This window comes from Hymenobacter sp. BT491 (assembly GCF_014349165.1).
Taxonomy (GTDB): Bacteria; Bacteroidota; Bacteroidia; order Cytophagales; family Hymenobacteraceae; genus Hymenobacter; species Hymenobacter jejuensis.
This window is the reverse complement of sequence record NZ_JACSJJ010000005.1, coordinates 1-57,671: the sequence shown is the minus strand read 5'-3', so window position 1 is coordinate 57,671 and position 57,671 is coordinate 1. Positions and strand designations below refer to the sequence as shown.

Sequence of the window (57,671 nt, the reverse complement as noted above, 5' to 3'; positions counted from 1 at the left end):
GCATTCTTTACGCCATCAACGATAACAACGACCTCCTCTGGTTCCGCCACGACGGACGCGGGGACGGTAGCTTCCGCTGGACGGACAATAACCCGCGGAAAGTGGGCACCGGCTGGAACATGAAGCAGGTCTTTGCGAGCAGTGAAGGCGTCATCTATGCCATCAACGATGCCGACGATCTGCTGTGGTTTCGGCACGACGGGCGCAGCGATGGCAGTTTCCGGTGGGCGGATGATAAGGCCCGCAAAGTCGGGACCGGCTGGAACCTCGAACATGTTTTCTCGGGCGGCGACGGCGTGATTTATGGGTTTAACCAAGATGCTGATTTACTGTGGTTTAAGCACGAAGGCCGCACCGACGGTAGTTTCAGGTGGGCAGCTGATAAGGCCCGCAAAGTAGGAGCGGGCTGGGGCTTTTCGCATGTAATGTATGCCCTGACCACCACGGGCGACTTGCTTTGGTATCGGCACGAAGGGCGATCTGACGGCAGTTTCCGCTGGGCATTCGAAGACGGTAAAAAGGTCAGCACGGGCTGGAACTACAAGCGGATCTTTTCCGGCGGCAACGGCGTCCTATACGGCGTAACCGACACCGGCGACCTGATGTGGCATCGTCATGAAGGCCGTGGGGTAGCCAGCCTGAAGTGGACCGACAACAAACCTCGAAAAGTAGGCGTGGGCTGGAACATGAAACACGTGTTTTCGGGAGGCGACGGGGTGATTTACGCCATCAACGACGCCAACGACCTCCTCTGGTTCCGCCACGACGGACGCGACGACGGGAGCTTTCAGTGGGCCGATACCAAAGCCCGCAAAGTGGGCACCGGTTGGGACATGAAGCACGTCTTCTCCGGTGGCGATGGCATCATTTACGCTGTCAACCAAACCGACGACTTGCTGTGGTTTCGGCACGACGGACGCCATGACGGCAGTTTTCAGTGGGCCGATACCAAAGCGCGCAAAGTGGGTACGGGCTGGAATATGAAGCAGGTATTTGCGGGTGGCGGGGGCGTGATTTACGCCATCAACGCCGCCAACGACCTGTTGTGGTTTCGGCACGAAGGCCGTAGCGACGGTAGCTTCCGCTGGGCCGATACCAAGGCCCGCAAAGTAGGCACCGGCTGGAATATGAAGCAGACACTCTCCGATTAGAAGGCCTTGGCAGTGCCCCACGCAAGACAAAAATAAATCCCGCGAGGGATTTATTTTTGTTTAATGCCTATACTGTAAAATATTGATAATCAATATTTTATGATTGAATATACATGTAATGCCCTAGATGCTTGGGGCCTCATTCTGCATGAACTTCATCCTCAATTGTTTATTTCCTGTTCTATAAATCTCAGCAGAATTCGGGCAGGCCAAATAACGCAGCGCCAACCGCGTACCTTGTAGCCACGATTCTTCAAAAAACAGCTTTACATTCCGACTTCCACCTGCGGTATCCGTAGGGAGAATGCTCGCTGATGCCGACCTTCACCGGCTGTTTTGCCTTGTTCCGTGTCTATGCCCGCCCTTCCTGACTTGCTGCCTGTTTTTCACGTTCTGCCCGGTGCGTATCTGTTGCTCTCGCGGGATTTGGTGATTGAGGCCGCAAGCGACGCCTACCTAGCCGCTACGCTTTCCACCCGAGATGGCTTGTTGGGCAAAAATCTATTCGAGGCTTTTCCCGACAACCCCGACGCGCCCGATGCCCATGCTACGCATAACCTGCGGGCGTCGTTGGCGCAGGTGCTGGCCACGGGCGAGCCGCACGAAATGGCCCGTCAGCACTACGATGTGCCCGATCCGGCGCAGCCAGGCCGGTTTGTAGAACGTCACTGGCTACCGCGCAACACCCCGGTTCTGGACGCGCAGGGCCGCGTTAGCCATATTCTGCACGGCGTAGTCGACGTAACGGAGCAGGTGCGTGATGAGACCACGCTGCGGGCCAGTCAGGCCGCTGAGCGTACTTCCTTGGCCGAAGCCGAGGCTCAGCGCAACCGCCTGCTCACCTTAATTGCGCAGGCGCCCGCCCTGATTGCCAGCCTCTCTGGGCCTTCGCATGTGGTCGAGCTGGCCAACGACGGCTTTCAGGCGATGTTTGGGCACCGCGAGATTATTGGCAAAACCTATCGCGAAGCAGCGCCGGAACTCGCTGGCCAGCCTTTTTTTCCGCTGCTCGACGAAGTGTACCGCACCGGCGACACGTACTACGGCATTGAGGAGCAGGCCTACATCGACCGCACCAACTCCGGGCAGCTCGAGTTGCTCTATTTCAATTTTATCTATCAAGCTACCCGCGACGCGGCCGGGGCCGTCACCGGCATCCTGATTTTTGCCTACGACGTGACGGAGCAGGTGCTGGCCCGCCAGCAGGTGCAAACGCTCAACGAGGAGCTGGCTGCCATCAACGAAGAGCTGCTGGCCTCCAACGAAGAAGGCTTGGCTCATAACACCGAGCTGCTGCAGGCCCAGCAGCAACTCTACCGGCTCAACGAAGACCTGGAAGCCCGCGTTGCCGAGCGCACGCGCGCCTTGCAGCTGGCCCAGGCCGAAGCCGAGCGGCAACGGGCGCGCCTGCACAGCCTGTTTATGCACGCTCCGGCCGCGATTTGCATCCTAAGCGGTCCCGACTTGGTGTATGAATTGGTGAACCCCGGGTACCAGGAGATCTTTCCCGGCCGGCAGCTACTCGGCCTGCCTGTTCTGGAAGCCCTGCCCGAAATCAAGGACCATGAAGTGTATCGCACTTTCCGGCAGGTATACGAAACCGGCGTTACCCACGAGAAGCTGGGCAACCTGATTCCGTTGGCCCGCCCGGAAGATGGCGTGCTCGAAGACCGCTATTTCAACTATATCCAGCAGGCCCGCTACTCCGAGCAGGGCGACATCGACGGGGTGCTCGTGTTTGCCTTCGAAGTAACGGAGCAAGTCGTAGCCCGGCAGGAGGCTGAGAAAGCCCGGCGGATCAGCGAGGCTACTGCCCGGCAGCTGGAGATCCTGACTGATGCCTTGCCCGTGCTCATCAGCTACATAGACCAGGAGCGTACCTATCAGTTTGCCAATCAGGCCTACGAAGCCTGGTTCAATACGCCGCCGGCCGAACTGATCGGGCGGCCCATCCGGGAGGTGCTCCGGGAACCGGCTTACGAAAGAGTAGAAGCCTACATCGACCGCGCGCTGGCCGGCGAGCGCCTGGACTTCGACGCCACCATGCCCTACCGCGATGACTTTACCCGGCACATTCGCACTAGCTACGTGCCCGACATCCGGGAAGGCACCGTGCTTGGCTTCTACAGCCTTGTTGCCGATGTGACGGAGCAGGTGCTGGCCCGCCAGCAGGTGCAGACGCTCAACGAGGAGCTGGCTGCCATCAACGAAGAGCTGTTGGCTTCCAACGAGGAGCTACGCGCCAACCACTCCGAGCTGGTCCGTACGCAGCAGGCCTTGCTCGAAGCCGCCCAGCGCCGCGCCTACGAGCGCGAAACCTTCTATCAGGTATTTGAGCAAACTCCCGCCAGTATTGCGCTTTTGCACGGCCCCGAACACCGGTTTGAGTACGTAAACGCGGCGTACCAGCAGTTGTTCCCTACGCGGCAGCTGCTGGGCCTACCGGTATCCGAAGCCCTGCCCGAAACCGTTGAGCAAGGGTTTTTGGCCCTGATCGACACCGTGTACCAGGCCGGCAACACGTTTTTCGGAACGGAGCTGCGGCTGACGGTAGAACAACCGGATGGCTCCCCTCCGAAAGACGTGTACTTTACCTTCACGTATCAAGCCTACCGTGAAAGCGGCACCATTGCCGGCATTTCCATCTTCGCCTACGACGTAACGGAGCAAGTGCTGGCCCGCCAAGCACGCGAAACCGAGCGGCAGCGCCTGCACAGCCTGTTTATGCAGGCCCCGGCCGCGATTTGCATTCTGGATGGTCCCGACCTGGTGTTTGAGTTGGTAAACCCCGGCTATCAGGAGCTCTTCCCCGGCCGGCAGCTACTCGGCCTGCCTGTTTTGGAAGCCCTGCCCGAAGTTGCCGGCACTCCCGTAGAGACCATTCTGTGGGATGTGTACAACACCGGCCAGACCCACGAAGAACAGGCGTTGCTGGTGCCAATTGCCCGCACCACCGACGGCGAGTTGGAGGAGCGCTATTTTACCTTTGTTTACCAAGCCCGCCACAACGAGGAAGGTGCCATAAATGGCATTTTGGCGTTTGTATTCGAGGTAAGCGTGCAGGTAGAAGCCCGGCGTGCGGCCGAAGTCAGCGCTCAGCAAGCCCGGGCGCTGGCCCAGGAGTTGGGCGCTACCAACGAGCAGCTCACGCGCACCAACGTCGACCTCGACAACTTCATCTACACCGCCTCCCACGATTTGCGCGCGCCCATCACCAACATCGAGGGCCTGCTTCACACGTTGCAGAGCGAGTTGCCGCCGCAAAGCCAGGCCGGGGAGGTGTCGTATGTGCTCGAGCTAATGCAGGACTCCGTCGAACGCTTCAAGCGCACCATCGAACACCTGACCGACGTAAGCAAGCTGCAAAAAGAGCACGATCAGCCCGTCAGCGAAGTCAGGCTGGCGGCCGTCATCGAGGACGTGCGTCTCGACCTGGCCCCGTTGCTGCACCAAGTAGGCGGGCGCCTGGACGTGGACGTGCGGCTGGTTCCGACGGTCATGTTTCCCGAGAAAAACCTGCGCTCAGTAGTCTACAACCTGCTTAGCAATGCCCTCAAATACCACCACCCCGATCGCGCGCCCGAAGTGCATGTACGCGGCCGCGTGGAGGAGGAATATCTCGTGCTGGAAGTGCAGGACAACGGCCTGGGCGTGGATCTGACGCGCAAGCGGCAGCTTTTTGCCATGTTTCAGCGCCTGCATTCCCACGTCGAGGGCTCCGGTGTGGGGCTGTACATGGTGAAGCGAATGGTAGAAAACGCCGGTGGCCGTATCGAAGTCCAGAGCCAGGTAGGGGAGGGTACCACGTTTTCCGTGTACTTCAAACGCTAGCTTTCGCGCAGCAACCTTTTCATGCAGATAAACATCTGTTTATCAAGCGTTTGTGAATAAGGGATGCCCATGCCTATGCGCATCCGACCAAGTGTGCGGACCGCCTTGCCGCAGGGCGCGGGTGCTTCTTACGCCGGCCTTTCGATCTTCTTCTCCAATGTTCCGTAGAAGGACCGCCACCGGTCCACAGCCAGTAGGAATATACCGAGATATACGGGTTAGCTGACTGACGAGTCACGATAAAAGTCAAGAATATATGGTAAAGTATCAAAAAAAGTTCTTTATATTAGATCTTCTAAATATAATCTGCTGTTCTGAGCGTTGGCTTTTTTCTTCCATCACCAGTGCTTTCCACACCTTTTGCTAATGAAGAACTTTTCACTTCCCTCAAATAGTCTGGCGTTGTTTTGCGCGCTCATCCTTGTGGCCTGCGGCGACAAGAAAACCAAAGAAGAGCCCAAGCCCCTCGATGTCAAGACCGAAACGCTCGTCGCCCGCTCGTGGCGCGTGAGCGCCGACGTCACAGTAACGACCCAAAACGGCACGACCACGACCGTCGATAATTACGCGGTGTACCCGGCCTGCGCCAAAGACGACTTCATCCAGTTCAAGGACGACAAGACCATGATCGTCGACGAAGGCCCGACCAAGTGCGCCGCCAGCGACCCCCAACGGCAAACCGGCGTGTGGTCGTGGAATTCCGACCAGACCATCATGACCATGACCGATCCTACCTTTTCGGGCCGTGGTACTTACTCAGGCCCTATCGATCTGAACGCCGCCGCCTTTAAGCTAACGCTGGTGGACGCCATCGCGGGCGGCACCAAAACCCAAACCATCACCTACACCGGCTTTTAAGCGCAACGCGTGCAACAGCTCGCGGCCTCTTGGTCCTTTGCCAAGAGGCGTGGGCTAACGAAGCATCGAAAAGGCTCTTCCGTAATGGAAGAGCCTTTTTTTGGCTGCCTATGCAGCTATGGTGCAGGAAAGGAGGCTTTCTGTTAGCATTAAATACTGTAAACTATTGATAATCAATATATTATAGTATATTATACTGAGTGCGGGAGGCGTATAGCCGAGGATAAGTACAAGTAAATCTCCGATGCTTTAACTTGCCAAAGCGTCACACCCAGTGCGCTTCGCTTTTGCTTCGTCGCTGATGCTCAAACTCTACGCTTTCGTCTCGTTGTTGGTGTTCGTATCACAATTTTCAGCCCAGGGTCAGACGCCGACCCCGCCCATTGTTATCGAAACCGCGCATGTCGGCCTGGTGCTGGCGGTAGGCGATCAGCAGAAGCTCTACCAGACTTACCTCGGCCCCCGGCTGACGACCGCCGCCGACTACCAGTTGCTGCCCGCCCGCCACGAAGCGTACCCGCCGGCCGGTACCAACAACCTGTTTGAGCCGGCCATTCGCGTGTTGCATACCGATGGAAACCCTTCGCTGTCGCTGGCCTTCGTGGATGTGAAAACCAGCAAGACCGGCGACAACGTGACCACCACCATCGTTCATCTGCGCGACCCGCAGTACCCGGTGGATGTGCGGCTGCACTTTGTAGCCTACACCCGCGAGGACGTCATTAAAACCTGGACGGAAATCGTGCACCGCGAAAAGAAACCGGTGGTGCTGACCAACTACGCTTCGGCCATGCTGCACTTCGATGCCAAGCAGTACTGGCTCACCCAGTACCACGGCGACTGGGCCGAGGAAGCCAAGCAGGAGGAGAGCCAACTCACGAGCGGCACCAAAGTCATTGAAACAAAGCTCGGTACGCGCGCGGGCTGGTACCAGACGCCGTCCTTTTTCCTGGCGCCCAACCAGCCCGCCACCGAAACGACCGGCGAAGTGCTGGCCGGCACGTTGGCCTGGACGGGCAACTTCCGGCTGGCTTTTGAAGTGGACAACCGCAATTCGCTGCGCGTGTCGGCCGGCATCAATCCGTATGCTTCGGAGTACCGCTTGCCGGCAAATCAGCCCTTTGTTACGCCCGAATTCATCTTTACCTACAGCACCCAGGGCAAGGGCCAGGCTTCGCGCAACCTGCACCGCTGGGCGCGGCAGCAGGGCGGCGTGCTCGACGGCACCCAGCCGCGTCTGACGCTGCTCAACAACTGGGAAGCCACCTTTTTCGACTTCAACGAAGCCAAGCTCGACGCGTTGATGGGCGACGCCGCCAAGTTGGGCGTCGATCTGTTCTTGCTCGACGACGGCTGGTTTGGCAATAAATACCCGCGCAAAGACGACACCCAGGGCCTCGGCGACTGGCAGCCTACCCAATCCAAGCTGCCCAACGGCGTAGGGCACTTGGTGCAAACGGCAACGAAAGAAGGCATCAAATTCGGCATCTGGATCGAGCCCGAAATGGTGAACCCCAAGAGTGAGCTGGCCGAAAAGCATCCCGATTGGATACTCAAGCTACCCAACCGCCCCGAAGACATCTCGCGCAACCAACTCGTGCTCGACCTGACCAACCCCAAGGTGCAGGACTTCGTGTACAACATCGTGGATGGGCTCATGGCCAAGGGCGTAGCCTACTTCAAGTGGGACTGTAACCGCATGATTACCAGCGCCTACTCGCAGCACTTGGGCAAGGAGCAGTCGCAGCTCTACATCGATTATGTGCGCGGCCTTTACCGCGTACTCGATCGGGTGCGCCAGAAGTACCCGCACGTCCCGATGATGCTGTGCTCAGGCGGCGGGGCCCGCGCCGACTACGGCGGCTTGAAATACTTCACCGAATTCTGGCCCAGCGACGACACCGATGCCTTGGAGCGGGTATTTATTCAGTGGGGATTTCTGCAATTTTTCCCTTCCAACACGCTAGCCAGCCACATTACCAACTGGAACCGGCAGCAAACCCTGAAGTTTCGCACCGACGTAGCCATGATGGGCAAGCTGGGCTACGACATCGAAGTGAGCAAGATGACGCCCGAAGAGCTGCAATTCAGCCAGCAGGCCGTGCAGAACTACAAGCGCCTGAGCCCCGTGATCTGGCAGGGCGACCTGTACCGCTTGCGCTCGCCCTACGAAGGCAACCAAGTGGCCCTGCTCTACGCCGACGAAGCTCAGCGCCACGCCGTGCTCTACGGCTACAACCTGCACACCCGCTTTCACGAAAACGCGCTGCCCGTCCGCCTGCAAGGCCTCGACCCCGCCAAGCGCTACAAGCTCACCGAAATCAACCTGATGCCCGGCCAGAAATCGGACCTTGCGGCCCATGGCCAAACCTACTCAGGCGACTACCTGATGAAGGTTGGTATCCTGCTGTCCGGCAGCGAAGTAACCCCTTTGACCAGCCACGTGGTGGAGTTAACGGCGGAATAGCCGGGCAAAAGTCTGTGCCTAAACGCGTGTCCCCAGGAGCCAGCTCCTGGGGACACGCGTTTTTTATAAAATATTGATAATTAATTACTTAAGCCTTAAGGCCGTATTTGTCGATCAGAGGCTGGCGCTGGTCGAAGAACGTGGTAATGCCGAACCGGCGATCCAAGTCGGCCCAACGCTTGGCGATTCCGGGATCGGCGGGCGTCAGCTTGTATTTCTCCATATCCGCCAGAATCTTGCCGTTTAACTCTTCCAGAAAGTCTTCGAAATTCTGGTTGAAGTACATGTCCACGTAGTGGGCTGGGGCATCGGTGGCATTCCAGAAAGTATGGACCAAACCGTGCGGACGCAGGTGCCAGCCTCCGGCCGGCACCGTGTATACCGTTTCCTCCACCAAAACCGAGACGGTTCCGGACAAGACGAACATGATTTCATCCAGGTCGCGGTGTACGTGCGGTGGCGGACCCATTTGCTTGGGGCCAATGAGAAATTCGACACTCGAATACTGCCGATTCGTCTGGGAACTGCGAACCCACGTGCGCATCACAATCCCCCGGGTGTTCAGCTGCAATGGAGCCGCGGGTGGTAGTAAGAAAGGAGGTAACGGGCTGGAAGAGAAAGTTTTATGCGGAGCAGCCTGGCTCGCTGCTGCCGATTCGTTTGGCAACCAGCCTAAAAAGCCGGTGCCGAGGGCTGCTGTAGTTAAGTGATGTAACGCGTCACGGCGCGTCTTCGAAGGCAAGGAAGTACTCATGCGCGTTGGGAAAAATATAGTGTAGCAGGCATGCGCTACGTATGGCTAAGTTGCTCCAAGGCTTGTAGCAAAAAGCCTCGGAAAGGAAGCAGTGCCAAAATGTTGACTAGCAACGCACTAGCTGGGAGGGGTGAGTGGAGAATTACATAGTAATATACAGATATTCAAGGCGTAGTAAGTCAAATACTTTTATTTGCTGCGCGGCATGACAGCAGAGGTTCCCGAGGTTGCCGGCCATGAGTTAAAGGCCGACGCTAGAGAGCACCGCAGAACCGCTTTGCGTATAAGCCCCAAACGATTTGGCCTAGCTTCCCCAGCAACCCACCCGCACCATGAAATACGCGACCCTTTTCATCGGCCTACTGCTGGCGCAATCCGTGCTGAACGCCTGCCAAACGCCAAAAACCGCAACGCCTGACGCCGCCGCGCCAACCACTTCGGGTGCCATGTCTACTACTACTCCACTTATCTGGAAATCAGAGCAATACGCGCTCTACCGCGACAGCGTGGTGCAGGGGCCGTATGTGGCGCGGGCGATTTCGCGCACGCAACTGACCTCCAACTACCACAGCCCGGCCAACGCGTTTCAGAACCCGCAGATCAGCTTTAAGTTTAGCCTCAACGGCAAAGACAATGAGCTGGCGCCCGGCCAAGATCATATGTTCGTAGCCTTGCCGAAAGCCGGGGGCGGCGACGTACTGGAAACGCCGCTGCTCACCTTTGGCAAGCGCTACGTCGATGCCACGCCCGTGCCGGCCAACACGTATTTGGCCCCGAATACGAAGCTCAAGATCCGGGTTGACATGCGCCCGGTTCTGGCTGCGTTCAAAAAGCAAGGCTACTTCACGACCTACAAAGGCGACAAAATCTACCAGCAGGATTTCAAGAAAGTGTTGGTGGCCGGCTCGGCGGCCCCGCTGAGTTGGGATTTCGACAACCTCGTGAACAAGCCCGAGCTGGAACTGAAAGACCCCGACGGCGATGGCATTTACGAAGTGCTGCTCACGCTCAACGTGCCGGCCGAAGCGAAAACCACCGCCGGCCAATGGCAGCAGTCGATCAATACCGCTGATTTTCCGCAGTATACTTCCGACTATCCGATTTCCGACGCGCTTTATAACCTAGCCTTGGAAGAAGTCCGCCGTGCCGTGGAGCCCGACAGCACGTTTCGCACGGGCAAGGAGTGGGCCGGCGTTTGGACGCGCGACATCAGCTACTCCATCATCCTAGCGCAGGCCACGTTGCAACCTCGCGTGGCCATGAACAGCCTGTTGCGCAAGGTGTCGGCGGACGGGCGCATCATTCAGGATACGGGCACGGGCGGCGCCTACCCGTGCTCCACCGACCGCATGATCTGGGCTACAGCGGCCTGGGAAATCTACAAAGTCACGGGCGACAACGCGTGGCTGAAGAAGGTGTACCCAATTATCAAAAAGTCGATTGAGGACGACATGCTGAACGCCTACGACCCCGCCACGGGGTTGGTGCGGGGCGAATCGTCGTTTCTGGACTGGCGCGAGCAAACCTACCCGCGCTGGATGCAGCCGGTCGATATTTATCAGTCGGAAAACCTGGGCACCAACGCCGTGCATTACCAAGCCAATGTGGTGCTGGCCCAAATGGCGCAACAACTTGGTCAGCAAGCAGTTGCTAGTAAGCACCAACAAGCCGCTGCGCAGATCAAAAAAGGCATCAACGACCACCTGTGGCAGGCCGATAAAGGCTATTACGGGCAGTTTCTCTACGGCCGTAAATTCCTGGTGCTCTCGCCGCGGGCCGAAGCTTTGGGCGAAGCGCTGAGCGTGCTGTTCGGTGTGGCCGGGGGCGAGCAGGCCCAAACGGTGGTGCAGCGCACGCCCACCACGGCGTACGGCATCTCCTGCATTTACCCCCAGATTCCGGGCATTCCGCCTTACCACAACAACGCCGTGTGGCCCTTTGTGCAGAGCTTTTGGGCCATGGCCGCCGCCAAAGCCGGCAACGAAGAAGCGGTGCTGGAAAGCATCGCGGCCGTTTATCGGCCGGCGGCGCTGTTCCTGACCAACAAGGAAAACTTTGTGGCCGAAAACGGCGACTTTGCCGGCACCCAGATCAACTCCAGCAACATGCTCTGGAGCCTGTCGGGCAGCCTGGGACTGGTGTATAAAGTGCTGTTTGGCATGGAGTGGGAGGACAATCGCTTGGTATTCAAGCCATTCGTACCCAAGGCTTTGCAGGGCGCGCGCAAACTGACGGGCTTCCACTACCGCCACGCGGTGTTAGATATTGATATGCAGGGCTTTGGCCACGGTATCAGCTCGATCACCCTCGACGGGCAGCCCTTGCCCGATGCCGCCATACCGGCCACCCTGACCGGTCGCCACGCCGTGCGCATTGTGTTGCGCAGTGAAGCTGCTTCCGGTGCTGCCGCCGTAAACCGCGTGGCGAACCTGTTTTCGCCCGAAACGCCTACCGTTACCTACGCCAACAGCCAGTTGAGCTGGGCGCAACAGGCTGACGTGAAGACGTATAAAGTGCTAAAAAACGGCCAGCCGCTGACTTCCGTTGCCGCCACCAGCCTGCCGGTGCAGCCTGCCAAAGAATACGCTGAATACCAAGTGATTGCGGTGGCTGGCAACGGACTTGAATCCTTTGCCAGCGAGCCGTTGGCCGTGGGCAGCGAAGCGCTCAGCCGCCAGTATCAGCTCGAAACGGTCGCGCCCAAGGCAGCTATGCCTTACAAAGGTTTCACGGGCAAGGGCTTCGTAGAAATCAGCAAGGCCAAAAACACGGCCGTGACGGTGCCCGTCACAGTGCCCGAAACCGGCCTGTACGCAGTGGATTTTCGCTATGCCAACGGCAACGGCCCCACCAACACAAACAACCAATGCGCCATCCGAACCCTGAAAATGGGCTATAACGTGTTGGGTACCATTGTGTTGCCGCAGCGCGGCGTGGCCGAGTGGTCGAACTGGGGATATAGCAATCCGGTGCTGGTGCGCCTGACCAAAGGCACGCACCCGTTAACACTAGCCTTCGAGCCCGCCAACGAAAACATGAACGGCACCGTCAATCAAGCCATGCTCGACTACCTGCGCCTGACCAAGGTGCAGTAGAAACAAAATCGCCTTATTTATAAGTTTTGATAATCAACAACTTATAAATAAGGCGATTAGCAAAATCCAAAAATCGCTCAGACTTGGTTAGCTGGTTTCACCGGTCGCTCATACCAGCGGCGCCGCAGCCAGAAGGCAACGTTCACCAAGGCAATGAGCGCGGGCACTTCGATGAGCGGACCAACTACCCCGGCAAACGCTTGCCCGGAGTTGAGGCCAAATACCCCGATGGCCACGGCAATGGCCAGCTCGAAATTGTTGCCGGTAGCGGTAAACGCAATCGAAGTGTTCTCGGCGTAGCCAGCTCCCAGCCACTTGCCCGCCGCAAAGCTGAGCAGGAACATGATGCCGAAATACAAACACAGCGGCAGGGCAATGCGCAGCACATCAAGCGGAATTTGCACGATGAGCCGGCCCTTGAGGCTGAACATAACCACGATGGTAAAGAGCAACGCCAGCAGGGTGATGGGGCTGATCGCGGGCAGGAAAACGCGCTCATACCAGTCGTTGCCCTTCAGCCGCCGCAGGAAGTAGCGCGACAGAAAGCCCGCCGCGAACGGAATGCCCAGATACGTCAGCACACTCTGCGCGATGGCGCCAATGCCGACCGTAACCGTGTACCCGCGTAGCCCAAAATAGGGCGGCAGCACCGTGATAAATAGCCACGCCAACACGCTATAAAACAGCACCTGAAACACCGAATTCAGTGCCACCAGTCCCGCTGCGTATTCGCGGTCGCCATCGGCTAAGTCATTCCAAACCAAGACCATAGCAATGCAGCGCGCAATGCCAATCAGGATCAGGCCCATCATGTAGTCGGGCCGGTCGGGGAGCAGCCAGATGGCCAGCACAAACATCAGCACCGGACCCACTACCCAGTTGAGCACCAACGAAAGGCCAATGATGCGCGCGTTGCGAAAAATGCGGCCCAGCTGCTCGTATTTTACTTTCGCCAGGGGCGGGTACATCATCAAAATGAGGCCCGCGGCAATGGGAACGTTCACCGTGCCCACGGAGAAGAAATCAACGGCTTTTTCGATGCCCGGCACGAAATACCCCAGCGCCACGCCCGCCACCATGGCCAAGAAAATCCAGAGCGTGAGGCCCCGATCGAGGCCGGAGAGCTTTTTTTGCGCTACTGCCGCCACGGGCGGCGCGCTCGCGGCAGCGGCTTGAGAATATGTCGTCATGAAAGAGTAGAAAGAAATTAGGCCGTCCCGACAGTGGGGCTGCGCCGCTCCATTTGCACGGTGTTGCGCCACACGCCGTGGTGCTGGCCAATCCGCTCGCGGTAGCCAATAATCCGGAAGCCGGCCTGGGTGTGCAGGCCGATGCTGGCCGTATTTTCCTCGAAAGTGCCGGCCTGCAACGTCCAGATGCCGTTGGCTTCCGATTCGGCAATCAGCGCCTGCAACAGCTGCCGCCCGACGCCCTGGCCCCGCGCTTCGGGCGCAATGTATATGCTGATTTCGGCCACGCCGCCGTACACGCAACGGCCCGAAACGGGGCTCAGCGCGGCCCAGCCCAGCACCGTGCCATCGTCGGAAAGCGCCACGAGCCGACTGTGGGCCAGGTGAGCTTTGTCCCAGGCTTCCCAAGCGGGGGCCTGCGTTTCAAACGTGGCGTTGCCGGTAGCCATGCCGGCTTCGTAGATGGCGCGCACCGCGGGCCAGTGAGCTTCGAGCAGAGGTTCGATGGTCATAAGTATCAGGTATATAAATACTTAGTAAGCATGCCGCAACATGTCGGCGTAGGCATTGGGCAGGGGCGAGGCCTCGACGGCTCGCGCTGCTTTCTCCACGTCGTAAGCAACGCGGATCAGTTCCGAACGGAGGCGCTCCGGCTCGGTGAGCGAGGTGGTCGAGTCGAAGTGAAGCAGCTGGTAGGCCGCGCGCGGGTCGCCGTCTTTGGGCTTCCCCACCGAGCCGATGTTGAGCGCGTGGCGGTGGCGGAGCTGGCCTTCGTATTCGTAGGCGAAGGTGCGGTGATACGGCTTGTGGGTGTGGCCAAACAGCAGAATGTCCGCGTTAGCTTCATCCAGAATCCGCCGAAAACTCTGCTCCGGACGGTCTTCAAACAGATACTCGTTGATTCTGCGCGGCGAACCGTGTACCATGAGCAAGCTGATCGTCGTGGGTTCTTCCTGAAACTCCACGCGCAAGTGTTTCGGCAGGAAGCGAAGGTAGCGGCGCTCGTCGGTGCCTACTGCGTAGTTGGTGAAGGCAATGCTCTGGGCGCCAAGGGCTTTCTCCGCATCCGTTTTGTAGGCACAGCCGCACTCCGAGCTGTTGAGGCCGATGCCTTGGTCGTAGTTGCCGGCCAAGGTCGGGATGCCGCGCCGCCGGATTTCGTTGATTACCTCGTTGGGCCACGGTGCGTACCCCACCAAGTCGCCCAGACAAAAGACCATATCGGGCCGCCGCTGGTCGATATCGGCCAACACGGCTTCCAAAGCCGGCAAGTTGCCGTGTACATCAGAAAAGAAAGCTATCGTCATGATAACCAAGATGTTGGGTGCAAGGTAAGCGTCGCGCCCAGAGTGCGCCTAACAAGCTTATCCTTAGCAGCATACGCCACCGGGCGAGCAGCTCGGGCCGCACTCCGCGCCGGTATCGACCAGGGTAAACGCCATGGGCGCGGTGGTCAGGGCCTCAGCAGGTACGGCTTGTGCGGCCGGCGCAATGCAGCATTGGTTGCTGGCTTGGGCGTATTCGGCCTCGTAGCGCGGGTCGTTGAACTCGGCATCTTCATGAAAGTAGTACACTTCCCATTCCACGCCATCGGGGTCGTTTACCCAAAACTTGTCCTGCTTGGCGTAGCAGCAGCTAGTGCCCACTTCCTCGCGCTGCACTAGGCCGGCTGCACGGGCCACGTCCAGGCGCTGGTTTAGCTCTTCTACCGTTTCTACCTGAAAACCCAAGTGCCCGAAGTTGCTGGCCACGCGCCCCGGATTTTCCACGAAGGAGATAATCAGCGAGGGCTTGTCGAGCACGTACTTGGCGTAGCCGCGGCGGATTTTGGCGGCGGGTTGCCCAAAGAAAGCCGTGTAAAAGTTAACTGTCGCAGTTAGGTCGGACACGTACAACGAGACGTGCATCCGGGGAAATACAGCATTGTCCATGATGAGCAGAAAAGAGGAGGTGGGAAAGGAAACTAACAAGCGCAGGCGTCGTCCGGCCCGCAGGCGGAGGAGGCAGTAGCCTCCACAAAAAAGGCAGTAAACTGCTGATACACTTGTTGTAGCAGCGCCGTGTTGAGGCAGTAGCAAACCGTCAGGCCGTCGATATCCCCCCGGATGAGGTCCAGGGATTTCAACTCCTGCAAATGCTGCGAAACCGTGGTGCGGCTCAAGGGCAGTTCCGCCGCAATGTCGCCGGAGATGCAGCTTCTTTTGGAGGCCAAGAGTTGAATAATGGCCACTCGCGCCGGGTGTGCCAGCGCCTTGGCCACACGTGCCAGCTGTTGTTGCTCCTCAGTGAAGGCAGTGGTTTTGGCGTACGTCATAAAGCAACTGTGAAGTATGTCGTAAATATACGACATAATATGATGTATGTATACGACAAAGAGATATATATTTTTTTCTGCTTACTGAAATTTATAATTTTCTGAAATCGAAAAGTATTGTTATAATAACTTGATAATCAATGAATTAAATCTATAGTCATAAAGTGACAGGTTAATAAATTCTAGGATTTAAGAAGGGTAAGGGAGGCCTACTTTTTCACCGAAAATCCTTGTAGTTCCGCTTCGATTCGTTGGTTCCAGCTCTCTTGCACGGCTTGGTTCAGGCCGTGGCTGGTTTCGTTGTCGTACTGTTCCTGCACGCGGTTCATCTCTTGAAACGCCCGAATGTATTGGTAGGGAATGATGCTGTTGTAGTCTTCAATGGTCAGACTGTCGGTCTGGACGTGCTGCTTGAAGTGTTCGGCCACCAGCTTTACCAAGTCGAAATGGCGCTGCTCGTGGTTGAGGCTGTACGCGTCTTTGGCGCTGGCTTTTACCCACGAAGAACTGCGCACCACAAAGGCCTTCAGCGTCAGATTGACCTGAATAACGCCGTTGTTGATTTTGGTGCGTCCGGTGTAGGCAAAACTCGGAAACACCGACGCCGCGTACGGCCCAACGCGCGGGGTCGCCCGAAAATCGTCCCAAGTGAGCGGGCGTTGGGGCGTGTAAAAGAGCGTGTCGTCCTCGGTGTTTTGGGTGTAGTCGGTAAACGAAATCCGGATGCCGCGCGCCAGCTTTTCGTTGAATTGCGCCTGGTTGTTCATCCAGGTATTCAGGTACTTAAGTGATTCTACTAACGTCTGCCGAAGCGTAGGTCCCACCACTGCAAGCTCACCAACCGGCCGAATGTAGCGCGCCGCCCCCCGATAATCGGTGAGGTGAATGGTTTTGCCATCGCGTCTCCAGTCGAAGGCCAATGTCAGGGCTACGCGGCCTTCCACATAGCCTTTCGTGGCGGGCGTTTCCGTTACCTGACATTCTTTGATGCGCATGGTCACGGGTCGCAGCGCCGCATTTCGCTTCAGGCTTTGCTGCACAAATTGACGAATGGCAGCCGGTCCACCACCCTGTAAGTCAACGGGTTGGGGTGTGGTAGGCAGGGCCGCCCCGGTTGGCGCCACCAATAGGAAGGCCACTGCGGCCCGGTTGGCGCGCTCGTCCACCACATCGCTGATGAAAAACTCTTGCGGCGTAAAAGGCTGCGGATCAGGCTTTAAAACGATGGGGCTAACCTTGACAGCCGTTTGACTACCGGTCAACAAAAGTGCACCCGGCACCAGCGAAGCCAGCCACCACAGGCGCAGTTTCACGAGGAAGCCCGCCGTAGCCCGTAGCCGCAATAAATAGTGGGTAGTAGATAAAATATTGCTAATCATTTAGTTAGGTATTCAGCCATCCTGTCCGAAACCAGGTTTGTGGCCTATGAACACCCAACCGAAAAGTAAAGCTCCCAGCGCAGCCGAAACCACTGCTCTTCAATCGAGCGGGCAGTTGTCAGGCTTGTAACACCGCCCGCCGGTTGAGCTCAAGTTGTTGAGTAGCAATTCTTTCACTTAGTAGCAGCTGGCTGGCCAAGTCGTTGATGTCGGCCAGCTGGCCTGAGAGCGCCGCCAGCCATTTGCGGGCTGCTGCATCGTTGCCCGTAGCTCCGGCCACCGTTGCTTGTGCCAAAAGCCCTTCTTCTGCTTCGAAGGGTTTGATCTGCTGTGCTTTGGCCAGCCAGAGTTCGGCTTGTGCTACGTCGTGGGTGTGGGTGGCTGCGAAGTAAGTGGCCTCGCAGCAAAGCTGTTGCTGCACCTCTGCCGTAGTAAGAGGCAGCAGGCCGAGGGCTTTTCCCAAATGAAATTCCGCCTGGGTAAAATCTTGATTGTCAAGATGATATAAGTAAGTATAAAAATGCGATGTGCAGTCGAAGCTGGAGCCGTCCGGGGCGGTCAACAGTTGCTTTACTACCTCGGCATCCCAGTTTCGGGGGCGTGTACCGGCGTGCGAAACGCTGGAGAGCGTATACAGGGCCAACTGCCGCTGCAACGAGGCGCCACCCCGCAAAAGCCGCAACACATAGCCGCCGTCGGAAGTGTGTTTGGTAGGCGTAGTGAACGGAATCAGGTTGGCAAGTCCGATAAAGATGGACAAGCCGCCAAACAGGTATAGCGCCTGCACAAGTACAAAAGCCAGTGCGGGAGAGGCTGCAAAGATCTGGCTATCGGCAAGGGCCTTTCCTGCCAGCAGCGCCGCGCTGCCCGTAACAATATTGGCCAAGATGCCTCCCAAAAAGTAGATGGCCAGGCCGCGCTGCAGATGCGGGCCCGCAGCCGGAACGGCGCGCACATAGCCCATGATTTTGCCGGGCTTGCGCTTCAAGCGCACCTGCCACCGCGCCCCTTTGCGCTCGACGTACAGCCACGCCACCACGTAAGTCAGGCACCGAAACTTCAGCAGGTACGCGGCCAGGAAATGCCCGCCTTCGTGTACGGCCGTAATCAGCAGGCGCATGGTTAAAAACCCAACTGCCAGATACAGAAAGTATTGCCACCCGGCCAAGGGCGATGCCCGCACGTACCGGATGTAGCTTTCAATCCAATCGATTGTAAGTAAGGTAAAGCTCGCACCCAGCACCGCACCAAGCAGTGCGCGTTTAGTTTCCGACGACCTGTTGCGTTTGGAAGGAGTAGAAGTTGATGCCATCTGGTAGAATCAGGCCAAAGCAGTAGCAGAGAATAAGACAATTTTGAGCCAAGAAAGATAAAGGAAAAGCCCCTCGTTCGGAGGGGCTTTAGTGCCTGATCGTAAACTATTTGCTTCCCGAAGCGGGCAGGACTTTAGCGCAGAACATTGACGGTGCCGTTCTGCACAAATGGTTTGCCGGTCGGGTCGAGCGCTTCGAAATGCCACACGTAGGTGCCGGGTACCGGGGGTTGCCCGTTTACGCGGCCGTCCCAGGTTTGGGTAGGGTTGGTGCCGCGAAAGACCTCTTGTCCGTTGCGGTCGATAACGATAAACTGGAAGCTGGTCAGAAAGCGGCCTTTCACTTCCAGCACATCATTGAGGCCATCGCCGTTGGGCGTAAAAGCCGTAGGCATCGCCAGCGCAATGCGGCGGGGCACGGTGGCAATGTTGGAGTAGCTGATTATCCCGTTGCTGCTGGCTTCCAAGCGATAACGTACAATAGGTTGATTAGCAGGTAGTTGCTGATCAAGAGTAGTGGTCCCCTGTACCGAGCGCGTGCTTAGCACCGAGTTGTCGGCGGCCAAGGTGAGCAGGCGGTAGGAAACGGGCTGCGCCGCATCGGGGCCGCGGAAACCAGACCACGTCAAATTCACGGCCGACACGTCTGGGTTAGCCGCTTGGGCTTGCAGAATGACCGGGCACACCGCTGGGCTTTCCGTCGACGTACTGCCGCACGCATCCTGATACCGCGCTGTGTAACAAAGCGGCGCGGCCAGAGTGGGTTCCGTGTCGAGCAACGTCCGGTCGGAAGTGGTTTTGAGCTCGGTCGTGCTGGCAGCATTCCGTAAGTAGGTCACCTGGCCGCCGGCCGCATTACCGGCGGGCGTTGCGGTGAGCTCAACTTGGTTGGTGAGGTTGAAAGAAGCCAAAAGACGCGGCGCGGGCGGCGCGGGGCCGGCGCTGGCCTGTACCGAAGCTTCGTTGGAAGTGGAAGTGGCAAAACCTGCCGCCGTCACGCGGTAGGTGTAAGTGGTGCCGCAAGTGACGGCGGCATCTTCATACTGCGTATCGGAGCCGCTCACCAAGGCAAGGCTTTGGCCGTTGCGCGTAATTTCGTAGCTGTTGTTGAAGCCGTCGGAGGTCCAGCGCAGCTGGTTACGGCCATTCACCGAAGTCGCAGTCAGGCTGATGGTGCACAGCAGCTGCGTGGTGATGCTGGTGTTGCCGGACGGGCACACATCCGTGAGCAGCAGCCGGTAACAGCCCGGAATCGGGGCGTTGGCCAGCGTGAAAGTATTGCTCGTGCTCGGCACTTGTGCTACCGTTCGGTAGCCCGACGCCTGAGCCACTTGCAACTCGTATTTGTATTCGGGCTGGAGGGCTCCAAACTGAAAATTGATGCTCGTGCCCTGTATCGTAAGCTGCTGAATAGTAGGTCGTCGCGGGGCAGGCAGGGGCGTAAAGGCTTTGGTGCTGGAGTTGGAGCACAGCGTAGCCGCGTTGTATTGCCCCGTCACGGTCACCTCCCGATCGCCCGACGGAATAGGGTAGGAAACGGTTTGGTTGCGCACGGCCGCAATAGCCGGACCGCCGCCTATTTGCACAAAGTACTGATCATAAGTCTGATCCGTAACGGTGACCTGCACGAGGCCCACGGTGCAAGTGTTGACGTCAAACGCCGGCTCAGGCGAAGTCAGAACCTGAAACGTGCGCGAAAACACGATGCCCGTGCCCGGCAACAAGGGGTTCTGGGTGTTTTGGGTCACGACTACGACGCCAGCAGTGGTGGGCGTGTAAAACGTAGCCGTATCGGTAAAGGCGCAAACTATGGCAGGCCCTTTGGCATAATATACCTGCTTCGGATCCAGGGCGCGGCCGCTGCAATCGACAAAGCGAACCTGGCGCCCAACGCATAGGTTGGTGCCTACATCTTGTTTGGTAGCTACATCAATGGCCCGAAAACAGGCTCCCGAATTGGGCGTCGGAGCGCACTGCGCCCACGCTTGCGTGGCAGTTCCCCACCACAAAAAAACCACTAAAAGCAGGCCGAACTGACGGTACATCTTCACAAATCTCATAACGTGCCGTAGCTGCACTTCCGTTTTTGTCGGCTTAAAAATAGAAACTTATGCCAATGCCCGCCGCGATTTGTGTTACGGCCACGGATAACTCCGCACAAAGGCCGCCGCCGCCTGCAAATCGGGGTACAAAATCCGATCCTGATCGACAAAGCTCACTTTTGTGCGAAACGCAGCCAGCACTTCTTCCAACTGCGGAGAGGTGCGGGCAGGGCGCCGGAACTCCAGCGCTTGGGCAGCGGTAAGTAGCTCAATACCAAGTAATTGCTCAGCGTTCTCCACTACGTGTCGGGCTTTCGTGGCCGCGTTGGCGCCCATGCTTACGTGGTCTTCCTGGCCGTTGCTGCTCACAATGCTATCGACGGAAGCCGGCGTGCACAGCTGTTTGTTCTGGCTCACGATGCTGGCGGCCGTATACTGCGGAATCATGAAACCCGAATTTAGCCCCGGCTTGGCCACCAGAAAAGGCGGCAACCCCCGTTGCCCACTGATGAGCTGATACGTGCGCCGCTCCGAGATGCTGCCCAGTTCGGCTACCGCTATGGCCAGAAAATCGAGGGCCAAAGCCAAGGGCTGCCCATGAAAATTGCCGCCCGAAAGGATTGTGTCATCCTCTGGGAACAAGGTCGGGTTGTCGGTGACGGCGTTGCATTCCGTCTCGACTACTTGCGCTACATACGCTAAGGCATCGCGGGTCGCCCCGTGTACTTGCGGCAAGCAGCGGAAAGAATAGGGGTCTTGAACAGTAGCTTTAGGTGAGTCTTGTAAATCACTGGTTTGTAATAAATTATAAACCCGTTTAGCTACTGTAATTTGTCCGGCGTGCGGACGGATTTGGTGGAGCCGGGCGTCGAACGGCTCGCGGCGCCCGCCGAAAGCTTCCAGCGACAACGCCCCAATTACATCCGCGGCCTGAGCCAGCCGCTGGGCCCGCAGATGGCAATGCACCGCGTATGCCAGCATGAACTGCGTGCCGTTGAGCAAGGCCAGTCCTTCCTTGGCTTCGAGCTGCACCGGCGCCCAACTGAAGAGGTGCATGACATCGGCGGCCTGCAACCGGTAGCCCTGAAAATTCACTTCGCCTAGCCCCAACAGCGGCAAACACAAATGTGCCAACGGTGCCAGATCGCCGCTGGCCCCCAGCGATCCCTGCTGGTACACGACGGGCAAAATCTCGCGGTTGTAGAAGTCCAGCAGACGCTGCACCGTGTCCAGTTGCACGCCACTGTGCCCGTAGCTTAGGCTTTGCACCTTCAGCAAGAGCATGAGCCGTACCAGCTCACCCGGTACTTCTTCGCCCGTGCCACAGGCGTGCGACATCATCAGGTTGACTTGCAACTGCTGGCGCTCCTGCGGCGGAATGCTGGTGTTGCACAAGGCCCCGAAGCCGGTGTTGATACCATAAATCGGGGCATCTGACTCCTGAAGGCGCTCGCGCAGGTAGCGGTGGCAGGTTTCGATGCGCTGACTGGCCTCCTCGCCGAGCTTGACGGTGCTTTGGTCGGTGAGCAGTTGGCTCAGGGTGGCGAGGTCCAGTCGCTCGTTGGGGTTAAGAAAAAAGGTTTCGGGCATGGAAAGGGTGGGCCGTCGGGGGTGGGTGCGGGAGAGGTGCGCGTGGAAGTGGTACGCTTTGGGCTGGCCTTACTGCGCTTGGGTGAGGGCGGTGAGCACTTCGTCTAGCGGGAGCAGTTGCTCGGCGCTGGTACGCATGTTTTTGAGCTTGAACTTGTTCTGGATGCGTTCTTCTGAGCCTTGTAGCAGCAGAAACGGGATGCCTTTCTGGTCGGCGTACTGAAACTGCTTTTTGAGCTTGTCTTTGTGGTCGGGGTACAGCTCGCTCGGGATGCCCGCCTCGCGGAGCTGACGCAGCACGGGCAACGCCGCGCTTTCGGCCTCGGCGTCGAAGTTGGCGATCAGGCAGATTGTAGTCGTTTGGGTTGCCGCCGGAAACAAGTTGAGCTCGTCGAGGCAGTCATAAAGCCGGTCTACGCCGAACGAAAAGCCCACGCCCGACACGCCCGGCAAGCCAAACGCGCCCGTCAGATTGTCGTAGCGCCCGCCGCCCGACACGCTGCCCATGTTCACGTTGTTGATCTTGATCTCGAAAATGCAACCGGTGTAGTAGGAGAGACCGCGCGCCAGCGTTACATCAAAATCAAGGTGAGCAAAATCCTGATAACCAGACTGCTGCAACAAATCTACTACCCGTTGCAGATCCTGAAGACCTTTGTAGCCTTGCTCGTTTTCGGGGGGCACGCCGGCCGTTACGAAACCGGCCAGCAGGCGCTCCAGCTTTTCGGTAAACGGCCCTTCCACGCTGAGCAGCGCAAACAGCTTCTCAATGGCATCCTGAGAAAAACCGCGTCCCGTCAGTTCTTTTTCTACGCCTTCGCGCCCGATTTTGTCAAGCTTGTCGATGGCCGTGAACAGATCGATTTCGGTGCCTTCGCCGCCAAGTGCCTGATAGATAGCGCTTAACACGCGGCGGTGATTGATTTTGATGGTAAAGTCTGTCAGGCCCAGATCGTTTAGCACTTCCGTCATCATCAGCACGATCTCGGCTTCGCACAAAAGCGAATCGGTGCCTACCACGTCGGCGTCGCACTGATAGAACTCGCGGTAACGGCCGCGCTGCGGACGGTCGGCGCGCCATACGGGCTGAATCTGGTAGCGCTTAAACGGGAACGTAAGCTGGTGCCGGTTCATGACCACGTAGCGCGCAAACGGCACCGTGAGGTCGTAGCGCAGGCCTTTTTCAGCAATTTTGGGCAGCACTTTTTTCGTGCCGGCTGCCAAGTCGTCGGCTACGACGTCCTTTAGGAAGTCGCCAGAATTCAGCACTTTAAATAACAGCTGGTCGCCTTCTTCGCCGTATTTGCCGGTCAGCACCGACAGGTTTTCGAGCGTGGGCGTTTCGAGCGGGGCGAAGCCAAACTTCTCGAACGTGCGGCGAATGATGCCAAAAATATAGTTGCGGCGCGCCACCACGGCGGGGCCAAAATCACGGGTGCCTTTGGGGATGCTGGGCTTTTGAATGCTCATCGAATGCAGGTGCAGGTATCAGGCGCGAAGGTACAACTCTCCTCCGACCGGAATAGCACGCCGTTGGCTGTGTTGGTGCTTCTGAACACAAGGCTGCTTCACATTTGATTTATCGTGGTTTTTATATATTTTGTAATTGACTCATAATGAAATAGATATGGAAAATGTTAGCGCCAAAACCATCGTGTTTATTACGGGTTCCTTCGTGCACAATAGCTGCTGGGACGAGTGGAAGACATTTTTTGAAGACCAAGGCTACGCCTGCCTCGCGCCACCATGGCCGCACAAAGACGCATCGCCCGCTGAGCTTCGCAGCCAGCACCCGTACTCGCCCATCGCCCAGGTGCGGTTGGCTGATCTGCTCGACTACCACACCGAACTCATTCGGCGCCTGCCCGAAAAGCCCATCCTGATCGGGCACTCGTTTGGGGGGCTGATGACGCAGCTGCTCGTGCAACGCGGCTTGGCGGCAGCCGGAGTCGCCATTCACTCGGTGCCGCCGCAGGGTGTTATTACGCTTAAGTGGTCGTTTATTCGGAGCGTTACGCCCGCGCTGGGGCTGTTTACCTCCACCAAAAAAACGTATCTGATGTCATTCCGGCATTGGCAATACACGTTCACCAACGGCATGCCACTGGCAGTGCAACAGGAAACGTACGAGCAGTTGGTCGTGTCGGAATCGAAGTTGGCCTCGCGGGACGGGCTGACGAAAGTGGCCAAAGTTGATTTTGCCAAGCCGCATGTGCCCTTGTTGTTTGTGGCCGGCAGCACCGACAACATTATCCCGGCGTCACTCAACTATGCCAATTACCGGCGTTACAAAAAGCACGGTAACTCGGTCACGGACTACAAGGAATTTGCCGGGCGCAACCACTTCGTATTGGGCCAGCCAACCTGGCAGGAAGACGCAGCATACATTTCGCAATGGCTCACGAGGCAGCACATATCTGTTGAATTAGTGAAATAAGTTATCTATCATAAATATTTAATTGTCAATAACTTATGATTTATAATATCTTATAGATGAACATCCCTTAGCAGTTAACGATCAACCGTGTCCTGTTGAATTTGTCGGACTTGGTACATCACGGCCGGAGCGAAAGGAGCCTTCAGGGCCGCCCGAATGCCGGCCCAGCGGAGGGCGCTGTTGGTCCAGTCGTTGCAGGTGCGCAGGGCATGGTAGCGGCCACGGGCGCGAAAGAAAAAGTCTTCGCTTGTGTAGCCGGTCCCGTTGCGGAGCACAAATCGGCCGGCGCTGTCAGGCTGAAATGATTGCTCGATGATATGCACCAGCCGCTGGTATTGCGCAGGCGAAACGTGCAACGCCACTGCCCGCTCGCCAGTACGCGGGGGCGTTCTGTAAAAATCTACGTGCATGAGGGTGGCGGAAGGCAGCAGGGCACGCAACGCAGTACCCACGCGGGGGAAGTGCCCGCCGTACGAATCGAGGTAAAAGCCTTCGTTGCCCCAGCCAAAAGCAACATATTGATAGCTAGTAAATTGCTGCTTAATCGCAGAGTCGGCTACGTGCGCCAGCCAGTCGGTGTGGGTGCGCGGCTCCCGTAGCGGCACCACCAAATCGGTGTGCAGTCCGTTCGACACTACGTACACCGGAATGCCGCCCGGCGTTTGCCGAAAACCACGGTTGACGGGCACAACACTGCCCGTTAGCAGCAACACCAGCAAGGCGACTACAGCTTGCATAAGTCCCTGAATACGGCGTTTCGCCCAACCTACGTTCATCGGAAGCAACCAGTACTTCCCTTGATGCCGCCCCGGCGGACAGGTAACCCACCCCAAACCGAAAGCCCCGACTGGTAGGTCGGGGCTTTCGGTTTTCATAGCTCAGAAGGGGGCGAAACGGGTTGTTTGTGAGCGGCGAGGGTGTCTGTCTTGCTATTCCTCGCCGCTTAAGAGTTGGTTGATGATCAGTGCAGAAGCTCGCCGTTACGAGCGCTGTTTGGCGGCAGGGCGAACCGCCGTGTTGCAGGCCATGCCGGGTTTGGTGCAACTCTTGCCGGCCACGTTTTGCTTGGCAGCAGTGCGAGCCACCATTGTGCGAAACACAGGCTGTAGCGCCACTTGGCCGACGGCAACACGCGTTTGCACGGCGTTGAAGACCACTTTGGGCTGCATTTGCTGATATCCCAGCACCGTCGTGCTCATTTTGTATTTGCCGAAAGGCACTTTTTCAACCTTGAAGCTGCCGTTGGCATCGGTTTTTACATCGCGGATGTAGGCATTGTCATCGGCATTGAGCAGGGCCACGGTGGCGTAAGGGATAGGTTCATTCGTTTCTCCATCAAGCAGCTTGCCCGTGAGCGTGCCGTTGTAGAAGGTGCGGGCCGAGAGTTGGAGGCAGGCCAGAACGAAGATGATACCAAAAAGAGTGCGGTTGATGAAGGAGGTTTTCATAGCAGTAGAAGAGAAAAAAGAAAGGAGAAGGACGAATGAGCTGTGGGCAAGGCTGGCCGGTCTCTGCGCTTGGGGCCGCCGCGGTTCGGTCGTGGGGCGCGGTCCGGTCAGTAAATTTTCTGATTCAAGCCCAGTCAGTTAGAAGCTAAGCAACTGGTGGGACAAGGCCTGATCCTGTCGATCAGGAGGTCTCCGAGGGCGGCGGGCTTTGCGGTAGAGAGGCTGCAAGGGCGCCGCGGGTGGAGCTAAAGAACAGAACAAATATAGTGTACAGTACTATGTAAAGCAAGGTACTTGTTAAATTTATTTTCAGTTTCCATTTTTCCAGTGCACTTCCAGAAGTGCTTAAATGGTAAGTAGATAGCTAAGAAGAAGGAGGGGATGCCGGATCAACGATTTCTGATCGGGCTTTCATTACTAAAGATGCGCGGCCGTTCTGAAGGGTTGCCCAAGGGGTTCAAAAATTGTTGCATCTGATTTTTGAAGGACAGCGAAGGCAGCAGGCGCAGGCATCAGAGAAGGGGAAAAGGCTTGTTAAAGCAACTATCAGGTGTTCTTAATTTTACGTTGCAAAGCTAGAGTCTCCCACCGCGGCGAACAATCGCACGATGATGTGATAGGTAGCAGCTTGGGGAGGGAACCGCTCCGCGCGTTGCATCCTGGCTGGCGGGCTCGGTAGAGATCAAAAACAGCTTTCATCATGCGTAAAAAGAGAATGGCAGCAGGCGCATCTGGGGGAGGAAACTCGGAGCTTGCTTTTCGGGCGGCTGCCTAGGAAGTGCTTTCGAAACATAGACTACGAAGTATTTCGTAGGTTGCTTTAGAACGTTAACATTTAGGAAAGTATTTTCTCGGATATAGAAATTTTTTTGTTGAGCAATCCAGGCCGTGTTGAGTAATTGATAGGTGCAACTGGCTGGTTGTTAAGGAGGGAGTTCGGCGAGAATACTTCGGGAAAAGCGAAAGGTTACTAACAGGTAATAAAAAAATCGCAACAGTGCCGACGAATGCTGCCGGCGCTGTTGCGATAAGAGGAGAGTAGCGCCGCATAGCTGGCCTTAGCCCCCGAAGCCCCCACCGCTGCCCTGGGGTTGCTGCTCGATTTTCTTAGGAGGTTTGTTCGAGCCGAAGTACCACGAGAAGCCCAGGTAGCCCACGCGGGTTTCGTTTTTGAAGTTGCCGGTGGCCTCGTAGCCCGGCGAATAAGCCGAGAGGCGCTGGCGCTGGGTGTTGAAAATATCGCTCACCCGCAGCGTCAGGGCGGCGCGGTCGTTGAAGAGGCGCTGGCGCAAGGCTACATCCACGTTGTAGATCGGCTCGATGCGGCCCTGCGGCGTGATGACGGCCGCCCGGTAGTTGCCGGTTAGCTGCACATCGAGCTTGGGCGTGGGATTGAAGGTGTTGAGCAAACGCAAAGTGCCCGTGAGGTTGTTGCGTGTGGCTTCGGTACCGGTTGCCGCCGTGATGCTGTTGCGAAACAGCGAACCCGAAGCCGTTAGGCGCCACCATTTGGTAAGAGGCTGATTTAAAGACATTTCTGCGCCGAAGCTAGTGGCCTGCCCGTAGTTGCGAAACGACATGGCGGCTACAATGCCGCCGGCATCGTTCAGGCGCGTGGCCGCCGTATCGACGGTGCGGAACTGCTGGATGGAATTGTTGGTCTGACGGTAGAAGAGGGTAGTGCTCAGCGTGGCTTGGCCCTTCGAAATCTGGTGGCCAAATTCCAGGCTATTGATGTATTCGGGGCGCAGGCTGGGGTCGCCCTGGCGGTAATTGCGCTGGTCCTGGTAGATCGGAAAGGGCAACAGCTGCATGAACCCCGGCCGGTTGAGGCGGCGCGAGTAGCTGAGTTGCACCCGCTGATCGCCGGGCAGCTTGCGCGCTACCAGCGCCGAAGGAAACAGGTTGAAATACTGTAGGTTAAACTGCCCTTTGCCACCGCGCACCTCGCCCTGGGTGTGCGTGTATTCGCCCCGAACGCCGGCTTGGTAGTTCCACTTGCCCAGTTGGTTTTGGAACGTCACGTAGCCCGCCTGCAGGTATTCCTGGAAATTATAGGCGAACGAGTTTTGCGGTACTTGCGCATATTGTTGGTTATCAGCATTCTGGCGTAGGTAATCATCGGTGCCGTTGTTGGTTTGCCACTGGCTTTTTAATCCCGCGTCGATGCGGCCCGTGGAATCCAGTGGATGCACGTAGTCCGACTGGAACTCCAGGGCATCGAGGTGAACATGGAAGTCCTGCTTCCACGCAGTGAGGTCCGGAGCGCCTTCTGTAAGTCGTTGTCCGACAACCACATCAGCCAACAGGCCCGTATAGTTGAGGCTGCCGGTCAGCTCGCGGCCTTTGTGCTGGGCCCACGTGCGACGGTAGTCGGTGGAAGCGTCGAGCACGTTCACGTTCTCGCTCACATCGGTGCGGTTGGTTTGGAAAGTGGGCTGCTCGCTGCCGGTCTGGAGGCGCGAAATCTGGTTGCCGACGTTGTTGGAGCGGTGCAGGTTGGGCTGCACAGTCACCGTCAGGCTTTGTTCCGGCGAAATCGTGTAGTCGAGGCCGAGGCGGCCGTTGTGATCGCGGCCGTGCTGCTGGCTGCGCGAATCCTGATTGGTGCTTAGCAGAACGCCTTCTACATCAGCACGTTGCTGGGTAGAATTCTGGTTGTGCCACCGGTTGTTGCGGCCGTCGTAGCTGCCAAACACGTTGAGCTTGCCCGTACGCCGGTTTAGGCTCAGCGAGGTGCTGTATTTGTCGCGGGTGCCCAGGTTGGCAATGGCTTGGCCGTTGTAGCCATCTTTTTTCTGCTTTTTCAGGATGATGTTCAGCACCCCACCCGAACCAGCCGCATCATAACGCGCTGATGGATTGGTGATTACCTCTACTCGCTCAATCGAGCTGGCCGGAATCTGTTCGAGGCGCATGCCCATGCCGCCCGTCGCTGAGCCGCTGGGCTTGCCATCGACGAGCACGGTGATGTTGCTGCTGCCGCGCATGCTCACGTTGCCGTTCTGATCGACGGTGACAGAAGGTACGTTTTGCAGCACGTTCACGGCCGAGCCGCCTACGCTGCTCAGGTCTTTTTCTACGTTAATCACCTTTTTATCAAGGTTATCTTCCACGGCGGCCCGCTCGCCCTGCACCGTCACGCCGGCAAGTTGGGTGGCGGTCGAAATCAGGCGCAAAGGGCCTAGTTTGGCTTCCGGAGCGGCGCTGGTCAGGTCTACAGTGCGGCGTAAGGGCTTGTAGCCGATTACGGTTGCCCGCACCAAGTACTTGCCCAGGGCCACCTTGTCGATGATAAATGCGCCATTATCAGTTGTTTGTGCACCGGCCACGAAGCTGGAGTCTTGGGGCCGGAGCAACACAACATTGGCGAAGGGCAAGACCTGTCCGTTGCCGTGATCTAGCAAAGTACCCGAAACCGCACCGGGATTTTGAGCTTGTAAGTCTGTGATAGCCAGCGGAAAGAGCATAACCAACAACCCCAGGCACTTTTGTGCCCGGCTAAACAGCGTAGAGGATTTCATACAAGTAGAAAAGGAAGTGGAAGAATCGGGCAATAGGGGGCTGTCCCAGGCGGCCGCGGTTCCGCTGGAAGCCCTTCTGCAGAGATTCGAGTAGTAAATGTTCAGATGCTTATGAGAAAAGCAGTCTACGCGCTCTCAGATGAATAAAAAGACCAGATTTTTTGTCTTTTTCTAAGTTTTGACAAAGCAATTCTGGCCTGCCTATTCGGCGGGAAAGCGCCCCGGTATGTCGTTGGGGCTGCCCCGTTTGGGCAGTGGCAAGAGACAGTGTGTTATTCTAATTACTGTGACAAATATACTCGAAGGTACTATGCGACGCAAGGTACCTTGATAAATAAATTAATCTAGTTAATGGGTGAGAAGCTAAGAAAGGCTCACAAATGTGATAAACATGTATGTAAAATATTGATAATGAGATAATTATATTGAAGTAAGGAGTGAGGGCTTACCCAGTAAAACCAATCTTGAGGCTACTGACACGAGGCTAACTACTACCTGCTTGAACAAAAATCGCCTGTCATCCTGAGGCACGAAGGACCTTCTCACGCTAGAACCATAGAGGTTGGGAGGCGTGAGAAGATCCTTCGTGCCTCAGGATGACAGGCGCGGGGGAAAAGAGAGGCAACTATCTAAAGAAAATCTACTTAGCTGCGGTTACTTCCTGACCGTTGCGAAAGGTTTTCTTCTTTTGCACTGACTTGCCATCCGGGCCGAAATACGTCCAGACGCCGGTTTCTTTGTTGTTGCGGAAAGCGCCAGTGATTTCCGTAGTGCCATCTTCGCGGAGCTGGCGGAACGCGCCCATTTTCAGGCCTTTGACGTACGCGGTTTCGGCTTTGAGCTTACCTGAGGCGTAAAACTCCTGGCCCGTTCCGGTGGCGCGGCCATTCTCATAAGCTACCTTGCTCTGCACAGTGCCGGTGGGGTAGTAGGTAATCTTTTCCCCGGCCAGTTTGCCGTTTTGATAGGTTTCCTGGGTCTGGGCTTGCTTGCCGCCGGCGTAAAAGGTACGCCACGTGCCAACGGGTTGGTTGTTCTTGAACTGCTGTTCCTCTTTCACCGAGCCATCTTCGTAATACGCCGTGATTTTGCGGTCGCGGGCTTGGTTGGCGTATTCGATTTGCCGCTGCATCTTCCCCGACTCAAAAAAGTCTTGGGATAAGCCGTTTAACACGCCGTTGCGGTACGTCATTTTGCTTTTCACCGCACCGCTTTCGTAGTACGATTTCGCTGGGCCGTCGAGGTTAGCGGTGCTGGAAGCCAGCGCAGACGCCCGTTTGGTAAGGTCGTCGCCCAGCGGATTCTTGACGGCGCGCTCCTGCACGGCGCCCGCAGCGTAGGTGCCTTCGGTGCGAAGCTTACCCGACGGATAGTAGCTGTGGTAGGTGCCCCGGCCCGATTTGTCGGCGATTACCTCGGTTTCTACTTGGCCGTTGTCGTAGTAGGTTTTGAGCGGACCGGCCAGCAAGCCGTTGCGGTAAGTGGCTTCGCTCTGCACTTGGCCGTTGGGGAAAAACGTCTTGACGGGACCGTTGGCTTGGCCGTTTACGTAGGTAATTTCCGATTTGGGCTTACCCGACGGGTACAGCTCGCGCACTGGGCCGGCCGGCTGACCGTTGGCCAGGGTCGTTTCCATTTTCAACTCGCCGCTGGGGTGGTAAGACTTGAGTGTGCCGGAAGGCTGATCGTTTTCGTACGTGCCTTCTTGGGCCAGCTTACCGGTATCGTAGAACGTGCGGAAAGGACCTTGGCGCACGCCTTGCTTAAAAGTCACTTCCAGCCGGTGCTTGCCATTGGGGAAGAACTCGACGTAGGCGCTGTCGCGCTTGCCGGCGGTGTAGCGAGTTTGGGCTTCGAGCTTGCCCGAGCGATAAAACCGCTTGTACGAGCCCTCCATCACGGTATCGGCCCCGACGAGTGCCGTAAAAACTTCCTTCACCCGGGTGTTGGTCGAATCCTGATAAGTAACCAACCTGCGCAGCTTTTGCGCGTGCGTCAGGGAAGCGAGCAATAGGAGGGGAAGCAGCAAAAGCAGTCGTTTCATAGGAGCAAGAACGCAGGAAATCGCCGCAAAGTGCGTAGCAATTCTGCAACCAACTTCTAGCGAGTGCTTTAGCGCTTTCGCTTTTGCGGCACACGAAATCAATTCATGAAAACAAGTGGTCCTGCTGAGCGCAGTTGAAGCGTTTCTCCCATCGACGTTGTAACGGTATTGATTTCCGCCGAACTAGAAATGCTTCAACTGCGCTCAGCAGGACCACTTGCACATACAAAAGCCTCATATTCAGCTGAATATGAGGCTTTTGTATGTGCACTGCTTTTAAGCGAACATGCCCACCGCGTCTTTGCTAGGAAGCGCCGTTTTGCCACCCGTCAGGAACTGATCCACTTTGCGGGCGGCTTCGCGGCCTTCCGAAATCGCCCAGACCACCAACGACTGTCCGCGGCGCATATCGCCGGCTGCAAATACCTTTTGCACGCTGGTTTGGAAAGCGCCTTCGCGGGCTTTCACGTTGCCGCGCTCGTCGAGTTCCACGCCCAAATGCTCCAGCAGGCCTTGGTATTGCGGGTGCAAAAAGCCCATCGCCAGGAAAACGCGTTGGCAAGGAATTTCGCGCTCAGAACCAGTTACTTCTGTAAATTTCAGCGGGCGACCCAGAAAATCGGTTTCCCAGCTTACATCCGTTACGCGCAGGGCTTGCAGGTTGCCGTCGGCGTCGCCGATGAACTCCTTGGTGTTGATGCCCCAATGCCGCTCGCAGCCTTCCTCGTGCGAGCTAGTGGTTTTGAGAATCATCGGGTAGGTTGGCCACGGCATGGTTGAAGTTCGCTCTCTGGGCGGCTGCGACATTACCTCGAATTGGCGTACCGATCTGGCTTTCTGCCGGTTGGAAGTGCCCACGCAGTCGGAGCCGGTGTCGCCGCCGCCAATCACGACCACGTCTTTGTCGGTGGCGACGATGGGCTCTTGGGCAACTTCGAGGTTGCTTACGCGCTTATTTTGCTGCTTTAGGAAATCCATGGCAAAGTGAATTCCCTTCAGCTCACGGCCCGGAATTGGGAGGTTACGCGGAATGGTGGAGCCGCCGGCCAGCACCACGGCGTCGAAATCGCGCGTGAGCGTGTCGGCCGGAATGTCTTTGCCGACTTCGGTATTGCATTGAAACACAATGCCTTCCTCGCGCATGAGCTGGATACGACGTTCCACTACCCATTTTTCGAGCTTAAAATCAGGAATGCCGTAGCGCAGCAGGCCACCGGGCTGGTCATCGCGCTCAAACACAGTCACTTGGTGACCGGCTTTGTTGAGCTGGGCTGCCACGGCCAAGCCCGCCGGGCCAGAACCCACCACCGCTACCGTTTTGCCCGACCGCAGAATCGGCGCTTTGGCTTGCACGTAGCCTTTCGAAAACGCGATTTCAATGATGTGCTTCTCGATTTCTTCGATGGAAACCGGCGGCTTGTTGATGCCTAGTACGCACGCCGATTCGCAGGGCGCGGGGCAAATCCGGCCGGTGAATTCGGGGAAATTATTGGTCGAGGCGAGAATCTTGTACGCCTCCTCCCAGTCATGCCGGTACACTGCATCGTTGAATTCCGGAATTACGTTGCCCAGCGGGCAGCCCGAATGGCAGAACGGAACCCCGCAGTCCATGCAACGGCCGGCTTGCTTGGTGAGCTGCTCCTCGGAGTACATGCCCACGTATTCCTGGTAGGTTTTTACCCGCTCCTGCGGCGCAATTTTGGGCGGCTGCTCCCGGTCAAATTCTTTGAAGCCTGTTACTTTTCCCATGCCTTACTGTACCGTTTGATAAGACGCCATCCGTTGCAAAACCTTCTTGTATTCGCTGGGGAATACCTTGACAAACCGCCCCACTTCATCGGGCCAGCTACTTAATAAGTAATTGGCTAAATTGCTGTTAGTCAAGGATTTATGCTTTTGAAGCAGCGTCTTGATTTCTTCTTCATCTTCCGTCGAGAGCGGGTCGAGTTCCACCATCTCGGTGTTGCAGTTCTCGGCGAAGGTGCCGTCGGCGTCGTACACCCACGCAATGCCTCCGCTCATGCCCGCGGCGAAGTTGCGGCCGGTTTTGCCCAAGATCAGGGCCCGGCCGCCGGTCATGTATTCGCAGCCGTGGTCGCCCACGCCTTCCACTACTGCTGTAGCGCCGGAGTTGCGCACTGCAAAGCGTTCGCCAGCCTGTCCGCGCACAAACAGCTCGCCGGAAGTGGCACCGTACAAGGCCACGTTGCCGATAATGATGTTCTGCTCCGGCACCAACTCGCTTTCCGCCGATGGATATATGGCCAGCTGCGCGCCCGACAAGCCTTTGCCGACGTAGTCGTTGGCTTCGCCTTCCAACTCAAACGACAAGCCCTTGGTGCTAAACGCGCCAAAGCTTTGGCCCGCCGAGCCTTTAAACTTAAAGTTGATGGTATTGGCCGGCAAGCCTGCCGATTGATAACGCTTGGAAACCTCGTTGGAAAGCAGCGTACCGATGGTGCGGTCGGTGTTCTTTACCTCAAACGACGCGAATACCGGCATGCGTTGCTCCAAGGCCGGCTGCGCGTGCTCCAGCAGCTGCCAGTCCAGCACTTCGGCCAGCCCGTGATCCTGCGCCTCGCTGTTGTAAAGCGTCGCACCGCCCGTGTTAGCAGCCGGGTGAATGATGCGGGATAAGTCGATTTTCTTGGCTTTCCAGTGCTCGATATTGGAGCGCACTTTCAGAAACTGCGCGCGGCCCACCATCTCATTTACCGTCCGGAAGCCCAGTTCGGCCATGATCTCGCGCATTTCCTCCGCCAAAAAGCGGAACAACGCCACGATGTGCTCCGGCTCGCCCGTAAACAGCTTCCGCAGCTCCGGGTCTTGTGTGGCCACCCCGACCGGGCAGGTGTTTAGGTGGCATTTGCGCATCATGATACAGCCGCCGGCCACCAGCGCCGCCGTGGCCACGCCCCATTCTTCGGCGCCCAACAACGTTGCGATGGCTAGGTCGCGGCCGGTTTTCAGCTGACCATCGGTTTGCAGCACCACGCGACTACGCAACTTATTGCGCACCAGCGTTTGATGGGCTTCGGCTAGGCCAAGCTCCCAGGGCAAACCCGCGTGTTTGATCGAGCTGATGGGGGAGGCGCCGGTGCCGCCGTCGTAGCCCGCAATCAGGATGACGTCGGCGTGTGCCTTGGCCACCCCGGCCGCAATGGTGCCTACTCCCGCCTTCGACACCAGCTTCACGTTGATGCGAGCGGCGCGGTTGGCATTCTTCAGGTCAAAAATAAGCTGCGCCAGATCCTCGATGGAGTAGATATCGTGGTGAGGCGGCGGCGAAATCAGCCCGACGCCCGGCGTCGCGTGCCGCACTTTTGCAATCCAGTCATCTACCTTATGCCCAGGGAGTTGCCCGCCTTCGCCGGGCTTGGCGCCCTGCGCCATCTTGATTTGCAGCTCGTCGGCGTTGGTCAGGTAATTCGACGTGACGCCAAACCGCGCCGACGCAATCTGCTTGATGGCCGAACGCATCGAGTCGCCGTTGGGCAGGCGCTCGTACCGGCTTTCGTCTTCGCCGCCTTCGCCCGTGTTGCTTTTGGCTCCAATGCGGTTCATGGCAATGGCCAGCGTGCTGTGCGCCTCGTGCGAGATCGACCCAAACGACATGGCACCGGTCGCAAAACGCTTCATGATGCTTTCCGCAGGCTCTACCTCCGTCAGCGGCACAGCCTCGCGATGATGGGCAAAATCCAGCAGGCCACGAATCGTGTACATCTGCTCGCCCTGCTCATTTACCAGCTTGGCGTAGCGCTTATAGGTTTCGTAATCGTTTGAGCGCGTGGCATGTTGCAGCAAGTGCACCGTCTGCGGATTGAAGAGGTGCGCCTCGCCACGGCGTTTCCACTGATAGATGCCGCCTTCCGGCAGCAACGGCACTTCCGCCACCGAGCCTTCGAAGCCGTGGTTGTGCTTATACAAGGTTTCGCGCGCGATCTCATCCAGGCCCAACCCGCCGATCCGGCTAACTGCTCCCGTAAAATACTGATCGACAACCTCTTGGTTAATGCCCAGAATCTCAAACACTTGCGCGCCGTGGTACGATTGCAGCGTCGAGATGCCCATCTTCGAAAAGATCTTCAGCAACCCGTCGCACACGGCTTTGATGTAGTTTTTGGACAGCTGCTTGGCGTCGAGGTGCGTGTCGAGCTTGCCCTCGTTTTTCATCGTCTGGATGTTGGCCAGCGCCAGATACGGGTTGATGGCGGTAGCGCCAAAAGCCAGCAGGCAAGCAAAATGATGTACTTCCCACACGTCGCCGGCCTCCACTGTCAGGCCCACCGCGCCGCGGTAGCCTTTCTTAATCAGGTGGTGATGCACCGCCGACACAGCCAGCAGCGACGGAATAGGGGCGTGCCCGGAGTCAAGCGCACGGTCGGTGAGAATTAAAACTGTAAAGCCGTCGTTGACAGCGTCTTCCGCGTAGCGACAAAGCCGGTCGAGTCCTTTTTTTAAAGAGCCCGGCTGCCCGTCGGCCTTGAAGTACGTTTGCAGCGTTTTGGCCTGAAACAAGCCTGTATCGATGCTGCGCAGCTTCTCCAACTCCTGGTTGGTCAGAATGGGCTGTTGCAAGGCTACGCAGTGGCAGTGCATTTTGTCCTCGTCGAGGATGTTGCCGTTGTTGCCCATGAAGGTCGCCAAGCTCATCACCAGCCGCTCGCGTAGCGGGTCGATAGGTGGGTTGGTAACCTGGGCAAAAAACTGCTTGAAATAGCTGGAAAGGTGCTGCGGCCGGTCGGAGAGGACGGCCAGTGGCACGTCGGTACCCATCGACCCGATGGGCTCTTTCCCATCCAGCGCCATAGGCTTGATAATCATGTCGATATCTTCCCGGGTGTAGCCAAATACCTGATGGTATTTGAACACCGCATCCGCGGCCAGATCGGTGAAAACCTGCCGTGGTTCGGGTAGCTCTTCCAGCCTGATCTTATAGTTTTCCAGCCATTGACCATACGGCTGACGCGCCCCGAGTTCACCTTTTATCTCCTCGTCGGTGATGATTTTGCCGGCTGCAATGTCGATCAAGAACATCTTGCCGGGCTGCAAACGGCCTTTTGCCACTACGGTTTCTTCCGCAATCGGCAACACGCCGGCTTCGGAAGCCACAATTACGCGGTCGTCGCTCGTGACGAGGTAGCGCAACGGACGCAGCCCGTTGCGGTCGAGCATGGCGCCGATGGTCGTGCCATCGGTAAAAGTGAGGGCCGCCGGACCATCCCAGGGCGCCATAAACGTGGCGTGGAACTCGTAGAAGGCCTTTTTGAGCGGATCCATCTGCGTGTTGCCGTCCCAAGCTTCCGGCACCAACATCATCATGACGTGCGGCAGTGAGCGCCCCGAGTGCAGCAGAATCTCCACGATGTTGTCAAGGCATGCCGAATCCGACTGGTTGTTGTCGATCACGGGCAGCAGCATGTCCATTTCTTCGGCCGAGAAATACGGCGAAACGTAGGAGCGCAGGCCCGAATAGAACCAGTTCAGGTTGCCCGTCAGCGTGTTAATCTCGCCGTTGTGCGCCAGCAAGCGGAACGGCTGCGCCAGCTTCCACGACGGAAACGTATTGGTAGAAAAACGGGAGTGAATCATCCCGAAGGCGGACGTAACGCGCTCGTCGGAAAGGTCGGTAAAGTAACTCCTTACCTGATAGGTAGTTAGCTGGCCTTTGTAGACAACGACCCGACACGAAAACGATGTGAAATAGAATTGGTCACCGCCCACTTTCACCGTTTCGGAAACGGTTTTGGTAATGAAGCGTCGCAACACATACAGCTTGCGCTCAAAATCTTCGGACGTAGCAATAGCCACTGGGCGCGCCACGAATACCTGCTCGATATCTGGCTCAGCCGCCAAGGCCGTTGCCCCGATTCCGGCGGGGTTGACCGGCACACGGCGATAGCCTAACACCTTCATGCCCAGCTTCTCCGCCGATTTGCTAATAACCGCCTTGCAAGCTGCCTTGGCCGCAATTTGTTTCGGCAAAAAGACCATGCCGACGCCATATTGCCCCGCTTCAGGCAGACAGATGTCAAGGTCTAAGCACTCTTCCAGCAAAAAAACGTGGGGCAGCTGAAAAAGAATGCCCGCACCATCGCCCGAATCGGAATCGCAGCCGCAGGCGCCGCGGTGCTCCATATTTTCGAGCATCGTCAGCGCATCGCTGATGGTCTGGTGGGATTTGTGGCCGTTGATGTGGGTGATAAATCCTGTGCCGCAGGAGTCGTGTTCAAACTCTTGGCGATACAACCCCGGCTCGTTATTAGAGAACGGCTTCATCAGCTATTTCGGTATCGTAGATGAGAGTTCAACTTGGCAATTCCATGAGCCAAGCTCCGTTTAAGCAAAGTCAAACAGGTGAATTTGCATAAATTAACAATTAATGTACATAAAAGCCCGAAGCGTGCTAATGCAATCGTTGATTTATTACAATATTTTTAATGAATCAGGTATATGTTTATGAAATTTGTAATGAGTATTACTGATTCGTCCTAATTAACCAGGAAAAATAAAAAAGCCGCGCACCCATTGGGTGCGCGGCTTTTTTATTTGATAATGAAGGGTTTACAGCTTTTCTAGCACGATGCTGGAAGCGCCGCCACCGCCGTTGCAGATGCCGGTCACGCCGATTTTGCCGCCTTCATTGCGCATCACATTCAGCAGCGTAGTCACGATGCGCGCGCCCGAAGCACCCAGCGGATGACCCAGCGACACAGCCCCACCATACACGTTTACCTTGCTGCCTTCTAGGTTCAGTAGCTTATTGTTAGCCAGCGACACGACTGAGAAAGCCTCGTTAATTTCATAGAAATCAACATTCTGCGCTTCCACACCAGCATGCTTCAACGCCTTCGGGATGGCAAGTGAGGGCGAAGTCGTAAACCATTCGGGAGACTGCTCAGCGTCGGCAAAACCTAGGATTTTAGCAAGTGGCTTAATACCAAGCGCTTCGGCTTTTTCGCGGCTCATTAGCAGAACAGCGGCCGCGCCGTCGTTGAGGGTAGAGGCGTTGGCCGCCGTAACCGTGCCTCCTTCCTTAATAAAGGCCGGCTTCAGACCCGGAACTTTAGCGAAATCCACTTTGAGATACTCCTCATCGTCTTCAATGACAGTGGTTTTGCCCCGGCTTTCGATGGTCACTGGCACAATTTCGTCCTTCTTCTTGCCTTCTTTCGCCGCCTTGGCACTGCGCGTGTACGACTCAATGGCGAAGGCGTCCTGCTCTTCGCGCGTGATGCCCATTTCTTTGGCCGTATTTTCGGCGGCATTGCCCATAGCATAATCGTGATACGGGTCCCACAGACCATCGCGCACCAGGCCATCAATCATTTGGCCGTGGCCGTATTTGGCCCCGAAACGGGCCTTATCGAGGTAGTAGGGCACATTCGACATACTTTCCATGCCGCCCGCCAGCACGACATCAGCCTGCCCCAGCATGATGGCTTGGGCGGCAAACATGATGGCTTTGGAGCCCGAAGCGCACACTTTATTGACGGTTGTGCATTCGACGGTGTCGGGCAAGCCGGCTTTGCGAGCCGCCTGACGAGCCGGAGCCTGGCCCAAATTGGCGGAGATCACGTTGCCCATAATCACCTGCTGTACTTCTTTCGGATCGACGCCGGCTTTTTCCAGCGCGCCTTTCAGCGCAATGGCGCCGAGATCGGTGGCTGAAAGGGAGGATAGGCTGCCGCCGAAGGAGCCAATGGGGGTGCGCACCGCGGCGACGATTACCACTTCTTTGATCTGCATACTATAAGAGAGGGGGTGGGTGGTTAGATTAGGCTGTAAAGGTACTAATTGCGTTGGCAGCTGTATGCGGCCACTTCGGTAGAACAAAATGAACGGTAAACCGCTCGCTCAACCATTTGGCTGTAAAACACTGCAACTTGCCTCGGCATGTAACGCTGCCGGATAAACTTTGCCAAACTATCGCTAACAGTAAGGCAAGATGGTAATTATGTAAATGCTTGAAGTTCAAGTATTTACATAATAAATATTTTTTCCTCTTCTTACCAATTAGGCTTGCCAGACGCTGTTTTAGATGTGCCTTTGTGTGGCAGTTGCTGCAAATACTGCTGCTCCGAAGCATGCAAAGCATCTAGGATTTGCCGCGCTTGGCCCGCGCTCACGTTCATTTGCTGAAGGCGGGCACGCTGAGTCTGAAGCTGGGCCTCGTCGAAAGCGGCTTGCTCGGTGCCCGCCCGTCGGCCGCGGCCCTCGCTGGCTTCGGGGCCGCGAGCGTTGTAGCTTAAGCCACGCACATCGCCCGGCTCAGAGCCTTGTGCTACGCTCCGATTAGCGCCCGAGCCCGGCTGAAAACCGCCCGCCGCAGCTGAGCCAGGGGTTTCGCTAGGGCGATCGGGATCGCGCTGGCCGTTGGCATCGGGTTGCCGCTGTGGGGCATTGAGCGGATCGGTGGGCTGAGTTGGGTCGTTGAGTTCGCCGGTGCGGTCGTTGCCAGCTTTGGAACGCGGCTGATCGGCCTGACTTTGCGGATCGCGGGGGCGCCGCTCTTTGTCTCCGGCAGCCGAAGGTTGCGGTGCCGACCTGGGCAGGTGAGGTTGGTTGGGGTTACGCGTCAGGTACTCGCGCAATACTTCGTAATTGTAGCGTGCTTCGGCGTTGTTGGGATTGAGTTGGAGTGCCCGCCGAGAAAGGGCCGTTGCTTGGGCATAATCGCCTTTCTGGGCCGCTAACACGGCCAGTTGCTGCTGCGCTACACTGCGTGTAGTAACTAACTTGCTGGTAAGCAATCGATTGTAATAACTGCGTGCAGTCACAGGCTGCCCAGCGCGCGCGCTGGCGTGGGCTAAGTTCAGCAGGATGGACTCGTCCTGCGCACCAAATGCTTCTACTGCTTGGCGGTAAGAGCGAGCCGCTCCGTCAAAATCGCCGCGGGAATAGGCCAGTTCCGCTTTACGCACTGCCGCGTTGCGGTCGCGGATGTGCGTGAGGGCACTCCAGGTGCTCAGGAGAAGAATACTGATCAAGATCGCGCTTTTCACAATCGTATTACTTTGACAGTCAGCAAAATATCCAGCGCAAATAGCAACAAGCCTATCACCAGCGGAAACCGGTAGCGGTTGTCGGCCACAGCCACCGTCCTGACTTGTTCGGCTTGGCCTTCCACTCGGTTCAAGGCATTTACCAGCAACGGAAACTCATTGTGAGCGTCCGTCAGCTCGAAATACTGTCCTCCTGTCTGTTCGGCCAACCGCCGTAAAGTCGTAGGAGCCAACCGCGTAACGGCATCCCGGCCCCGATTGTCGCGCACAAAACCGCGGCCGTGGGGCTTCGCTAACCGCGCTCCTTCCAGCGTACCGACGCCCATAGCAAACAACCGGGCCCCCGAACGGGCCAGCACCCGCAGCGTCGGCTCCAGATTGTCGCTGAAGTCTTCGCCATCGCTTACCAGCACCAGTGCCGTGGCCCGCGGCGGTCCGCCCACCGTCTGAGGAGTGGCGCCTACACGGGTCAGAACCAGTTCAAGCGGTGCCGCCAGATCGGTGGTTCCCGCTGGGATTAAGGTAGTCTGTAAAGTGTTGATAAACAACTGCAAAGCAACCTGATCGTACGTAAGCGGGCACTGAATGAAAGCATCGGAAGAAAATACAATCAGCCCGATGCGGTCAGCTTGAAAACGATTGACGAGGGATGTTAGCTCAGCCTTAGCCTTTTGTAAGCGCGAAGGAGCAACATCGGTCGCGTCCATCGAACGGGAGAGATCTACGAGCAGCCACACATCCTTGCCCGAGGTGCGTACCGGCTGTTGCGTAACGCCATATGCCGGCCCGAGTAAGGCCACTAAAAGCAACGGGAAATAAAGCAGCCGCAAGCCAAGCTTCCAGCCAACGGGCCATCCCCGTTGCTCCAGCGGCGTCGCCAATCGCCGGGTCCGGAACACGTAGCCCAGATACAGCAACACAAATAATGCTGCCGCCAATATTTCCGGCCAAGAAAGTGGATATGCCCAATTCAGCAAAACAGCAACTGGCTAATAGTCATTGTAAAAGCGTGCAGGAGAGGGCCGCATGAAAGCAAATATAACGTCCTGAGGACGCAAAAAGAGGCGTTGCAGCAACTGAAAGATGAAAGATAATTTTTTCGACAGAGTTTGTTTTTGCGTTCTAGTTGTATATTTGCGCACTCTTCGGCCGGAAGAGGCCTCATCTGGAGAGATGGGTGAGTGGCTGAAACCAGTAGTTTGCTAAACTGCCGTAGCTCTAAAGGCTACCGGGGGTTCGAATCCCCCTCTCTCCGCATAAGTTTAAAAGCCCCGGATGCTACACAAGTAGCATCCGGGGCTTTTTGCATTTGCAGCTAATTCCAAAAGTGTTGGGCAAAGCTTGCAACATCAAAGCGGGTGAGCGTCGTTGGTAGCACTTGCACCGGGGTCGGTTTCGGTATCCGAACTGGCATCCGTGTCAACAGAAGGGTCAGCATCTGCATCTGGCTCCGTGCTAACGGGTGTGTCCGCTGGTTGCTCGCGCGCACTTGGGCTTCGATCCGGCTGACTATCCGCTGGTTGCTCGTTGCTGGGGTCAACTGTATTTTCAGGGGTTTCGGGTCCAACTCTAGGAGTATCCGGCGTTGGGGCAAAGGGCTTTGGCTGAGGTGTAGGCTCCATAGCAGCTTTATAAGGGTTTAAAGTAGATGGACTTTACTTATACGCAGCCTCATATAGTCGAGCCGATTGTAGTCCCTTAAATTCGAGCGCACACCCTCCTGAATTGTGCATGCAATAAATTTCAATATTTATATAAATGCTTAACAGTCAATAGATTATAATATTGCTTGAACGTATTATTTCATGTGTTGGGGCAGGGAGAAGCGCTAGGAGTGCACAGATTGGCTAGGGAGGCCTTTAAGCAAGGGTGAAGATTTTTTACAGCGCCCCTAGTTATTGATACTGTGTTCTTTAGGGCCTGAACATATCTTCAACAGCCCAGTATTGGACACCAATCCTCAAAAAAACTTGCGCTTCGTTCCAAAAGTATTTTCTACATTTGTGCCACCAAAAGGCAAAGAGCACGGTCAAGACCGCTTATCGTTTCTTTGCAAGGAGGTTTTCGGGGTGTAGCGTAGCCCGGTATCGCGCCTGCTTTGGGAGCAGGAGGTCGTAGGTTCGAATCCTGCCACCCCGACGTTTCAGGGTTTTGCCCTTAGTTCAAAAAAGGCCTCTTACGCTAAGTGAGAGGCCTTTTTTTGTAAGCTGTTAGGTTTCTTACTACATTAGCCATCCTAGAATTAGGCCTCGTTAGCTCAGTTGGATAGAGCGGCTGCCTTCTAAGCAGTAGGTCAGGAGTTCGAATCTCTTACGGGGTACCACAACAAGAAAAGCCACTTCGCGAAGTGGCTTTTCTTGTTGTGGCCTGTGCCGCGCTGTCGGCTCTTTGGAACCCCTTTTTTAAAAGCATTTCGGGGTCGACGGGAGCTTGCTTGGCCCAGTTGTTTGCTTTTAGCCTTCGGTGATCGAGGCTAGCAAAAGGGCGCTGCGCTTGCCTACAGCACCTGAACAATGCACCCTGATTATAATTGAATCAGAGCAGAGAAAATGATGTTGTGAAGGAAGCGTAAATCCGACTGGTTTTCAGGCGTTAACATAGCCAAAATGCCGCAAAACGTGGCAAAAACCAAATAATTTCGGTATCTTTGTATACTAACATTTGCGCTGAATATACAGGCAACATATGAGCGAAATCACAGAGAAAAAAGCACCTGCCGAATACTCGGCCGACAGCATACAGGTACTCGAAGGACTCGAAGCCGTACGTAAGCGTCCGTCGATGTATATCGGTGACACCGGCATCAAAGGACTGCACCATCTCGTGTGGGAAGTTGTGGACAACTCCATTGACGAAGCCTTAGCCGGGCATTGCGATCGCATCGAAGTAACCATCAACGAAAACAACTCCGTTACCGTCCGTGACAACGGCCGGGGCATTCCCGTCGACTTTCACCAGAAAGAAGGTCGCTCGGCGCTGGAAGTGGTCATGACCGTGCTGCACGCCGGCGGTAAGTTCGACAAGGATTCGTACAAAGTGTCGGGTGGCTTGCACGGCGTAGGTGTAAGCTGTGTGAACGCACTGAGCAAGGATTTGAAAGTGACGGTGCGCCGCAACGGTCATATCTACGAGCAAGAATACAAGATTGGCTTCCCACAGTATCCGGTGAAGGAAATCGGCGATACCGACGAGCACGGTACGGAAGTAGAATTCTTGCCCGATGATACCATCTTCACCGAATCGGTGTATAAGTTCGAAACGATTGCTTCGCGTCTGCGCGAATTGTCGTATCTGAACAAAGGCATTCGCATCATCCTTACCGACCGCCGCGAGAAAGATGCCGATGGCAACTTCTTGGGCGAAGAATTTTATTCGGTTGGTGGCCTAAGCGAATTTGTGCAATACCTCGACAGCGGTCGTCAGGTGTTGATGCCCAACCCCATTCATGTTATCAACGAGAAGGGTGGGACGCCGGTTGAAGTGGCTTTGCAGTACAACGATTCGTACCAAGAGCATATTTTCAGCTACGTCAACAACATCAACACCATCGAAGGCGGCACGCACGTAGCGGGCTTCCGTTCGGCGCTCACCCGGACGCTGAAAGCCTACGCCGATAAGTCGGGTATGCTGGAAAAAGCTAAGGTGGAGATTCAGGGTGACGACTTCCGGGAAGGCCTCACGGCTGTTATCTCCGTGAAAGTACAGGAGCCTCAGTTCGAGGGTCAGACCAAAACCAAGCTTGGCAACTCCGACGTAAGCGGCGCGGTGAACACGGTAGTAGGCGAAATCCTGAACCAGTTCCTCGAAGAAAACCCCAAAGAGGCCCGCATCATCATCGAAAAGGTGATTTTGGCAGCCAAAGCGCGCATCGCGGCTCGTAAGGCCCGTGAAATGGTGCAGCGCAAAACGGTACTTGGTTCGAATAGCTTGCCCGGCAAGCTTGCCGACTGCTCCGAGTCAGATCCGGAGATTTGCGAATTGTACCTCGTAGAAGGTGACTCGGCCGGGGGCACTGCCAAACAAGGCCGCAATCGTGCTTTTCAGGCCATTCTGCCGTTGCGCGGTAAAATCCTGAACGTGGAGAAGGCCCAGGAGCACCGCATCTACGAGAACGAAGAAATTCGCAACATGATCACGGCCCTTGGCGTGAGCTTCGAGAAGAAGACCGATGAGGACGACGGCAGCAGCACCCGTTCGCTAAACTTGGATAAGCTGCGGTATCACAAGGTCATCATCATGACCGACGCCGATATCGACGGCTCGCACATCCGGACGCTGATCCTGACGTTCTTCTTCCGGTACATGCGCGAGTTGGTCGACAAAGGCTACATCTACATCGCCTTGCCGCCGCTTTACTTAGTGAAGCGTGGCAAAGAAGAGCGCTATTGCTGGACTGAGCAGGAGCGCCAAGAAGCGCAGGACGAAATGGGTCGCGGTAAGCCTGAGACTGTTAACGTGCAGCGTTACAAGGGTTTAGGCGAAATGAACGCCGAACAGCTCTGGACGACGACTATGCAGCCCAATACCCGCACTTTGAAGCGCGTGGACGTTGAATCGGCTGCCGAAGCCGATCACTTGTTCGCTATGCTCATGGGAGACGAAGTACCGCCTCGCCGCGAGTTTATTGAGAAAAATGCCAAGTACGCCAAGCTTGACGTATAAGTCTGTGCGCGCTACTGTTTATCCTTAACAAAAGAAGCTCGCTCCGGCGAGCTTTTTTTGTCGGTATGCCTACCACTTCTTTCAGCCATGAGACAAAACATTTCTTCGGGAACTCCTTGGGAACCCATCGTAGGCTATTCGCGGGCCGTGCGTGTGGGCAATGTGGTGGAAGTGGCCGGCACAACCGCGCAGGATGGCGATTCGGTAGCCGGGGGCGATGCTTACCGCCAAACCAAGCGCATTCTGCAGAAGATAGAAGCTGCCCTCACGGAAGCCGGCGCAACCCTGTCGGACGTCGTGCGAACTCGCATCTTCACCACCGATATTACCCAATGGGAAGCCATTGGGCGGGCGCATGGCGAAGTGTTCGGCTCGATCCGGCCCGTGAGCACGATGGTAGAAGTACGTGCACTGATTGACTCGCGCCTGTTGGTCGAAATCGAGGCTACTGCCATTATTCCTTCCTAAATTATATTCTTCGCAGCGTTCGGGCTGCGTATCTTACCCCGATTTTCCGCTCCGTTATGAAACTCTTCAAGTCTGCCGATCTTATCCGCAAAAGCAAGTATATCAGCCGCGACCTTAGCTGGCTGCGCTTTAACTATCGCGTGCTCGATCAGGCCAAGGATACGTCGCGCTCGCTGTTCGATCGGCTGCGGTTCATGGCCATCACGTCGTCGAACCTGGATGAGTTTTTCATGATCCGGGTGGGGTCGCTGTACAACTACCTGGATTACGGTAAGGAGCGGGTCGATTACTCGGGGCTACGGGAGCTGCCCTTTCGGCGTAAGCTGCTGGACTTCGCACATCGTTTTGTTAACGATCAGTCTATCACGTATTTGAATGAATTGAAGCCCCAGTTTGAGAAGAACGGCTTCAATATTCTGCAAATGAGTGAGCTCACCGAACTGGAGCTCAAAAAGGCCGACGGCTACTTCAAAAACACGATTTTTCCGCTGCTCACGCCGATGGTGTACGACTCGTACCACGGCTTTCCGCTGATGATGAACCAGATGCTCATCTTTGGCGTGGTGACGCGCACTGGCCCCGACAGCGAGATGGAGAAAGGGCAAGAGCGCCTCACGTTTGTGCAGATTCCGCAGAACCTGTCGCGCTTCTTTGAGCTTACGCGCAAAGACAAAGTCATTTTTGTGCCCATCGAAGACATCGTGCGGGCCAACCTGCCGAAGCTGTTTCGCAACGTCGAAATCGCATCGGCCGACTTGTTCCGCATCACGCGCAACGGCGATTTTACGCTGGAAGAGTCGGATGACATCGACGTTGATTTTATCAAGGAAATTCAGCTGGGTCTGAAAACCCGCAAGAAAGGCCGCGTCGTGCGGCTGGAAGTAGGCCCAGGTGCTTCCACGCTGCTCATGACGGTGCTGAAGGAGCGCTGGAAAGTGGATAACGGTAACGTGTTTGTTATCAATTCATTAATGGATATGCGCGGGGTGCTCCAGATTTTGAAGCACCCCAATTTCCGGGGCAAAGCGGCCAAACAGCCGTCTGCAGTGCCACCCCTGAGCCTGCCTGAAGGTGCCGAAGAGAACCTTTTCGAATACCTCAAGCACCACGATGTGCTGCTCCATCACCCGTATAACAACATCGAACCGGTGGTGCGCCTACTTGAGCAGGCGGCTGAAGATCCGCATGTCTTGGGCATCAAACAGACCATTTATCGCCTTGCCGACGACTCGCGCGTGACAGCGGCGCTGCTCAAAGCGGCTGAAAATGGTAAGCACGTATCGGTGCTGTTTGAAATCAAAGCGCGCTTCGATGAAGAGCGCAACATTCGGGAAGGGGCCCGGTTGGAAAAAGCCGGGTGCTTTGTCATTTATGGCGTGTCGAAGTACAAGACGCACACCAAAATGCTGATGATCATCCGGAAGGAAGGCGAAAAGGTGACGCGTTACGTACACATTGGCTCGGGCAATTACAACGAGCAAACCTCACGCATCTACACCGATATCAGCCTGCTCACGACCAACGACGTGTACGGACACGACGTGTCGGAATTCTTCAATGTAATCACCGGGCATTCACAACCCGATGATTATGAATACCTTATCACGGCGCCGAAAGACATGCGCCAGCAGCTCATCCACCTGATCCGGGAGGAGGTGCGCAACGCCAAGAAAGGCTTGCCCAGCGGCATTGTGATGAAGATGAACTCCTTGGAAGACAAGGAGTTAATCGACGAGTTTTACCGCGCTTCCAAGGCCGGTGTGCCCATTCGCTTCATTGTAAGGGGCATCTGCTGCCTGCGTCCGGGACGTGTGGGGCTGAGCGAAAATATTGTGGTACACAGCATTGTGGGTGAGTTTCTGGAGCACTCGCGCTTGTTCTACTTTCACCAAAGCGGCCAGCCGAAAGTGTACGCTGGCTCCGCCGACATCATGGTGCGCTCCTTCGACCGTCGCATCGAAGCGTTGTTTCTGATCGTCAACCCGCAGCTGAAGCGGGAAGCAATCAGTATTCTGATGCTCAATCTGTTGGACAATCAGAATACGTACACCATGCGCGAAGACGGCGCATACGTGCGTCGCTGGCCCGCTACCGACGAACCCGTGGTAAACGTACACCGCGACTTCTACCGCCGCGACGAAGAACGCTTAGCCGCCGCAACGCCGGAAGGATTGCTAGACTTGCTTTACAGTCAAGCGGCTCGTAATCAAATGGATGGCGCCGCAGCCGTTAGTGTGCCCAGCGCCGCCAGCGATCACGACCACAACGACGAGGAAGCTGACGACGTGACGGAAGCAGAAATGGAAAACCCGGAGCCCGAACTCGCAACCTCCACTGACATGGCAGATGGCATTGAGAGTTTGCCCGCTGCCAATGGTTAGGCCGCTGGGCTGTGTTACTCCATATCGGAGCGGGCTTGCATGGCCAAGAACGGCGTGCCGATCGAGTGGTCGGCTACAGGCCTGATTTCTTCGAAGTGATCTTCGAAGAGCGTCTGTAACATGCCGTCTTTCAGACCGATATCGGGCACGAGCATCGTGTTGATGTGCGCCCACTCCATGGCCGACAGATAGATCTGGCCAGCCGGAATGATGACGTCGGCACGATCGGGGTTGAGCAGGGCCACGTTTACGCGCTCGTCCATGGTCATGCCTTTCAACTGATTGAGAATGGAGGCAATGCGGCGGCGCGTAATGGGCTTATCCAGTGAGGGTTGCGAAAGGCTGTAAATCTTGTTGATGTTGCCGCCCGTCCCGATGGCGCGCGTCACGTGGTAAAGCCGGGCGTTCTCTTTTACCCACTCTTCCATGCGCTCCCACGTGCCGTTGAGCGCCTCTGTTCCGAGGCCGGTTTCTTCCTGCTGCATCCGCCGAATCGAGCCCACTTCGAAGGATTGCGATGCCACCTTGCGGCGGTCGTGGTAAATGTTGAACTCGGTGCTGCCGCCGCCTACGTCGATGTGCAGGTAGTGCTTGTTGTCTTCGAGCAGCTGCTCTATTACGCGGTTGATGTACGCCGCTTCTGCCTGACCGTTAATCACTTGGATTTCCATGCCCAACTCCCGCCGAATGCGTTCGACTAGCTCAGGCGCGTTGCTTGCGGTGCGCATGGCCGAAGTAGCGCAGATGAGGTAATGCGCCACGTCGTGCACCTCCATCAGCAGCTTCAGGGAATTCAGAAACTTGAAGAATTTCTCTTGTTTGGCTTCGGAAAGCCGGCCGGTAGCAAATACGTCTTCGCCTAGCCGCATGGGGTAGCGCACGTACTCGACGCGCTTCAGGCGATACCTTCCTTCAAACATCAACACCGCCGAAATCTGGCATCGTACTGCATTGGACCCAATATCGATAGCAGCCAGTTTCAGCAGGGGATATTCCATGTGTTGCGCGATATGGTGAAAGGAAGTTCAAATATAGAGGTTTAAAGAAAGCAGGGTAGCTCCACCACGCAGGAAGTAACTGAAAATACCGCTTTTTGCTCTACGTATGGCTTTGTACACAAAAGGCTGCGCTTGAGTGAGTGCAGCCTTTTGTGTGAATGATAACTATTTGAACTATTGATCGATACGAAAGCCAAGTCCGAACTGGATCAGGCCATTTTCTTTTGATTTCTGGTAGGAAACCGATAGCGCGTACTGGTCGGAAACAGGAGCGAGGAAGAAGCCTGCGCCGTAGCCTTCGTGCCATCCGCCAGGAGAGTTGCCGCGGAAGTACACCCGACCACGGTCGTAGAAACCAAAAATGCCGTAGGAAAAAGGCAGAAAAGCCGTTTGGGCTCGTCCCAAGGCCAGTCGAACCTCGGTGTTGATATACGCGCTGGCGTCGCCGGTGAAGCGGTTGCGGTAGTAGCCGCGCAGGCCCTCGCGCAAGCCTAGGCTGGTGTATTTGTAAAATGGAATCTCGTCGCGATTGCCGTAGTTTTTGGCGCCGCCTACCTTTACTACGGCCGTTACGGGTATCACTAGGCGGGCCGTGCCGTAGTATTCGGCGAAACCTTGCGTGAGCCCGAAATTGGTTTTGCCCCGGTTGAGCTGGTGATAGGTATCGTGCTGCAACCGCAGGCGCGCCCCGCGGCGTGCAAATAGCTGCCGGTCGCGTAAGTCTAAGTCAAACAATGCGTTAAGGCCAATCAGGCGTTGGAAGCCAGTATTGGGCTGCACAACATCCGACTGCGGCGGTTGCTGCTGGAGTTGGCCTAGGTAGCTCTGGGTGCTGTAGTTGGTGGTATACTGTTCGTAAGTCGGCCCGAAGCGGAAAAGGCTGCGATTGAAGAACGTGCGCTCGGTGAAAGCGGCCAGCGTAAAGCCCTTATAGCGAGCCTTATAGAACTTGTCGTCGTACAAGTCCTGGTCCTTTTGGGTATTGTTGCCGATGCCAAAGAAGTTGTAATACTGGAAGAAGTTGCCGTACTCAGTGCGGGCGCCGATGTCCCACTTACCAATGGCGTAGCGATGGCGCGTGTTCAGGGCCACTTCAAAATTGCCGTTGGAAGAGCCGCGCACGTCGAAGCCATACAGGTTTTTGTAGTTCGGCTTGCGGAAACCTTGGCTCACGATGTCGAAGCCGGCACTGATGCCAAAGCCGTCGTTGCGGTTATACGTAATAGCACCGCGCGGATTGTAGCCATCGTATTCGAACGCCTCGCGATCGTAGCGGTTGATATCGGGCCGAGCGGAAGTGTGGTTGTCGCTTTCCTTGCTCAGCTTCATTTCAGTCGTCGGTACATCGTAGACTTTGGTAAGTGTCCGAAGACCAGCTACTTGCGATTCGTCGGTGATTTTGTCTTTATCATCCCCACCAATGATGCGCACCAGAATACTGTGTCGTGCCGCGCCCGTAACGGTAAAAATATCGTCGTCGCCGAGGCCATACAGGCTGATTTCGTCGGTTTCCTTGGGCTTGAAAGTGCGGTCGAAAAGCGGGTCGCCGTCGGGTTGATCGCTGCCTTTGGCTTTGTCGTACATGCGCACGCGCACATTGCCATCGGCCTGCCGATCTACCTGAAAGACCTCGCTCTTGTTGGAACCCACGACGTCCACGCGTTTGGCCAGCAGCAAATAGTATTCGTCGAGGGCTTTGGGAAGCTCTTGGATGCGGGCTTTTAGCTTGCGGTTGAGGTCGTTACCCGAGATTTTCTGCACCTCTGCCGGCAGGGTTGCGGTCGCCTGATCGATGGCGGCCGGCGTCATTTTTTCCTGCATATAGCGCCCGATCTCCTGCCATTGCTCGCGTGAAAGCGATTGCAGCAAGAAGCGGTCGAGGTGGCGCGCGGGCCAGTTCAGGCTTTCCATATCGTGGAATTTGGCCTGAAAATCCTCGATGCTCGGCACGGCCCATTCGCGGTTGGCGAGGTAAGTCAATACGCCGTTCCACAGCGTAAAGCTCTGGTCGCGGTCGCGCGGAATGGGGCGGTAAACGGTTTTGTTGCCTTGCTTATACCCGGCCCATTTCCAGTTGTCTTCGTGCTTGCCGAAGTCGGCCACGAGCATATCAAAAGCCCGGGCTTTGCCGAGCGCAAAGGCATCTATCTGATTATCATGGTCTTTGTAAAGCTGCCGGAAGAAGCTGAAGGAGCGGCGTACCTCGTCGGCGTTACCAAACCCGGGCAGGTTGGGTTTTGGATCGACGGGGCGGTCTTCCAGCGTGCCGAGTAATCCGGCGTATTCCTTGCGATAAGGACCAAGCTTTTGATTATCAGGCAGAACAAAAAGCCGAGGCCGGGCGTGCAGTATATCCGTCTGGTCGAGCAAAGAGCCCGCGACGAGCGCCGAATAGGGGTGGGCCGTCGGCGTGATATCGCGCAAGACATCGGCCGCTACAGAATTGCGCAGTTCCGGGGGCAGAATGCGCGTCACGTCTTTGTCAACGGAGCGGAAGACGTACTCGGAACTGTCGGCCGCGATCAGCTTAAGCGACGTTGTCTGACGCCCGCCCCCTCTGCCAAAGGGTCGTAAACCGCCTTTTTCCGCGTTCAAATTCAGCGTAGAAACCGTGACGGGTTGCGTCCACGAAGACCGATAAAGCGGCCCGAGCCAAAACCGTTTGCCTGCTCCCGCTTTGTATTGCGGGCCCGGAACCACCGTAACCGACGGCTGGAAGGGGGCGTCGGGTTTTGATTCCGCTACGCCTTGCGGAGCGCTCGGGCATTCGGGAATGAACTCATTGACAGGCACATTGGGCAGGCGCGGCTCGGTGCAGGCCGACTGGAACAGTGTGGCTTCGTAGGCCTGCCTGGGGACGCCCGCTTGTTTGTCGAACGTATAGAAATAGGCCTTAACGGTGCCGTCGGCGAAGTATTCCAGCTTCGAATATCCCTCAGCCGATTCGTTGAATTGTGATTGGGCGTTGGCCCCTACATGCTCGCTTTCGGCGAAGCTGCCCGCCACCAAATGGTAGTTGTTTTTGAGTTGGGTGAGCTGCAAGCTGTAGTCGTGGGCAGCGGCGTATACCACTCCAGGATTCTCCTGAAGCGTATTCAGCATTTCCTTGCTGAAGGCCTGATACGCCGGATTGGCCATGTCGCGCGGCGTGCCCACGTTTTGGCGATATGCCGCGTACAGCGTGCCGAAAACGGGCAGCGGCACACCGTCCCCGAACGGAAACAGATGCCGGCTCAACGGCATACGCCCGCCGTAGATGCCGTTGCTAACCACTGGCTGATGGCCCACGAGCAGCACGTTTTTACCTTTCGTGTCGTCGAGCACGTCCTGGAGCTGCTCCCGAAACTCTTCTTTAGTCAGGGTCTTGCAATCTGTATCCGGCGCTTCGGGGCGGTCGTAGGGGTGCGTCCACCAAGGGGTATTGATGGCCACAAGTCGCACAGTAGGAGCCACATCCGCGATTTCGGGGCCAGGGCAGCCGCCAGTGGGCATGAAGGCATTCTGGTCGGGGAGTTGCTTCTCAATGTATTTTTCGAGCCGTTTGACGCGCTTCAAGCCCTCGGGGCCGGAATTGGCCCAGTCTTTATCGCCAGGCACGAAATACAGGCGGCCATTCGGCAGGCCCTTCACCAACCCGATAAGCGCATCGATGCGCGCAGTTTCGTCGGAGCTGCTCGAGTCTTTCTTGCTGCCCAGGCCTTCATTGCCCACAATATCGCCCAAATGGACGACGGTAAAGGAGCCCGTTTCCTGTTCTAAGGCACGTCGAAGGCTTTGCAGATGGGCCGGCGGTGGGGTAGTGGTGGCGGTATTGCCAAGGAGATAAACCGTGTGGGCCGGCTGAGTAGATTGTGATTGGCCCGGAAGGGTAGCTGCCAACAACAAACCAGCCAGCAGCAAATAGCGTGGAAAAATGCGCATAGAGCTAGAACAGTCAGGAATCGAAAGCTTGCTTACGGGCAAAAATCCCTTGGAGATTTAGTTATTTAATTCCGAGGGCTACGCTGATAAAAGCTGTGCGGTGCGGAAAGGGGGCAGCTGAACGCAAGGAGTATTTGGCTGCTTTCTACAATGAATTGATAATCAATATACTACAAGAAAGTATTGAATATATATCTTTTGGTATTTATAAGGAGCAAGATCAGGCTTCAGCCAACAGCTGCGTCACTACCCGCGGCACTCCCAGGCTGGCGGGCTCGGCGATGAAGTGCACATTGCGCCGGGTGGTGAGCGGGGGCTGGGTAGGGTCGATTACGTAAATCGGGCAACCAGAAGGCGCATAATTTACCAAGCCAGCGGCCGGATATACTTGCAGCGAGGTGCCCACCACCATGAAAAGAGCAGCGGTAGCAGCCTCCTCAATAGCACGCTCCATCAGCGGTACCGCTTCGCCAAACCAAACGATGTTGGGCCGTAGCTGGTGGCCTTTTTCGCAGCAATCGCCCAGCTCGATGCGGTCGGTGGTCATCGGGTACACCAGCTCTTCGTAGCGCGTACTGCGCGATTCGAACAGCTTGCCGTGCAGGTGAATGACATGACTGCTGCCCGCGCGCTCGTGCAAATCATCGACATTTTGCGTTACAACAACCACTTCAAAAGACTGCTCCAGCGCCACCAACGCCCGGTGTCCTTCGTTGGGTTGGGCGGCCCGGGCGGCCTTACGCCGTTGGTTGTAAAATTCGAGCACCAATTCGGGGTTGCGTGCCCAGCCTTCGGGCGAGGCCACATCTTCTACCCGGTGCCCTTCCCACAGGCCATCGGAGCCGCGAAAGGTGGCCAGCCCGCTTTCGGCGCTGATGCCCGCGCCGGTGAGAACAACAATTTTCGGTTTGGAAGAAGCAAACGACATAACGGTATACTTTTCAGGTAGATAACCTAGGTGTCTCGGGGTTGGTTTTGGCGCACGTCTCTTCGGTTTCAGATGCGTGCCACGCGCCATCGCTTACGCATCATCGCTTGCAGAAGGACAACAAAAAAGGCCGATCCTGAGCAGGAGCGGCCTTTTTAATGAATGAAAACCGATTATTTCGCTTTTGCGGTGGCTTTTTTTGCAGTTCCCGTAGCCGGTTTTTTAGCGGCGGGCTTTTTCGCAGCAGACTTTTTGGCCGCTGGTTTTTTGGCTGCGGTTTTGGCCGGCGCATCGGCTTCGGGTTTCTCCTTTTTGGCGAAACGACCTTTGCCGGGTTTGTCGGGCGTGGCATCAGCCAGCTCAATGCAGCGCTCCAGGGTCAGGTCTTTTGGCTCTTCGCCTTTCGGAATCTTAACGTTTTTCTTGCCTGCCACTATGTAAGGACCAAAGCGACCATTAAGTATTTGAATATCAGGCCTTTCTGGGAATTCCTTGATTAGGCGTTCGGCATCGGCTTTCCGCTTGGCTTCGATGAGCTCGATGGCTTCGGGGGCCGTAATGGCATGCGGGTCCTGCTCCTTGGTGAGCGAATAGAACTTGCTGTCGTGGCGGATGTAAGGGCCAAAACGGCCAATAGCCGCCGTCATGTCCTTTTCCTCAAACTGCCCAATGATGCGCGGGAGCTTGAACAGCTCAAGTGCCTCATCAACCGTCAGGTTCTCAATGAATTGACCTTTGCGTAAGCTGGCATACACAGGCTTTTCTTCGCTGCCCTCTTTGGGCTCGATCTGCACGTAGGGGCCAAAACGACCCAGGCGCGCCGTGATCTTTTGGCCCGTTTCGGGGTGCATGCCGATTTCCCGGGTCGAGCCCAAGGTGCTGCGCTCAATATCCTGTCCGCGCTCCACAGTTTCGTGGAAGGTGCCGTAGAAGTCTGAAAGCATTTTGCCCCATTCTTCCTTGCCGTTAGCGATCAGGTCAAACTCGCCCTCTACTTTCGCAGTAAACTGATAATCAATGATAATGGGGAAGTGCTCCACCAAGAAATCATTGACGACCATAGCGGTATCTGTCGGAAAGAGCTTGGCTTTGTCAGCCCCAAAAGTTTCCGTTTTGGCTTCGGTTTTTACCTGGTCGCCTTCGAGCGTCAAAACATGGAACTTGCGTTCCTTGCCTTCCCGCGTGTCCTTTTCGACGTAGCCGCGCTTCTGAATGGTTGAAATAGTGGGCGCGTAAGTTGAAGGACGGCCAATGCCCATCTCCTCCAGCTTTTTCACCAGCGAAGCTTCTGTGTAGCGAGCTGGTGGCTGCGCAAAACGCTCGGTAGCCCGCAGCAACTGAAGCGGCAATTGCTGGCCGACGGTAAGCGGAGGCAGCCCCCGCGAAAACGTTGATTCGCCGTCCTGCTCATCATCGTCCTTCGATTCGCTGTAGGCTTTAAGGAAGCCTTCGAACGTAATTACCTCACCAGTAGCCGTAAGCGGCGTACCGGGCATCGTACTGATGCCGATGGTGGCCACCGTGCGCTCAACTGTGGCATCGGCCATTTGCGAGGCCATGGCCCGCTTCCGGATCAGGTCGTAGAGGCGCTGCTCGGCCGAATCCGAGCCGGCTTTGACCAAGGCAAAATCCGTGGGGCGAATGGCTTCGTGGGCTTCCTGCGCCGAGGCCGATTTGGTTTTAAACTGCCGGGTGAGGGCATATTCCGGGCCGTAGGCGCGGCTGATTTCTTCCTTGGCAGCGGCCAGTGCATCCTGCGACAGATTCACTGAGTCGGTACGCATGTAGCTGATCTTACCGGCTTCGTAGAGCTTTTGCGCTACACTCATCGTCTGAGCCACCGAGAAGCCCAGTTTGCGCGAGGCCTCCTGCTGGAGTGTTGACGTGGTAAAAGGCGGCGCAGGCGAGCGTTTGCCAGGTTTTTTATCTAAAGCATCTATGCTATAAGTAGCTGATATGCAATTACTTATAAAATCGTATGCTTCCTGCTGTACTTTAAAGCGTGTGGGCAGTTCGGCCTCGAGCACAGCGCCCCGGCCCGCATCGAAACGCGCCGTCACGCGGTAGGCAGATGAAGTTTTGAACTGGCTGATTTCGCGCTCACGCTCTACTACCAGGCGCACCGCCACCGATTGCACGCGGCCTGCCGACAAGCCGGCTTTTACTTTTTTCCAGAGTACGGGCGAGAGTTCGAAGCCTACCAAGCGGTCGAGCACGCGCCGTGCCTGCTGCGCATTGACCAAGTTCAGGTCAATCTCGCGCGGCGAAGCAATGGCATTAAGAATTGCGGTTTTGGTGATTTCGCGAAAGACAATACGCCGTGTTTTGGAGTCGTTCAGGTTTAGCGTTTCGGCCAAGTGCCAGGAAATGGCTTCACCCTCGCGGTCGTCGTCACTTGCCAACCAGACGGTTTCGGCTTCTTTGGCTAGCTTTTTTAACTGCGCAATAATTTCACGCTTATCCGGCGATACTACATAAGTAGGCTTAAACCCATTAGCGATGTCGATGGCGTTGTTGTCTTTGGGAAGGTCTCGAACGTGCCCGAAGCTGGATTTGACAATGAAGTCCTGCCCCAAATACCCCTCAATGGTTTTGGCTTTAGCGGGGGACTCCACGATGACTAAATTTTTGACCATAAGCAGGGGCTAGCGGCAGTATACGGTGACTCGATTAAGTAGGGAAACGACCTGGCGCTGACAAAAGTTGAATTTTGCCGCAAAGATGATGGAATAATCCGTTGTGGCAGTATCCGGTTCCTATTTATATGTAAGGAGAAACCAAGGCAATAGGTTTCGAGAACGGCTATTTTGCGCCAAGAGGTTCACTAGAGCGCACATTATTCGTTTGGGAAGTGCTACAAATTGCACGAAACTTCAAAGTCATATTTACTACCTTTGTAAGTCCGGAAACCACCCTATCCACCCTTCCGGTTAAAAGCAACGTCTCTTTCAGGAGGCTTCGCAACTCTACCTTTGTATGGCTTCAGGTAAAATTACCAAAACCACCGCTAGCACGGATTCCACTGCGCCGGCTGCTCCAGTAACTCCGATTTCTTCTGCGAGTACCGCGCTGCCTGCAGGCTCGCGTACCAGCGCCGACATTACCCGGAAACGAGGTATTGCGCGGGGGTCAGGAGCTACGCAGGATGCCGATTATATTAATGAGCAGCTCAACCGCGTGCTTTACGCGCTCGATGCCTTTAAGAAAGGCGACGTATCGGTGCGTTTGACTAAGCAGAACGACGACATTTTCGCCGAAATCGCCGAAGCCTACAACTCGATGGTGGAGATGATCGGTGGTGTAGGGGGGGAAGTGTCGCGCATTTCGAAGGTTGCTGGGGTAGAGGGCAATCTGAAAGCCCGTGCTTCAGCCGAAAACGCGTCGGGCTTCTGGCGCGACATGATTAACAATATCAACGGCTTGGTGGATAGCATTGCCGTACCGGTATTGGAAGTAGGCAAAGTATTGAAGAACATCTCGAAAGGCAACCTGGACGAAACCTTCCAGATTCCGGTATCGGGCGACTTCAAAGTGATGGCCGAAACCATCAACAAGACTATCGACAACCTCAACCTGTTTGCCGGCGAAGTAACCCGCGTGGCGCAGGAGGTAGGCACCGAAGGCAAACTCGGTGGTCAGGCGTCGGTTCCGAATGTAGGTGGCGTGTGGAAAGACCTGACGGATAACGTGAACACGATGGCCTCGAACTTGACCAGTCAGGTGCGGGACATTGCCAACGTAGCCACCGCCGTAGCCAAAGGCGACTTGACCCAAAAGATTACGGTGGACGTGAAGGGCGAGCTGCTGCAACTCAAGCAGAACCTGAACCAGATGGTGGACTCGCTCAACCTGTTTGCCGGCGAGGTAACCCG

35 protein-coding genes and 3 tRNA genes (1 of these 38 running past the window's edge) are annotated in these 57,671 nt (G+C 56.3%); 13 read left to right on the top strand and 25 right to left on the bottom strand.

All coding sequences use genetic code 11. The features are described from left to right. The 4 genes from H9I52_RS20035 to H9I52_RS20020 form a co-directional block, all read left to right on the top strand. Positions 1-1,151 carry the final stretch of a tachylectin-related carbohydrate-binding protein gene (locus tag H9I52_RS20035; protein WP_187455323.1) on the top strand. It extends 1,309 nt beyond the left edge of the window, so the window shows 1,151 of its 2,460 coding nt (coding positions 1,310-2,460); the start codon falls outside the window, past its left edge; its stop codon occupies positions 1,149-1,151. A 354-nt stretch (positions 1,152-1,505) separates the two neighbouring features. Next, positions 1,506-4,982 (top strand): PAS domain-containing protein, encoded by a 3,477-nt coding sequence (locus H9I52_RS20030; RefSeq protein WP_187455322.1) that lies wholly within the window; start codon positions 1,506-1,508, stop codon positions 4,980-4,982. A 366-nt stretch (positions 4,983-5,348) separates the two neighbouring features. Further along, positions 5,349-5,840 (top strand): hypothetical protein, encoded by a 492-nt coding sequence (locus H9I52_RS20025; RefSeq protein ID WP_139517581.1) that lies wholly within the window; start codon positions 5,349-5,351, stop codon positions 5,838-5,840. A 301-nt stretch (positions 5,841-6,141) separates the two neighbouring features. Next, on the top strand, positions 6,142-8,307 hold the full coding sequence (locus tag H9I52_RS20020) for an alpha-galactosidase (protein WP_187455321.1): 2,166 nt from the start codon (positions 6,142-6,144) through the stop codon (positions 8,305-8,307). Between the two features lie 88 nt (positions 8,308-8,395). On the opposite strand, the gene H9I52_RS20015 is transcribed toward H9I52_RS20020, so the two are convergent. After that, entirely contained in the window at positions 8,396-8,851 is a 456-nt protein-coding gene (locus H9I52_RS20015; protein WP_262386156.1) for a cupin domain-containing protein, read from the bottom strand. Between the two features lie 542 nt (positions 8,852-9,393). Between H9I52_RS20015 and H9I52_RS20010 the strand changes: the two genes are divergently transcribed. Beyond that, on the top strand, positions 9,394-12,156 hold the full coding sequence (locus H9I52_RS20010) for an MGH1-like glycoside hydrolase domain-containing protein (RefSeq protein WP_187455319.1): 2,763 nt from the start codon (positions 9,394-9,396) through the stop codon (positions 12,154-12,156). A 77-nt stretch (positions 12,157-12,233) separates the two neighbouring features. Here H9I52_RS20010 and arsB read toward each other — a convergent pair whose 3' ends face one another. The 10 genes from arsB to hisS all read right to left on the bottom strand — a co-directional run bounded on the left by arsB (position 12,234) and on the right by hisS (position 23,453). Then, a complete protein-coding gene (arsB, locus tag H9I52_RS20005) occupies positions 12,234-13,346 on the bottom strand; it encodes an ACR3 family arsenite efflux transporter (RefSeq protein WP_187455318.1) in 1,113 nt (370 codons plus the stop codon). 17 nt (positions 13,347-13,363) lie between these two features. Then, on the bottom strand, positions 13,364-13,858 hold the full coding sequence (locus tag H9I52_RS20000; RefSeq protein WP_187455317.1) for a GNAT family N-acetyltransferase: 495 nt from the start codon (positions 13,856-13,858) through the stop codon (positions 13,364-13,366). A gap of 21 nt (positions 13,859-13,879) precedes the next feature. Further along, on the bottom strand, positions 13,880-14,653 hold the full coding sequence (locus H9I52_RS19995) for a metallophosphoesterase family protein (RefSeq protein WP_187455316.1): 774 nt from the start codon (positions 14,651-14,653) through the stop codon (positions 13,880-13,882). A gap of 63 nt (positions 14,654-14,716) precedes the next feature. Continuing rightward, a complete protein-coding gene (locus H9I52_RS19990) occupies positions 14,717-15,277 on the bottom strand; it encodes an ArsI/CadI family heavy metal resistance metalloenzyme (RefSeq protein ID WP_187455315.1) in 561 nt (186 codons plus the stop codon). 32 nt (positions 15,278-15,309) lie between these two features. Beyond that, positions 15,310-15,660, bottom strand: coding sequence for an ArsR/SmtB family transcription factor (locus H9I52_RS19985; RefSeq protein WP_139517574.1), 351 nt, complete (start codon positions 15,658-15,660; stop codon positions 15,310-15,312). A gap of 209 nt (positions 15,661-15,869) precedes the next feature. Then, positions 15,870-17,039, bottom strand: a complete 1,170-nt coding sequence (locus tag H9I52_RS19980; RefSeq protein ID WP_187455314.1) for a hypothetical protein — start codon at positions 17,037-17,039, stop codon at positions 15,870-15,872. Between the two features lie 118 nt (positions 17,040-17,157). Then, positions 17,158-18,351, bottom strand: coding sequence for a M50 family metallopeptidase (locus tag H9I52_RS19975; protein WP_187455313.1), 1,194 nt, complete (start codon positions 18,349-18,351; stop codon positions 17,158-17,160). 134 nt (positions 18,352-18,485) lie between these two features. Then, positions 18,486-20,411, bottom strand: a complete 1,926-nt coding sequence (locus H9I52_RS19970; protein ID WP_187455312.1) for a gliding motility-associated C-terminal domain-containing protein — start codon at positions 20,409-20,411, stop codon at positions 18,486-18,488. A 75-nt stretch (positions 20,412-20,486) separates the two neighbouring features. Beyond that, a complete protein-coding gene (gene hutH, locus H9I52_RS19965) occupies positions 20,487-21,983 on the bottom strand; it encodes a histidine ammonia-lyase (RefSeq protein ID WP_187455311.1) in 1,497 nt (498 codons plus the stop codon). Between the two features lie 69 nt (positions 21,984-22,052). After that, on the bottom strand, positions 22,053-23,453 hold the full coding sequence (gene hisS, locus H9I52_RS19960; RefSeq protein ID WP_187455310.1) for a histidine--tRNA ligase: 1,401 nt from the start codon (positions 23,451-23,453) through the stop codon (positions 22,053-22,055). 157 nt (positions 23,454-23,610) lie between these two features. Between hisS and H9I52_RS19955 the strand changes: the two genes are divergently transcribed. Next, positions 23,611-24,420, top strand: coding sequence for an alpha/beta hydrolase (locus tag H9I52_RS19955; protein WP_187455309.1), 810 nt, complete (start codon positions 23,611-23,613; stop codon positions 24,418-24,420). A gap of 74 nt (positions 24,421-24,494) precedes the next feature. On the opposite strand, the gene H9I52_RS19950 is transcribed toward H9I52_RS19955, so the two are convergent. The 9 genes from H9I52_RS19950 to H9I52_RS19910 all read right to left on the bottom strand — a co-directional run bounded on the left by H9I52_RS19950 (position 24,495) and on the right by H9I52_RS19910 (position 41,379). After that, positions 24,495-25,157, bottom strand: a complete 663-nt coding sequence (locus tag H9I52_RS19950) for a TIGR02117 family protein (RefSeq protein ID WP_187455308.1) — start codon at positions 25,155-25,157, stop codon at positions 24,495-24,497. 243 nt (positions 25,158-25,400) lie between these two features. After that, entirely contained in the window at positions 25,401-25,868 is a 468-nt protein-coding gene (locus H9I52_RS19945; protein WP_139517567.1) for a carboxypeptidase regulatory-like domain-containing protein, read from the bottom strand. A 1,058-nt stretch (positions 25,869-26,926) separates the two neighbouring features. Next, positions 26,927-29,392, bottom strand: coding sequence for a TonB-dependent receptor domain-containing protein (locus H9I52_RS19940; protein ID WP_187455307.1), 2,466 nt, complete (start codon positions 29,390-29,392; stop codon positions 26,927-26,929). A 640-nt stretch (positions 29,393-30,032) separates the two neighbouring features. Continuing rightward, the gene (locus tag H9I52_RS19935) at positions 30,033-31,436 is read right to left on the bottom strand and encodes a toxin-antitoxin system YwqK family antitoxin (RefSeq protein WP_187455306.1); all 1,404 of its coding nucleotides are present in this window, start codon (positions 31,434-31,436) and stop codon (positions 30,033-30,035) included. 276 nt (positions 31,437-31,712) lie between these two features. Next, positions 31,713-33,185 carry a glutamate synthase subunit beta gene (locus tag H9I52_RS19930; RefSeq protein ID WP_187455305.1) on the bottom strand — a complete coding sequence of 491 codons (1,473 nt, stop codon included), beginning with the start codon at positions 33,183-33,185 and terminating at the stop codon, positions 31,713-31,715. A gap of 3 nt (positions 33,186-33,188) precedes the next feature. Beyond that, a complete protein-coding gene (gltB, locus tag H9I52_RS19925) occupies positions 33,189-37,715 on the bottom strand; it encodes a glutamate synthase large subunit (RefSeq protein WP_187455304.1) in 4,527 nt (1,508 codons plus the stop codon). A 285-nt stretch (positions 37,716-38,000) separates the two neighbouring features. Next, positions 38,001-39,185 carry an acetyl-CoA C-acyltransferase gene (locus tag H9I52_RS19920; protein WP_222940586.1) on the bottom strand — a complete coding sequence of 395 codons (1,185 nt, stop codon included), beginning with the start codon at positions 39,183-39,185 and terminating at the stop codon, positions 38,001-38,003. Between the two features lie 260 nt (positions 39,186-39,445). Then, positions 39,446-40,426 (bottom strand): tetratricopeptide repeat protein, encoded by a 981-nt coding sequence (locus tag H9I52_RS19915; RefSeq protein WP_187455303.1) that lies wholly within the window; start codon positions 40,424-40,426, stop codon positions 39,446-39,448. Positions 40,427-40,437: 11 nt separating this feature from the next. After that, the gene (locus H9I52_RS19910; protein ID WP_222940585.1) at positions 40,438-41,379 is read right to left on the bottom strand and encodes a vWA domain-containing protein; all 942 of its coding nucleotides are present in this window, start codon (positions 41,377-41,379) and stop codon (positions 40,438-40,440) included. A gap of 229 nt (positions 41,380-41,608) precedes the next feature. Here H9I52_RS19910 and H9I52_RS19905 point away from each other — a divergent pair. Next, positions 41,609-41,696, top strand: a tRNA-Ser gene (locus tag H9I52_RS19905). 94 nt (positions 41,697-41,790) lie between these two features. Here the strand turns inward: H9I52_RS19905 and H9I52_RS19900 are convergent. Beyond that, the gene (locus tag H9I52_RS19900) at positions 41,791-42,063 is read right to left on the bottom strand and encodes a hypothetical protein (protein WP_187455301.1); all 273 of its coding nucleotides are present in this window, start codon (positions 42,061-42,063) and stop codon (positions 41,791-41,793) included. Between the two features lie 443 nt (positions 42,064-42,506). On the opposite strand from H9I52_RS19900, the gene H9I52_RS19895 reads away from it, so the two are divergent. The 5 genes from H9I52_RS19895 (at position 42,507) to ppk1 (ending at position 47,952) form a co-directional block, all read left to right on the top strand. Beyond that, positions 42,507-42,580: transfer RNA gene (locus H9I52_RS19895), tRNA-Pro, on the top strand. Positions 42,581-42,687: 107 nt separating this feature from the next. Continuing rightward, positions 42,688-42,764, top strand: a tRNA-Arg gene (locus H9I52_RS19890). Positions 42,765-43,126: 362 nt separating this feature from the next. Next, positions 43,127-45,103 (top strand): DNA topoisomerase (ATP-hydrolyzing) subunit B, encoded by a 1,977-nt coding sequence (gyrB, locus tag H9I52_RS19885; RefSeq protein ID WP_139517560.1) that lies wholly within the window; start codon positions 43,127-43,129, stop codon positions 45,101-45,103. 87 nt (positions 45,104-45,190) lie between these two features. Beyond that, the gene (locus H9I52_RS19880; RefSeq protein WP_187455300.1) at positions 45,191-45,571 is read left to right on the top strand and encodes a RidA family protein; all 381 of its coding nucleotides are present in this window, start codon (positions 45,191-45,193) and stop codon (positions 45,569-45,571) included. Positions 45,572-45,627: 56 nt separating this feature from the next. After that, positions 45,628-47,952 (top strand): polyphosphate kinase 1, encoded by a 2,325-nt coding sequence (ppk1, locus tag H9I52_RS19875; protein WP_262386155.1) that lies wholly within the window; start codon positions 45,628-45,630, stop codon positions 47,950-47,952. A 14-nt stretch (positions 47,953-47,966) separates the two neighbouring features. Here ppk1 and H9I52_RS19870 read toward each other — a convergent pair whose 3' ends face one another. From H9I52_RS19870 to topA, 4 genes are all read right to left on the bottom strand, one after another. After that, positions 47,967-48,950: a Ppx/GppA phosphatase family protein gene (locus tag H9I52_RS19870; RefSeq protein ID WP_174805805.1), complete on the bottom strand. Its 984-nt coding sequence runs from the start codon at positions 48,948-48,950 to the stop codon at positions 47,967-47,969. Between the two features lie 174 nt (positions 48,951-49,124). Continuing rightward, entirely contained in the window at positions 49,125-52,871 is a 3,747-nt protein-coding gene (locus tag H9I52_RS19865) for a hypothetical protein (RefSeq protein ID WP_187455299.1), read from the bottom strand. Positions 52,872-53,091: 220 nt separating this feature from the next. Further along, positions 53,092-53,799, bottom strand: coding sequence for an SIR2 family NAD-dependent protein deacylase (locus H9I52_RS19860; protein WP_187455298.1), 708 nt, complete (start codon positions 53,797-53,799; stop codon positions 53,092-53,094). A 173-nt stretch (positions 53,800-53,972) separates the two neighbouring features. Next, positions 53,973-56,435, bottom strand: a complete 2,463-nt coding sequence (gene topA, locus H9I52_RS19855) for a type I DNA topoisomerase (protein ID WP_187455297.1) — start codon at positions 56,433-56,435, stop codon at positions 53,973-53,975. A gap of 340 nt (positions 56,436-56,775) precedes the next feature. Between topA and H9I52_RS19850 the strand changes: the two genes are divergently transcribed. Further along, on the top strand, positions 56,776-57,671 hold an 896-nt coding region (locus H9I52_RS19850), incomplete at its 3' end, for a HAMP domain-containing protein (RefSeq protein ID WP_262386154.1).

Bases quoted from the DNA above. Each gene is read 5' to 3' on its own strand.
- H9I52_RS20030 (WP_187455322.1), top strand. From the start codon at position 1,506: ATGCCCGCCCTTCCTGACTTGCTGCCTGTTTTTCACGTTCTGCCCGGT.
- H9I52_RS20025 (WP_139517581.1), top strand. From the start codon at position 5,349: ATGAAGAACTTTTCACTTCCCTCAAATAGTCTGGCGTTGTTTTGCGCG.
- H9I52_RS20020 (WP_187455321.1), top strand. From the start codon at position 6,142: ATGCTCAAACTCTACGCTTTCGTCTCGTTGTTGGTGTTCGTATCACAA.
- H9I52_RS20015 (WP_262386156.1), bottom strand. From the start codon at position 8,851: ATGCGCACGTGGGTTCGCAGTTCCCAGACGAATCGGCAGTATTCGAGT.
- H9I52_RS20010 (WP_187455319.1), top strand. From the start codon at position 9,394: ATGAAATACGCGACCCTTTTCATCGGCCTACTGCTGGCGCAATCCGTG.
- arsB (WP_187455318.1), bottom strand. From the start codon at position 13,346: ATGACGACATATTCTCAAGCCGCTGCCGCGAGCGCGCCGCCCGTGGCG.
- H9I52_RS20000 (WP_187455317.1), bottom strand. From the start codon at position 13,858: ATGACCATCGAACCTCTGCTCGAAGCTCACTGGCCCGCGGTGCGCGCC.
- H9I52_RS19995 (WP_187455316.1), bottom strand. From the start codon at position 14,653: ATGACGATAGCTTTCTTTTCTGATGTACACGGCAACTTGCCGGCTTTG.
- H9I52_RS19990 (WP_187455315.1), bottom strand. From the start codon at position 15,277: ATGGACAATGCTGTATTTCCCCGGATGCACGTCTCGTTGTACGTGTCC.
- H9I52_RS19985 (WP_139517574.1), bottom strand. From the start codon at position 15,660: ATGACGTACGCCAAAACCACTGCCTTCACTGAGGAGCAACAACAGCTG.
- H9I52_RS19980 (WP_187455314.1), bottom strand. From the start codon at position 17,039: ATGATTAGCAATATTTTATCTACTACCCACTATTTATTGCGGCTACGG.
- H9I52_RS19975 (WP_187455313.1), bottom strand. From the start codon at position 18,351: ATGGCATCAACTTCTACTCCTTCCAAACGCAACAGGTCGTCGGAAACT.
- H9I52_RS19970 (WP_187455312.1), bottom strand. From the start codon at position 20,411: ATGAGATTTGTGAAGATGTACCGTCAGTTCGGCCTGCTTTTAGTGGTT.
- hutH (WP_187455311.1), bottom strand. From the start codon at position 21,983: ATGCCCGAAACCTTTTTTCTTAACCCCAACGAGCGACTGGACCTCGCC.
- hisS (WP_187455310.1), bottom strand. From the start codon at position 23,453: ATGAGCATTCAAAAGCCCAGCATCCCCAAAGGCACCCGTGATTTTGGC.
- H9I52_RS19955 (WP_187455309.1), top strand. From the start codon at position 23,611: ATGGAAAATGTTAGCGCCAAAACCATCGTGTTTATTACGGGTTCCTTC.
- H9I52_RS19950 (WP_187455308.1), bottom strand. From the start codon at position 25,157: ATGCAAGCTGTAGTCGCCTTGCTGGTGTTGCTGCTAACGGGCAGTGTT.
- H9I52_RS19945 (WP_139517567.1), bottom strand. From the start codon at position 25,868: ATGAAAACCTCCTTCATCAACCGCACTCTTTTTGGTATCATCTTCGTT.
- H9I52_RS19940 (WP_187455307.1), bottom strand. From the start codon at position 29,392: ATGAAATCCTCTACGCTGTTTAGCCGGGCACAAAAGTGCCTGGGGTTG.
- H9I52_RS19935 (WP_187455306.1), bottom strand. From the start codon at position 31,436: ATGAAACGACTGCTTTTGCTGCTTCCCCTCCTATTGCTCGCTTCCCTG.
- H9I52_RS19930 (WP_187455305.1), bottom strand. From the start codon at position 33,185: ATGGGAAAAGTAACAGGCTTCAAAGAATTTGACCGGGAGCAGCCGCCC.
- gltB (WP_187455304.1), bottom strand. From the start codon at position 37,715: ATGAAGCCGTTCTCTAATAACGAGCCGGGGTTGTATCGCCAAGAGTTT.
- H9I52_RS19920 (WP_222940586.1), bottom strand. From the start codon at position 39,185: ATGCAGATCAAAGAAGTGGTAATCGTCGCCGCGGTGCGCACCCCCATT.
- H9I52_RS19900 (WP_187455301.1), bottom strand. From the start codon at position 42,063: ATGGAGCCTACACCTCAGCCAAAGCCCTTTGCCCCAACGCCGGATACT.
- gyrB (WP_139517560.1), top strand. From the start codon at position 43,127: ATGAGCGAAATCACAGAGAAAAAAGCACCTGCCGAATACTCGGCCGAC.
- H9I52_RS19880 (WP_187455300.1), top strand. From the start codon at position 45,191: ATGAGACAAAACATTTCTTCGGGAACTCCTTGGGAACCCATCGTAGGC.
- ppk1 (WP_262386155.1), top strand. From the start codon at position 45,628: ATGAAACTCTTCAAGTCTGCCGATCTTATCCGCAAAAGCAAGTATATC.
- H9I52_RS19870 (WP_174805805.1), bottom strand. From the start codon at position 48,950: ATGGAATATCCCCTGCTGAAACTGGCTGCTATCGATATTGGGTCCAAT.
- H9I52_RS19865 (WP_187455299.1), bottom strand. From the start codon at position 52,871: ATGCGCATTTTTCCACGCTATTTGCTGCTGGCTGGTTTGTTGTTGGCA.
- H9I52_RS19860 (WP_187455298.1), bottom strand. From the start codon at position 53,799: ATGTCGTTTGCTTCTTCCAAACCGAAAATTGTTGTTCTCACCGGCGCG.
- topA (WP_187455297.1), bottom strand. From the start codon at position 56,435: ATGGTCAAAAATTTAGTCATCGTGGAGTCCCCCGCTAAAGCCAAAACC.